This window comes from Pinibacter aurantiacus (genome assembly GCF_019130065.1).
GTDB lineage: Bacteria > Bacteroidota > Bacteroidia > Chitinophagales > Chitinophagaceae > Pinibacter > Pinibacter aurantiacus.
In genome coordinates this window covers 288,357-346,027 of record NZ_JAHSPG010000002.1, presented here as the reverse complement: position 1 = coordinate 346,027, position 57,671 = coordinate 288,357, and the positions used below count along the sequence as shown (strand labels likewise).

Genomic DNA, 57,671 nt, shown 5'->3' with positions numbered 1-57,671 from the left:
GTGAAAAAGCTTTCATATTTAAAATTAAGGACTGTATTTAGGATAGCTAAATTAATAGAAATAAGCTCCCTTTGACAAAAATATGCCCACAAATACACCAATGGAGAAAACTTGCAATTGCTTATTTTGCAATTAATTGAAGGTTATTTAAACACAATGTTATCAAATCAACGGTTAAATCGTTTCAAAAGAATTACTACCAGCGGCGCTTACTATCCGGAAATTGATGGTATCCGCTTTCTGTGTATTGTTATGGTGATGTTGTGTCATGTGACAATGTATGTGCAGGCCTACATTGCAAAGGGCAATGTCTTCGAATTATCTCCGCTGTTGTACGCAGTGGTTAATGGGGGGTTGGGCGTTTTCCCTTTTTTCGCATTGAGCGGTTATATTTTGAGCCTACCTTTTTTAAAAGCAAAGTTTGCGAAACAAAGTCCGCCCTCCCTCAAAAAGTATTTCCTGCGAAGATTAACAAGGTTGGAGCCGCCTTACATAATCAGTTTAATGCTTTCGTTTGCTGTATTGGTATGGGCGCTAAATAAATTCACTGTCAATGATCTGCTCCCTCATTTCGCGGCATCTTTGTTTTATGTGCATCATATTTTTTTCCCATATACAAATCCAGTGGTGCTCCCCATTGCGTGGACTTTGGAAATAGAAATGATGTTTTACATTTCGCTACCTTTTTTATTGTACGTGTTGTACAAATTACCCACTTTGTACCGGAGGTTGATCATTTTCTCAGTCATGATTATTGTTCCTCTTTTTGATGCCGGCATTCTGTCTAACTACAGATTCCTTCCGGTAAATATCCCCTATTTTATGGCAGGCATCATGGTAGCCGAGCATGTTGTAACCAACGAAAACCCTTTCGCTTTTATACCTAAAAAAATAAAATCGTTGCTACTCGCCGGTTTGCTTTTTTTGTTTTTCCTCTCGGGTTACCGGGCCCTTGGCTTTAACAGTGCACAGTTCAATCCTATCAAGTTGTATGTAATTCTTGCGCTTATAGTAATCGATAAAACGGGTTACCGGTTCTTTGCAAACAGATACATTGCAACCATCGGCGGTATGTGTTACAGCCTTTATCTTACGCATTATGCAGTCATCTCTGCCATTGGACGCTTCATTCATTATCCATTCTTCGGAGGGCATTTTACACTCAACCTTCTTGTTTATTCTTTCATTTTTCTTGTTCCGGCTTTGGTGGTAGGAGCAATATTCTATTTACTGATCGAACAGCCGGCAATGAGGAAAAACTGGTGGAAAAAGACTGGCAACAAGGCAGTTACGACGGGTGTTAAGTAGTAAGTAATAAGTTTTAAGTCTCTTTCGGCCACTTCACCACTTTGATGACTAACAACTTAAAACTCACAACTTATAACTTACAACTCATAACCTACAACTTAGTACTTTTGCCGAATGCGAAAAAAGAAGAATATCATGCTAAGCAATGTAACCGTACAGGATTACGCTGCTGAGGGCAAATCGCTTAGCAAACTGGATGGAAAAGTAATTTTTATAGAAGGTGCCGTGCCGGGAGATGTGGTGGATGTGCAACTTACCAAAAGCAAGAAAGACTGGGGCGAGGGGCGTGCCGTAAGATTTCATGAGTTTTCCAAAGATCGGGTGGCTCCTTTTTGCGAGCATTTTGGTGTTTGCGGTGGTTGCAAATGGCAAATGTTGCCGTACGAAATGCAATTGCAGTTCAAACAAAATGAAGTAGCGCAAAATCTCCGCCGGATAGGAAAGGTAACGTTGCCTGAGATCATGCCAATTGCCGGTTGTGATGAGACAAGATATTACCGCAACAAACTGGAGTTTACCTTTAGCAACAGGCGTTATTTGTTGCCAAACGAAATTAAAAAAGATGAGACCATTCCACAGGAAAATGCGGTTGGTTTCCACGTTCCAAGAATATTCGACAAGGTAATTGACATTAATACCTGCCATTTGATGGAGGAACCGCAGAATGCAATCCGCAATACTGTGCGCGCCTTTGCTTTACAAAACGGTTATACTTTTTACGATATTAAAAATCATGAAGGCTGGCTGCGCAACCTTATTGTTCGCGTTTGTACCACCGGCGAAGTGATGGTGAATGTGTGTTTTGGCTATGAAGATGAAAAGCAAAGAAAAAAGCTTTTCGATCATTTGCTGGCAACGGTTCCATCGATCACTACGCTGCTGTATACCATTAATCCAAAATGGAACGACAGCATTTATGATCTTTCTCCGCAAACTTATTTTGGCAAAGGCTTTATTTTAGAAAACCTGGAAGATTTTCAGTTTAAGATCAGTCCGAAATCCTTCTTCCAGACGAATACGAAGCAAGGGGAAAAACTTTACCAAATCACACGCGACTTTGCAGAGCTTACCGGAAAAGAGGTGGTGTATGACCTATACTGCGGAACAGGCAGCATTGGCATTTTTGTGAGTAAAAAAGCGAAAAAGATAATCGGCGTGGAAGTTATTGCAGACGCTATCGAAGACGCAAAAGAAAACGCGAAATTGAACAATATTGAGCATGCTTCATTTTTTGCGGGAGATGTGATTGAAGTGTGCGACGACAATTTCTTCAGCCAGCATGGCAAGCCGGATGTGATTATTACCGATCCTCCCCGCGCAGGTATGCATGAAAAACTGGTAAGAAAAATATTGGATATGGAAGCGCCGATGGTAGTGTATGTGAGCTGTAATCCTGCTACACAGGCCCGCGACCTGAACCTGCTGGATGAAAAGTACGAAGTAACCAAAATTCAACCTGTGGATATGTTTCCGCATACGCACCATATTGAGAATGTGGTTCAGCTTAAGTTGCGGGGTGTAATTAATAATCAATAATGAACAATTAATGGGGTTGCGGTCATAACAAATATCAGCTTTCTGCTTTTATCGATTTATTTACTGGAAGAAGTTAAATATTAATTATTCTTTATTAATTATTAATTCGCAGAATGGCAGATAATATTAATTTCAAACAAAATAGGATTTATGAATTTTAGGAATATACCGCCTGTTATTAAGAATCTGATCATCGTTAATATTCTAGTATATGTTGCCCAATATATGTTCAGCGTCCCGATTCAAGTGGGTGGCCAAATTGAACGTTACGATAAACTTGCAGAATACGGTGGATTATGGGCAACGAGTACCGGAAATTTCAAGATCTGGCAATTGATCACGCACATGTTTATGCACGATGTAAACAGTATTTTTCATATACTTTTTAATATGTTCACCTTGTGGATGTTTGGATCCATTTTGGAAATGCATTGGGGCGGAAAAAAGTTTTTCAACTTTTATATGATTTGCGGAATAATGGCTGGCGTAACTCAGCTTGCTTTTGGCAATTTTGACGTGGCCGTGGGTGCTTCAGGCGCTATCATGGGTGTTATGGCAGCTTTCGCCTATCTTTTTCCAAACACGCCACTGTATGTGTTTTTCGTTCCTGTTCCAATTAAAGCAAAATATGTAATACCAGCATTTATGGCGCTCGACCTTTTTGGAGGAATTGCAAGAGTGGGCGGAGACAATATAGCCCACTGGGCGCACTTGGGTGGTGCACTAACAGGATTTCTTTTGGTGTTTTTAGGGAACAAAATGAATCGAAAAACGTTTTATTAATAGTAGGGACCTGCCCCTGACCCGGGTACGATCTTTTTGTTTAAATCCGTAATAAATACAAATACTATGAGTGTGGCAGAAGAAAAAAGCAGAAGGAAAATTTTTATGGGCTCTGATGGAAACGCACTTGTAAACCTAATAGTGCTCATTACTATCAGTTTTGTTTTGCTCAACTTCATTTATGTTATTTATATAATGAGCGAGCTCGACACCCAGGCTTATATCAAAAATGTGTTTAACTGGTTCGTGCTACCGGCAGACTTCAGCAAACTGGGAACCCGACCGTGGACGCTGATTACCCACATGTTTGTTCACGAGAGCTTCTTCCAGGGATTTGATGGTGTTTTCCATATGATCGGGAACCTGCTTTGGCTTTGGGCGTTTGGATACATTCTACAGGACCTAGCTGGCAACAGAAAATTGATCCCCGTGTTCCTATACGGCGGCTTTGCCGGAGGCCTTTTTTATATGATTGCTTATAACCTTATTCCAAGATTGCATCCGGGATTGGAAAATGCGACACTGCTTGGTTCAAATGCTGCGGTAATGGCCGTGGCAATTGCTACCACTACTGTCTCACCGGACTACAGACTTTTCCCGATGATCAACGGAGGTATTCCTTTGTGGATACTGATGGTGTTATTTGTCATTATTGATTTTGCCGGTATTCCGGGCAATAATCCCGCGATATATGTGGCGCATATTGCTGCGGCTGCTGTAGGATTTCTTTTCATTTACAGCCTCCGTAGGGGAAAGGATTGGAGCGATCCTATCAACGGATTTTTTGACTGGATCGGTAATCTGTTTAATCCTGACAAACCTAAAAAGACAAAAGCAAAAGACGAGTTTTTCTATAATCTGCAAGGCAAAAGCCCTTTCAAAAAAAAGTCAAACCTTACACAAAGCAGGATCGACAGCATTTTAGATAAGATCAATCAGCAAGGATATCATTTCCTTACAGATGAAGAAAAAGAAATTTTGAAGAGAGCCGCTGAAGATGATTTCCAATAAGAACGGCACGCAGATTTTCATGATTTACTTTTTGCACACAGATGACACTCCCGCCCGAATAAATTCATTCAGGCGGGAGTGTCATCTGTGTGCCCACTACATCCTTGAAAGCACTTCTGCTTTCTTTGCATCATATTCTTCTTGTGAAATGAGTTTATTATCCAGGAGGGTTTTCAGTTTTTGTAAAACGGCCACAGGATCGTCCTGTTGCTTTTGCGACTCAGCATTTGTTTGCGATTGCGCCGTTGGACCAGAAACCACCAGCCTTCCCGCACTGGCTCTTTTCTCCTCGAGATCCCGCTGACGGCGCACTTCCTTTTGAATCTCCTCCTGTTCCTGGGCCATGGTGTATAGTTTTCTGGCTTGTGCCTTAGGTAGAAAATCTATTTTGTTGACCGCTCCGTCAATTGTTTGTATGGTAAACTCAGAACCCCAGATATTTTCTTTCAGATGGCAGCTCAAAACATCTCTCCAGATATAATCTTCGAGGTCCATTGCCAGCCCAAGATTTTTCGGTCTGAAAACAATAATTCGTTTGTTGGTAAGCACCAGGCAATCCGGCGTAAGATTAATCGCAGGCTTTTTTTGAACGGCAATGTATTGCACGTCTTCACCGGTCATGAGCATGCTGTTCAATCTTTCCGAAATCTTTTCCACTGCTTTCGGATCCTGTTCTTCGTTGAGGAAGTTTTTGAAGTTTATCATTGATAAGGAATTTGAGTGACTAAGACAAAGTTGTTAGTTGATAGTTAATAGTTGTTAGACTTTACGCGAACCATTCTCTTCTAACAACTAACAACCAACAACTATAAACTCATCAGTTATTCAGTTATTCAGTTATTCAACTATTGCCCATCCCCATCGCCCGCCGCCCAATCCTGGCCAAGCAGCATAAAGGAATCGGCGTCTTTTAAAAACGGTAGTTTGGCCCGTATCTCGTCAATGGTTTTCTTTTGCAATGTTATGGTGAAAATATCTTCATCATGAACCTTGTGGTATAAAATTTCGCCCAACGGATCTATGATCATGCTATCGCCGCTGTGGTAAATACCGTTTCCATCATCGCCTACCCGGTTTACGCCAATCACGAACGACTGATTTTCTATGGCTCTTGCCTGCAGTAATGTCTTCCATGCGTGATGCCTGCGTTCGGGCCAGTTTGCCACGTAAATCAGCACATCATATTCTGCGCCTTCTTCCGTTTGCTGTTGTCTTGCCCACAATGGAAACCGTAGGTCATAGCAAACCTGCAGGTTAATCTTCCAGCCTTTTACCGAGGCAATGAGTCTTTTTTTGCCAGCGGCATAGTGTGCGTCTTCGCCTGCATAGGCAAAGAGATGTCGCTTGTTGTAAATACCATATTGTCCCGTTGGCAGCATCCACACAAGCCTGTTGTGGTAATCCTCTCCCTCTTTGGCAATAAAGCTTCCTGTGAGGACAACTCTCTTTTGTGCCGCTATCCGCTTCATCCATGCAATGGTTTCGCCATCCATTGTCTCCGCCAGCTTTTCGGGCTGCATGCTAAAGCCTGTGCTAAACATTTCAGGAAGAATAACGACCTCTGTTTTCTCTTTGATACTATTGATCTTTTCTTCCAGCATTTGCAGGTTTGCCGCCTTGTCTTCCCAGTGCAGTTGCGTTTGTATAATGGTGAATGTGAGTGTGGACATTCTTGATGATTGTAGAATAAAATTAACGCAATAACTGAATAACTGAGTAACCGAATAACTGAGCTTAAACGTCAGTCTCTCTTCAGTTATTCAGTCATTCAGTTAATAACAAAAAAAAGCAGGAACAAAGAATTGCCCCCGCTATAACACATGAGAAAACAGATTTATTGAAGAACGGCGTTTACACCGTTGTACAAGCGATTAATAGGTTTGAAATCGACAAACTCGACCTGCGGCGAATAGTAGCCGTCACGAACCGGTTCGTCTTTCATAAGGTCGGTACTTAGATACTTTTTATTGCTGTCGCTTAAAATGGTAACTACTCTCGCGTCGTCACCCATTTCCTCCTGCAGTTTAATGGCCCCGATAATGTTTGCTCCGGAGGAAATACCCACGGCAAGTCCTAACTGGCTGGCCAGTTTTTGCGCCATCAGAATAGAGTCACCATCTGATGCCTGAACCACTTTGTCCAGTTTATCCAGTTTTACAATTTCCGGGATAAACTCGTCGGAAATACCCTGAATGCGGTGTGCGCCCACTTTATACCCTGTTGTAAGAGTGGGAGATTCCGCGGGTTCCAGGGGATGTATTTTTATGTTCGAATTACGCTGGGTTAAATAGTTTCCCACGCCCATCACTGTTCCACCTGTTCCCACGCCGGCCACAAATGCATCTGGCGTTACATCGATGCTTTGAAGCTGCATCCATATTTCGCGGCCCGTTGTTTTTTCGTGCGCTTCAGCGTTGTAATTGTTTTCAAACTGACGCGGCAGGAAAATATGGGGATCTTCAGCCGCCATTTTTTCCGAAAGCGCAATGCTCCCCAAAAAACCACCTTCCTCTTTACTGATCAATGTAATGCCGGCACCCAGGCTGCCGATGATGTCCATTCTTTCCTTACTCAGCCAGTTCGGCATTATGATCTGTACTTTATGGCCAAGTGCTTTACCGATGGCACTAAATGCAATGCCGGTATTTCCGCTCGTAGCCTCTACAATAAGATCGCCCGGCTTAATGTGACCTAGTTCATATGCCTTCTGCAGAATGTACAATGCCATTCTATCTTTAATGCTTCCGGTGAGGTTATAATGCTCACACTTCACAAACAGAGAGTTTTCCTTCCCTTTGTATCTGTATTGCACCTCAAGCATTGGCGTATTACCTACCAGGTGCCACAAATGCTCGAACTTCTTTTGTAACGACTGACCGATCATAGCTGGAATTTTGAAAAGTAGCGCAATTTTACTGCGCTTTCCGGTCTGCTCCAAACACTCTATTAATGCGCAAGACTATCGCTGGCAGGGGATTTCAGGAGTTAGCCTGTATTTAATGGAGTTGGTACGACGAAACACACGGTTCGTCATTCAAAAAATATTTTGCAAAAAAAATGATAAATTTTTGGTTGCCCGGCAATTTAGCCGCCGTAGGGGTTTTCCCGCTTTATTTGCATGAACCTGTCGGCATCGTTCAAGGGCTTAAACCCAATTTGTTCATACAAGCCGTGAGCGTCTTTTGTGGCGAGGGATATTCTTCTCAGGCCCTGCAGATCGGGATGCTGCATTACGGTTTGCATCAGCCATTTGGACAACCCCTTTCCGCGATGGGCATTGTCTATGAAAACATCGCACAAATAGCCAAATGTTGCTCCATCGGTAATCATTCTTGCAAAGCCAATCTGCCTTCCGGCAAGATATAATCCAAAACACAGTGAGCCTTCAATCGACTTCTTTACCACATCAATAGGAATATTTTTTGCCCAATAGGACTCCGTGCTTAAAAACTGGTGAATAAATACGATGTCAAGTTTTGACTTATCGGTGGAGATGAAATAATCGCCCCGTTGTGTTTCCTGAATTTGCATGAACAAATTTAAAGCAGCCTAATTTGAAAATTTGAAAATATGAGAATTTGAAAATTCTTTTTGTGTGGCTTTCATTTTATAAATTAAAGCTCGATTTATCGGGAGGCAAATAATAAATCCAGAAATGCGCACTCAAAGCATTTTCAAATTCTCATATTTTCAAATTTTCAAATTGCTCCCAATCTCGCATCGTCATTGCGAGCCACTGTACTTGAAAACTGTATGAGCGATTGAAACCGGACGCACCAAGGCAAGCGTGGTGAAGCAATCTCACCTGCAGAGTGCTGCGGGAGATTGCTTCGACCGATTCCCGCAGATTAGTCTTACTGATTGTAGTGTAACCATCCGAACTCCCCCCGGTCTCGCAATGACGTGCTGCTTTCACGCATTTTCAAATTTTCAAATCCTCAAATTTTCAAATTGAACCCAATCTCGCAATGATTATTTAATTTACACAATGTTTGCCTGCCATTAACTTTGAATGATTCGCCATTCATTTAATACGTTTGCGAAAGAGGTTTTTCGTTAAATTTTTTGTTTATGAACAACACTTCATCTGCCGGCCGTAAGTCTTTTAAATGGTCAAGCATATTAAAATATTTTCTGCAGGGCGTTTTGGTTGTAGCTCCGATCGCTATTACCTTTTATCTGATCTATTGGTTTGTATCTTCCATAGATAACCTGTTGCCTATTTTTACCAGTAAGGATGAGCAGGGCAACGTCACCACACACAACTATGGGTTGGGCTTTGTTATCATTATAGTTGCGCTTATTTTAATTGGATTACTAAGCACCAATTTTATAACAAAGGGCATTTTTAGTGTATTTGATGATTGGTTGGAACGTACGCCAGGAGTTAAGTTCATTTACTCTTCAGTAAAAGATTTTTTTGAAGCCTTTGCAGGCAACAAAAGAAAATTCAACAAATCTGTATTGGTATCTCTTTACAATAACGATATTTACCAAATTGGATTTATTACCAATGAAGACGCCTCGGAGTTTGGTCTTCATGATTATGTAACCGTGTATATACCATTTTCTTACTCACTTGCCGGCGCCATGTATCTTGTTCCTTCTTCCAAAGTAAAAGTTGTTGAAGGCATAAGTCCAGCACATACCATGAAGTATGTGATATCCGGTGGCGTTGCGGAAGTGGAAGATTCGCACCATCATCATCACGGACATCATTCAATTTAATGCTGAAAAAAACAATTACTGTAGCACTTTTACTTTCAATTTCTAAAACTGTTTTCTGCTGGGGATTTTTTGGTCATCAAAAGATCAATCACTATGCGGTGTTCTTGTTGCCACCACAAATGATGGCATTCTACAAACCGCATATTGACTATATTACCAAACACGCCGTTGACCCCGACAAACGTCGCTACCTGGTAGCAGAAGAAGGCCCGCGACATTACATCGATATTGATTACTATGGCCGCTATCCTTTTAATGAATTGCCTCGCAAATGGGATAGCGCGGTTGCGAAATATTCTGTAGATACCATCACCAGCTATGGCATTGTTCCGTGGCACGTGCAAATCATGCTAAGCCGCCTCACAAAAGCTTTTAAGGAAAAAGACGAACAACGTATTTTGAAACTGTCAGCAGAACTTGGCCACTACATTGCAGATGCGCATGTTCCCTTACATGCAAGCATGAATCACAACGGTCAACTTTCCAATCAACACGGCATACATGGTTTTTGGGAAAGCCGCGTACCAGAATTGCTGGCAGATAATGAGTGGGACTTCTTTGTAGGAAAGGCTACATATATCGACAATCCGGGAGATTTTATCTGGAAGCGTGTACTCGAAAGCGCGGCAGCGGCAGATACTGTTTTACGTGCAGAAAAAGAGCTTTCGAAAACCGTCAATGAAGATCAAAAATTTGCTTTTGAGCAGCGCAACAATGTGTTGGTAAAACAATATTCTTCTCTTTATACCAAAGCCTACGATCGCCTTTTAAATGGAATGGTAGAAAGACGCATGCGTGATGCAATTTTTGCTGTCGCTTCTTTCTGGTATACGGCCTGGGTAAATGCCGGACAACCCGATTTGCAAACACTTTCTACAACAACAGCTTCAGAAGAACAAAACCTACTATTCGACACGCTCAATTTAGAGTGGCAGAACAAGCCGGTTAGGGGAAGAAGCTGTGATTAGTTGAGAATGGAGAGTTGAGAGTTGAGAATTAAAAAAGCAGTGGCGAAATATTTTGAGCTGCCTCTCAGTTTAAATATTTTTGAAAATTGATACTTTGAACAACTCTCAACTCTCAACTCTCAACTCTCAACTCTCAACTCTCAACTAATTCTTACCTTGCGGCCATGAAAAAGATCTACCACCTCGGCACTTGCACCACCTGTCAGGCGATCATTAAAGAAACGGGCATTGAGAAGAAAGGGTTGGAAATGCAGGACATTAAAACAGAAAAAATAACGGCGGCTCAGCTTGAACAAATGAAGAAGATGGCTGGCACTTACGAAGCGCTTTTCAGTCGCCGCGCTATGAAATACAAGGAACTGGGATTGAAGGATAAAAAACTGACTGAAGACGATTATAAAAAATTGATTCTCGAAGAATATACGTTTTTGAAAAGACCGGTTGTTATTTTGAACGATAAAATTTTTGTTGGCAGTGAAAAGAAAAATGTTGCTGCGTTGGGTGCCGCAGTTGCGGCAATTTGAAAATTTGAAAATTTGAAAATTTGAAAATTCATTCTGTGCAAATTGTCGGGCCAATTCGACCATTCTTGAATGTGCAACAGGATAGAAAATTTGTTAGTGCGGGGCACCTGCATTTTCAAATTTTCAAATCATCAAATTTCCAAATTAAAACAACCTTTTTATCCCTTGCGCTTTCAACAAACATTCCTCGTATTCCAATTCGGGATCACTGTAAAATGTAATACCGCCACCAACCTGGTAACTTAGATAACGATTCGATTCGTTGTACATTAAACTCCTGATCACTACGTTGAAATCGAAATCGCCGTTGGGCTTTACGTAGCCGACAGCGCCGGAATAAATGCCACGGTTAGTTTTCTCATATTGATCGATCAGCTCCATCACTCTTTTCTTTGGCGCGCCGGTCATGGAGCCCATGGGAAATGTTGCTTTGATAGCATCTACCCAATGCAAATCACTCCGCATTGTTCCACTGATGGTAGAAATCATTTGATGTACTTGCGGGAATGTATAAATGCCAAACAGCTCATCCACTTTTACCGTTCCTTCTTCGCATATTTTGGAAAGGTCATTGCGCACAAGATCAACCACCATCACATTCTCTGCACGATCTTTTTGACTGTTGTATAATGCTTGTTTGTAAGATTCATCGCCAGCCTCACTTTCATGGTTTCTCTGCCAAGTCCCTTTGATCGGCTGCGAGATCAATTGCTGGTTTTCTTTTTTCAAATAACGTTCCGGGCTGGCACATAGGAGAAATTTATCATCCAGTTTATAATACGCAGCAAAAGGATTTGGCGAAACTGCAGAGAGTGAGTGATACGTAAGTTCGGGATCAATTGAAATATTGTCTGCGAAAAACTCCTGGCAGAAATTTATTTCGTAACAATCTCCTTTTAGTATGTGCGCTTTTAGTTTGTTGATTGTTTGAATGTACTCATCATGACTAAAGCGTTGCTGAAAAGTAACTGGGTTTTTTGCAGCGGAATCAAATTGTTTTGTTGATTGCAGTTGATCAAATATTTCCTGGGCAGAAAATTTCTCGCTGCTGATGGAAACACTTTTCTCATCAAGTAAAATGATCGTTTCCGGAACAAAGAAAAACAGATCCGGAAATTGAACATGATCTTCCTTTACTGTTGAAAGGTTTTCGACTTCATTTTTGAGACCATAACTAAAATGCCCGAAGAGCCAATCGTTATTTTCCTGGGCGAAAGATTTAAGAGAGGAAAAAGCGTTGCCGGCATTCAACTGAATGCTCTTTAGTGAGCCTGCTGCCAGCACACATTCCACGCTTCCATGCTGAAGATGGTAGTTGTGGTTATCCAGTAAACAGCAAATGTTGAACCGGTTGCCCCAGCTCAACATTTGCTGTTTATAAAATGCAATATTGTCTATTGCGAAAGATGTAAAATGTTTAGTCACGAATGTGTGGGTGAAAACGATTTAAAAGTCATCGTCTTCATCATCAAAACCAGAATCGTTAAACAGATCCATGTCTTTGAAATCATCATCCATACCTAAATCATCGTCATCAGATTTAGATTTCTTAGTCGCGCCGGTACCACTACCGCTTGAGCTTTTTTTGGATTTTGATTTTGGAATATCAAATTCATCAAAATCAGGATCCCAATCTTCGTCTTCTTCTACTTTGTTCCAATCGTCTTCTTCTTCTTCAAGATCATCATCATCGTCATCATCTTCTTTTGACTTTGATCCTTTCTTTGAAGCAGCTTTGGTTTCAAACTCTTCATCATCTTCTAAATCATCATCATCATCTTCTTCAGCTTGTTTCTTCGGTTTTGAAGACTCTTTCTTTGCCGGCTCTTCGGCTTTCTTTGTTGGTTTCTTTTCTTTGTCAGACTTCGATGCCATACTCTAAAAGTATTTGATGTAAAATTTCAGCTAGATTTTTAATTCGCCAAATTTTTTAATGAAAATTTTCTTGTAATTATTTATTCACATCAATGATTTGTTCTCTGCCAGGACCATTGGAGATATGTGAAACATTTGCTCCAATATATTCATTAATAAATTTAACGTATTGTGTCATTTTTTCAGGTAATTCCGCAGCTTTTGTCAACTGTGTTGTATCACAATTCCATCCGTCAAATTCTTTCAGCAAAGGTTTGATTGTGTGACGTGTCATTTGGAACGGAACTTCTTTTGATTCTTTTCCATCAACGTCGTAAGATGTACAAACTTCGAGTTTTTTAAAGTTATCCAATACATCTGCTTTCGTCATTATCACTTTGTTCACACCGTTGATCATGCAGGCAAATTTTAATGCCACAAGATCAATCCAGCCGCAACGGCGAGGTCTTCCTGTAGTAGCACCAAATTCGTTGCCAAGCTTTCTCAATTCTTCACCTGTTTCGTCGAATAATTCTGTAGGGAAAGGACCGCTTCCAACTCTTGTGCAATAAGCTTTTGTTACGCCCATTACGTCGCGAATTTTTTGCGGAGCAATACCCAAGCCAGAGCAAATACCTGAAGTAGTTGTGCTGGAAGAAGTTACAAACGGGAACGTACCAAAATCAATATCCAGCATGCTTCCCTGTGCGCCTTCTGCCAATACTTTTTTGCCTTGTGAAATTTTATCGTTGATAAAATATTCGCCGTTCACAATGTTCAGACTTCTTAAGAAATCAATTGCTTCGAAGAACTCTTCTTCCCACTGGCTAATATCTTCCTGGAAATTATAGTTATCTAAAAGGCGCTGATGCTTAAGACGGATCTTTATATAAGAAGTAGTGAAACTCTTGTCAAGTAAATCGCCTACACGAATACCATTTCTACCCGTTTTATCCATGTAAGCAGGTCCTATACCTTTTAAAGTAGAACCGATCTTATCATTGCCTTTTGAAACTTCAGATGCTTTGTCGAGCGCTCTGTGCGTAGGCAAAATAAGGTGTGTTCGCTGAGAGATAAAAAGATTTTTTCTTACATCCACTCCAAAAGAAGCAACGGTGTCGCACTCTTTTCTTAGCGTAACGGGATCAAGTACAACACCATTACCAATAAGGTTCAAAGTGTTCTGATGAAATGCACCGGAAGGGATCTGGTGCAATACAACTTTTTTCCCTCCTACGTAAAGAGTATGACCTGCATTAGGTCCGCCCTGGAAACGTGCGATAACATCATATTGTGGAGCAAAATAGTCCACTATCTTACCTTTACCTTCATCGCCCCATTGGAGGCCTAAAATTGCGTCTACCATTAAAGTATTTTTATGCTATTGAAATTAAAATATCAAAGAGTGGCAAAAATAGGCGATCTGGATTATTAATAAAATTATTGGTTTCAATAAAGATTTCCTAGTAAACCGTTAAACCTCCTGTTTTTCTCTTTTATATGCGAATTTTCACCACTTTCATTGAATTTTTTCAAAAAAAAGCTGCCATAGAAAACTATGGCAGCTTGCTGATATTCCTTTTTAATGTATGCTGCGGTCGAAAATGTTTCGCAGTTTTTGTTTCGGTGCGACGAGGCTTCGACAAGCTGAGCCTGACAGCACGATCTGAGTGTCAGGCTGAGCTTGTCGAAGCCTTTTTGCTAACAGGCAGACACAACCTATTGCAAAGTGAATCCCGCTTCTTTCACGTCGCGGCTGTTGCCGCCAATAAATAGTTTGAAATCGCCGGGCTCTGCTACAAACTTCAGATCGCTGTTGTAAAATTTAAGGTCATTCTCCGTGATGGTAAATGTCACCTTTTTCGATTCTCCGGCTTTTAGCGCAATGCGCTGAAAATTCTTCAATTCCTTTACCGGCCTGGTGATGCTGCCCGCAAGGTCGCGAATGTACTGTTGCACAACTTCCACTCCGTCAACACTGCCCGTATTGGTTAAAGTAACCGAAGCGGTAATGCTGCCTCCCGGTTTAAAACGTGTGCCGCTTAACTGAATGTCGCTATAGGCAAAGGTTGTGTAGCTTAAACCATAGCCAAAAGGATACAGTGGCTCGTTGGAAACGTCGAGGTAGTTTGAACGGAATTTATTGAACCATTTTTCATTTTCCGCAAGCGGGCGGCCGGTGTTCTTGTGGTTGTAATACAGGGGAATTTGTCCTACATTTTGCGGAAAAGTTGTAGTCAGCTTTCCCGAGGGATTTACGTCGCCAAACAAAACATCCGCAATCGCGGCCCCGGCTTCGCAACCGCCGAACCAAACGTTGAGTATGGCGGGAACATTTTTGTTTTCCCAATTAAGCGTCATTGGCCTTCCGGCAAATAGCACGAGCACGACTGGTTTTCCCGTAGCCACCAGCGCTGCAAGTAATTCTTTTTGCGTATCGGGAATGCCAATATCGGTTCTGCTGGAACTTTCGCCGCTCATTTCAGATGCTTCGCCCAGAGCCGCTACGATTATGTCGGAATTTGCAGCAGCGTCCAAGGCTTCTTTCTTCAATGCTTCCGCAGACCTGTTGTCCCTGTTAAGTGAGCGGCCAAACATGGTGCTGTTCTTTTCCAATGTAGAATCTGCCGTAAGGTTGGAACCCTTGGCATAATTGATTTTTACATTGGCGGCTCCCAGTTGTGACTGCAGGGCTTCCAGCAGAGATGGGTGTTTTTCTTTTTCAGCAGAAACCGACCACGTACCGGTCATGTTGACCCGGGAATTTGCCAGGGGACCGACAAGCGCTATCGATCCCTGTTTTTTTAGTGGCAGAAGATTGTTTTGATTTTTCAGCAATACAAATGTTTTTGCGGCGGCCCTGCGAGCCTCCATTCGGCTTGCTTCGGTATATATTTCGTTCTTTGCACGGCTCGGATCGCAGTAGCGATACGGATCGTCAAACAGCCCGAGTTTATACTTTGCTTCCAGAATGCGCCTGCAGGCGGCATTGATCTCATTTATGGAAACCTTTCCTTCTTTCAATGATTTTGGGAGTGTACCGGTGAATCCTTCGCCCACCATATCCATATCGGTGCCAGCACGAAGCGACAAGGCAGATACAGTTTGTAAATCGCCCATTCCGTGAGCCATCATTTCATTAATAGCCGTGAAATCAGTTACCACAAAGCCGTTGAAGCCCCACTGTTTGCGAAGCACATCCGTCATCAGCCATTTGTTGCCCGTTGCCGGAATGCCATCCACTTCGTTAAAGGCGGTCATCACTGTGCCCGCACCTGCTTCCACTGCGGCTTTGTAGGGCGGAAAATATTCGTTGTACATTCTTACGTGGCTCATATCAGCCGTGTTGTAATCACGTCCCGATTCTACGGCACCATACAAGGCAAAGTGTTTCACACAGGCCATGATGGTGTTGTTTTTGGAAAGATCATCACCCTGGTAACCTTTTACCATCGCGGCGGCAATTTTGGAACCCAGGTAAGGGTCTTCGCCGGAGCCTTCTGCAATACGGCCCCAGCGCGGATCGCGGGCAATATCTACCATTGGAGAGAATGTCCAGTTAATGCCGTCTGCACTTGCTTCGATCGCAGCTATTCTTGCACTTCTCTCTATCATGTCCATATCCCATGAGCAGGATAAAGCCAGCGGAATGGGAAAAGTTGTTTTGTAGCCGTGCACCACATCAAGGCCAAACATCAACGGAATTTTGAGCCTTGTTTGTGTAACGGCAATTTCCTGTGCCCTTTTAATATCGGCCACTTTGGTAATGTTGAGCAATGCGCCCACCTGTCCATCTTTAATTTTCTTTTCAACACCTGTGCTTACTACAGAACCTGTTACCACCTCACCGGTCGTCAGAAGGTTTAGTTGCCCGAGTTTTTCTTCAAGCGTCATCTTGTTCATTAACGCAGTAACAAATGCATTCATCTTTGCATTTTGTGCCTGCATTACATTGCAAATGATTAATAATGCAAGCGAAAAAAGTAGTTTATAGTACTTCATTAGTAAAGCAATTTTTGAGAAATAAAAAAATGAGAATATGGCTTTCATGTAAATCCTTCTTACCCAACATGAACGTAAAGCAAATCAGGAATTGGATATTCTTAAGTCACGCAGCTCCGAGTTGGCATATTAATGTCCTACGGACAAGGTTGAACTCGTCATTGTATCTTCTATTGATATCAATGCCCTACGGGCAATAGCTATTTTCCCGTAGGGAAATAATATCAATAGAATTAAACACAACAGGCCTCATTGCCCGTAGGGCATCAACAACATATTTTGTTGTTACGCTTAACTATATATAATGTTGATACTGACCTAAAAACGGAGTCTGCAAACAACAGGAAAATGATCCGATGGAAAACGCAAGTCCTTGGAATCCGTCAGCACCGCGTATTTCAACACTTCCACATTCTTATTTACAAATACAAAATCAATGCGTCCTTCTTTTACCACCTTTGTATAGTTCTGATATTTAAAATCATTGAAAGTACTATCGGGCCCGTAAGGTTTTGTTTGAGCAATCAATTTTGCATCGGAAAACTTCGTTACAATTGTTCCGTAAGCACTTGTTGAAGGATTTGAATTGAAGTCGCCCGTAATAATCACCGGAGTATTTTTTGAAGCAACCGAATCAATTTTTTCAAGGATCATCTTTGCTGCATTCTCTCTTGCCTGGACACCTTCATTATCAAAGTGAGTGTTGAACATAAAGAACTGCTTGCCCGTTTTTTTATCTTTCAGGCAGGCCCACGTGCAAATGCGTATGTACGCTGCATCCCAGCCTTTGGACGGCTTTTCTGGTGTTGGTGAGAGCCAGAAATTGCCAGACTTCAATACCTGGTATTTTTTGTTGTTGTAAAAAATAGCCGAGTATTCTCCTCCATCTTTTCCATCATCGCGACCTACGCCTACATGGCTGTATTCAGTCAGTTCTTCGAGATCTTTCATTTGGCCAGACAATGCTTCCTGCACGCCAAAAATATCGAACTCGTGATAGCGGATCAGGTCCTTTACCATTTCCTTTCTGTTTGGCCATGCATTTTCTTTGTCGAAAGCCACATTCAGGCGCAGGTTGTACGTTGCGAGATTAAGTTCAGTTTTCTTTTGAGCCAGTGCGCAAACCGGCAATGCAAGCAACAGTAGTAAATAACATTTTTTAAAAAGAGTACTATACTTCATATGTCGTTGTGTGATTTTTAAAAATTAAAATGGTGGCGGTGTTATTTCAAACGTGGCGCTAATGCTTTCTGCCAGATAGCATATCCTTCTGCTTTCATGTGCAATTGATCTGCTTTAAATAGTTCTTCTTTAATGGTGCCATCTTTATTCAGCATCTTGTGATACACATCTACAAAGGCAGTGTTGTGCTGTTTTCGAAGAAACTTTTTAATGGAACTGTTTGCCTCTTCCATTACGGGCATAAAACGTTTTCTACTTGGACTGGGTTTTATGGAGATGTAGACCAATGGCACTTCCGGCATTTGTTTTCTTATTATAGAAAATAATGTCTGAACACGCTGCAGTACAATTGCTGCAGTTATAGTGTCAGAAGAAGCGAGGTCATTTTCGCCACAATAAATGACGATCTGTTTTGGGTGGTAGGAGAAAATAATATCGTCGGCATAACGGATAACATCGGGCAGGGAAGAGCCGCCAAAACCGCGATTAATAATTGGTTGGCCGGGAAAATAATTCTGTACATCCTGCCAGTAAGTAAACGAGGAACTACCGATGAACAATATTTCGTTTCCTGCGGGTTTGTTTAATGAATCTGCATGCTTAAAAGCTTGTATATCGTTGTAGAACGGATATTGTTGCTGTGCGTATGTGACAAGCAAACAGCATACACCTAAAATCGTGGCAAGTATTTTTTTCATTTCGTTGAGTTTAAAGCTTCACTTTCTTTACTAAGTGCTCTTTAAGTGGAAACTTACCCCACAGGTTTGAAAAAAATATTTGCAAAAATTTTACCGCGAACGCAGCAAAATGGTTGTGCTGTCACTTTTAATGACTTCCGTGTTTAACACCGTGGAAAGCACGAATAGCGCGTCATCCAGAGAGCTTAGTAAAATAGGGCCATTGATCACTTTATCATTTAACGACTGGTTTTCCACAACGATCTTTTTCCCAAAATTGTCTTCGAGATAGGCAAGTATCTGACTCACTGTTGGATCAGTCAGGATAAGTTTGTTTTGTTTCCAGGCAGTAAATTGTTCGGCAGAAGCATTTTGTGTCGCTACTTTTTTACTTGCCTCATCATACGACACGAGTTCGCCAGGTTGCATGATCATTTCTTTTGCGGTACCATCAGCAAATGACAATTTGATTTTACCGCTTTGCAATACGACCTCCGTTTTCAGGCGACGTTGCCTGATGTCGAATGTGGTACCCAGTACGGTTACAGTCACGTCTTTGGTGTGCACCAAAAATTGCTCCCGCGGCTGAATATCGTTGGTATCTTTATTTATATGCTTTACTTCAAAGTATGCTTCACCGTTTAACCAAACTTCCCTTTTCTCGCCTTGTTTCCAATCTTTGTCATAGGTCACGGATGAATTTGCATTCAGGTCCACAACTGATCCATCGGGCAATACTACGTGTTTGGTTTCTCCAAACTTTGTGGAGGCAACAAGCCTTTCAGGTTTGCGAAGAAAAATAAAGTAAGCCGCTGTTATCAGCGCAACACCGCCAAAAATTGCGGCAATCCTGGTCAAATTTCTGCTGAACGATCTTCTGATAACCGGTGCAGGTTGTACAGATTGGAGACTTTGTACAGCTTGCAAATGTTTTTGCAGCGAGGTTTCTATTTCATCCTCCGATGGTTCATCCAGCTTAAAGGAAATGGAATTCAGATACGTGCGTGCATTTTCCATATCCCCTTTCTTGTCCGGGAAAATGGCTATGATTTCCTTCCAGAAATTGTCGATCTCATCTGTAGGATTATAGACCCATTCCTGGAAATAAGGATCGGCAAAGAAATCTTTCTCTGTAAAATGTGCGTATGTATCGGATAAGTTTTTTTCCATCTATATTATAAAGTGCTCGATGTTGTTCATTTTACCCCATCACTTAGGGATTTTTTATAAAAATCACTTCATTTTTATATTAACAAATTCTAAAATTATTATCAATAAAAACAGAATTTTTTCTTTGAGCGCAGATATACTCCTGGCAACGATCTTATACGTTGCTTTCACAGAAATATTCAGCATGGAAGCCACTTCAGGGTAAGAAAGCCCTTCATAAAACCTTAGAAAAACAGCCTCGAGCTGCCTGCCGGTCAGGGATTTGATCGCTTCGTTCAACTTTGCACGCCTCTCCTCATTGAGCTCCTTATCGATAATTATGCTTTCAGCCGAAAACGCATGATCTTCATTTTCCGCTTCCTCAAATACGATCTTATCACGCTGCTTTATTTTTTTTAAAAGAGTATACCGGAAGGATGAATATAAATAATAATTAGGCGATTCCACATGCGACAGTTTCTCCTTTCTGCTCCACAGATCAAGGAATACTTCCTGAATACTGTCTTCGATTAATTCTTTATTGTCGGTAAACTTTCTGCCGTAGTTATAAAATTTCTTGTAGTACTCCTTGTACAATCCTGAGTAGGCTTCAATATTGCCTTCGATAATATGCTGGAATAGCGGATTGTTCATTATGGAGTCAAAGATTTGGGAATCGTTAGATGAACAAAGTTATCGAAAAAGCTATATGAATTGCATTGTGCAAGCTTTTACGGGCACCGCATGGCTTCTTTAGCCACTACAACGGTGAAGGACAAGCAAAAAAAATAGATTGGGCAGATTTAAAAAGAGACTGCACTTTTGCAGCCTGAATGAAGTTCGCAGTAATTATTTAAACCTCCATTGTTCGATACACGGACGTTTTTTGCTCCCTGAAAAATTCCTGATAATTATTTTTTCAAAAGGCTGGGGTAATTTTTTGTGTTTCCGTCACTGTATCTCCTTGAAACAAAATTTCATTCATTTTATCTAACGTAAAAACACTGCTAGTATGACACGACGCTATTTTAAGCGGTTGCTTGTATTGCTATTGATTGCCTGCAGCCAGGCCCATGCCCAGAAAGCCGTCTCTGTAAACGATGCTTTAAAGAAGATTACAAAGGAATTTAAAGCAGAATTTGTTTACGATCCACAGGTTGTTAAAAACAAAACAACAACCTACAACCTGACAAACCTTTCCGGAAAATCTCTTGAGGACGTCTTGAAAGGCGTGCTGTATCCCAGCGATCTCGTATTTCTCTATGTAAAGCCTAACTACTACACGATAGTAGATAAGAGCAGGATTGGAGAATACCAGCCCTCACCCAAAAAACTTGATGATGATGTTAAAGCAACTTCTACCGCTGCACAGCGCATTAAAGTGAGCGGGGTAGTAACAGACATCAACAATCATGGCATTCCGCAAGTAACCATTACTGAAAAAGGAAGCGCCAACTCGGCAATGACAAAAGAGGATGGAACTTTTGCGATAAGCATTGCCGACACAAAATCGATTCTGACTTTTTCTTCCGTTGGTTATGCCGATCAGGAAGAATTTGTTGGCACACGTACTTCTTTGAACGTGCAATTGCAAACAGCCTCCAAACAACTTACAGAAGTTGTGGTGACTGCATTGGGCGTTAAGCGTGAAGAAAAAGCGCTGGGTTACGCAACGCAGGCCGTAAAAGGAAATGCGCTGCAAACCGTGAAGGGCGTAGATCTTGGAACTTCACTTACCGGCCAGGTTTCTGGTTTGGTAGTAAAAAACTCAACTGAGTTCAATGGAGTGCCAACGTTGGAAATGCGTGGAGAAAGTCCGCTGCTCGTAATTGATGGTGTTCCTTACGGCAACATGACGTTGCGTGATATTCCTACCGACGACATCGAAAGCATCAACATGCTGAAAGGCTCTACTGCTGCTGCGTTGTATGGCGCACGTGGTTCTGCCGGCGCAGTTATGATCACCACCAAACGCGGAAAAGACAATCGCCTTACCGTAGACGTAAACAGCAACACAATGTTTACGCTGGGTTATCTCGCAATTCCTAAAACGCAAACATCATATGGTCATGGTTTGAACGGAAAAATTGCCACTGACTACGTTTGGGGACCAAAACTGGATATCGGCGGCACAGCTGTACAATGGAACCCGATCACCAAACAAAATGAAGACATGCCGCTGGTATCAAGCGGAAAGGACAACCTTAAGAACTTCATGGAAACCGGCCTTGTTACAAACAACAGCATCAGCGTAACGCAAGGTGGTAAAAATGGTTTCTTCAGAGCAGGTCTAAACCACATCTACAATAAAGGACAATTTCCTAATCAGAAATTGAACATCCTGAACTACACCATGAGCGGCGAATTAAAAGCTGGTGATAAATTCAGCCTTGAGAGCCACATGGGTTACACACGTACTACAGCTCCGCAATTATGGGGCGGTGGTTACGGCACGCAGGGATACATTTACCAAATATTAATGTGGACGGGGCCTGATTACGATATCCGTCAATACAAAGATTATTGGGTTACTCCAAACGTAAAGCAGAACTGGCTTTACAATGCATGGTACGACAACCCTTATCTGATCGCGTATGAAAAACTAAGAAGCACTGAACAAAACAAATTGAATGCTGCGTTAACAATGAACTATTCGTTTACGAAGGATTTGAAGTTGATGTTCAGAAACGGTTACGACTATTATAAAAACGAAGATCAGATCCAAAATCCTGCCGGTATCAACTCTACCAACGGTGCAACCATCGGTAACACTTTCAGCTTTGCCTTCAGTGGTAAAGGTTTGTATGGCATGAACGAAAGCTGGGGAAATAGTATCAACAGTGATTTGATTCTTACCTATAACAAACAGGTAAAGAACTGGAAATTTGACGCCTTGGGTGGTGGAAGTATGTTCTACTACAAAACCAGGGAACTTGGTGCTAAAACAAGAAATGGTTTGGCTGTACCAGGATGGTATTCCCTGGCGAATGCTGTTGCTTCAACAACTGCTGGTGTAGATGCCATTGTAACCAACTACGGTACATGGTCAAAACAAATGAACAGTGTGTACGGAAAAGTTTCTGCTTCATGGAACAATATTGCTTTTCTTGATGTAACCGGAAGAAACGACTGGAGCTCCACTCAACCCGCCGATGCAAGATCTTATTTCTATCCTTCCGTTGCGAGCAGTGTTGTGTTATCAGAACTTTTCAAAGCGCCAGACTGGTTGAGCCTTTGGAAAGTGAGAGGTTCATGGACGATGACAAAAACGCCGCTTGATGTTTATGCCAATAACCTGTCATACACTATTTCCAACTCATGGGGAAACTCAAGCGCTGCCACTCCGGACAATCTTGCTGGTGCTAACCTGTTGCCAACAACTACCCGCACATGGGAAGTAGGTACCGGCGCTTATTTGTTTGGAAAAAGATTGCATGCCGATGTAGCTTATTATTCAAAACTGTATTACAACAACCAGATCAAGCAAACCATTGCTCCGTCTTCAGGATACGCAAGTACGCTTATCAATACAAATGAAACATTCGCACGCAGAGGTTGGGAGTTGACTTTGGATGGTACTGTTCTTAAAAACAAAACGCTTACATGGCAATCCATGATCAACTTTGCTACACAGCACAGATACTATGTTGACATTGATCCGGTTTATTCTGCAAAAAATTTGTGGACAAAATCAAAGAACCGCATGGATGTGTATGCGCAGCCAGAACACGCATTGAGAGATCCGCAAGGCAATATGATACACCAGGGTGGTTTGGCATTGCTTAGCAAGTTCACAGAACAATTTGGTTATACAGATCCGAAATTCACTTTTGGTTTCATCAACAACTTTATTGTTAAAGACAAGATCCTGATCGGTGTTAACATCGACGGACGCATTGGTGGTGTGATGTACGATTACGTTTACAACAAAATGTTTGACACCGGTTCAGCACCTGAAACAGATAATGAATACCGCTTTGATGAAGTGGTTAAAGGCTTGAAGAACTACGTGGGCAAGGGTGTTAAAGTAGTAAGCGGAGATGTTACATACGATGCTTACGGTCGCATTACCAACGATACCCGCCAGTATGCACCAAACGATGTTGCAGTAAGCTACCAAAGCTACATGCGTTCATGGGGTAACTCATATGAGCACGGTATCATGGACAAGAGCTTCATAAAATTGAGAGAAGTATCTATCGGTTATAAAATTCCTGAATCATGGTTAGGAAAGTCTGGTATCAAGAACGCTTCTGTTTCTGTAACAGGACAGAATTTGTTGCTGCTTACCAACTTTAAATATTCTGATCCGGATATTGATAACGAAAACATGAACTCTCCTGCACAGCGCATGGTGGGTGCAAACATTAAGGTAGGCTTCTAAAATGAAACATGATAGCGCCATGCGGCGGTGTAACAATCTGCATGGCCCTTTTTTAAAACAGCAAATAATGACTAGAAATATTTTCAAAACATCTATAATAGCATCTTTGGTTGCAGGCATTGGTTTTAGCAGCTGCACAAAGGACTTTGATAGTATCAATACCAATCCCGACAAGCCATCTTCTGCATCGTCAGCGTGGCTTGCGACAAACATTTTAACTTCTGTTACGTCGAAGGATATCAAGACAGCGACGGATTTCCGTCAGCCTTTTACGTTGGACAAATATCTTGCATGGGCGGAGTTAGCGAGTGCGAATCAGTACAATCAACTTACCAGAACGAACTACGACAGAATGGTTGTTTTGCGTGATGTTGAGCCAATGATCGCGAATGCTACCTCTCCGGAATTGAAAAATTCTTATGCGGGTTTTGGACATTTCGTGCGTGCGTGGCAGTTTTTTCAAACAACTATGCAGGTAGGCGACATTCCATACTCCCAAGCTATTAAGGGATCCACTGGAGTAATCCAACCAAAATACGATAAGCAAAAAGATGTCTTCATTGGCATATTAAACGAACTCGACCAGGCTGATTCTTTACTGGCAAAAGGCACAGATTTCACTGGTGATTTTATTTATGCAGGAAGCGTTGATAAATGGAGAAGACTGGTAAACACTTTCCAGTTGCGTGTGCTGATCAACCTTTACAAGAAAACAGACGACGCTGACTTGAAAGTGGTTTCAAAGTTCAATGCAGTTATGGCGCGTCCATTGATGAGAGATTTTAGCGACAACTTTGCGGTAACGTACAATTCTTCTGCGGGATATTGTTATCCATGGAGCAACACGCCTGCACAGGTTAACTCGTTCATCAACTATCCAATGTTGTCAACTACATTGATCAATCTGATGAAACCTACGCTGGACAGACGTTTGTTCTACATTGCAGAACCGGCAACAGCAAAGATCACCGGGGGCAAAACGGCGTCTGATTTTGATGCTTATGTTGGCGTAGAACCTGCTGATGAATTCTCGACAACAATCAACCAGTACAATGCAGGTAATTATTGCAACGTAAACAAACGTTACGTGGATCTGTACAATGCTGAGCCGATAGGACTTATGAACTATTGGGATCTTCAGTTTATATTGGCAGAAGCGGCTGTTCGCGGATGGATCAGCGGCACAAGTGCGCAGACTTATTATGAGAATGGAATCAAAAGTTCTATGTCATTCATGGCGAAATACACGCCAACTACTTATGCGCATGGCATGGCAATGACAGATTCTTATATCAGCGCATTCCCTGCAACTGTAGCGCTTACGGGATCCACGGAAAACCAAATTCAGCAGATCATTTCGCAGAGATATATCGCAGGTTTTTTCCAGAATTCAGATTTCTATGCATGGTTCGAAAACAGACGTACCGGTTACCCTGCGTTTACTTTGAACCCAAAATCTAACCTGAATGTTCCTGCAACGACATTCCCTGTAAGATGGATGTATCCGCAGAAAGAGCTCGACTACAATGCAGACAATGTGAAAGCTGCCATTTCGGAGCAATTCAAAGGCAGTGATGATTTCAATCAGAAGATGTGGATATTGCAGTAACTGAATAACTGAATAATTGAATAACTGAGTGGTTCAAGTGATTGTTCGTGAGTGTCACGCAAACCATTCAGTTATTCAATTATTGTGGCAGTCCTTCGGTATCGTACCTATCCACCGTATCAATACCATTTAGCTGCTTAAGCCTCACTACCAGTTCGTCCAGCTCCTCTTTATCGTGTACGTACACACGAATATTTCCTTCAAACATGCCTTCTTTCGCTTCAATGGTAAGTGCGTTGATATTGATCTTTAGTTCACCGGAAATAAGATTGGTGATTTTGTTGATAACGCCCACATCGTCGAGGCCGACAATTTTAACACCGGTAAGGAATGAAATTTCTTTATTCTTGGCCCACTTCGTTTTTACAACCCTGTGGCCGTAGTTAGATAATAGTTTCGCCGCATTCGGACAGTTGGTGCGGTGAATTGTCAAACCCTTGCCGGTTGTCACAAAACCAAATACGTCATCACCCGGAATCGGTTTGCAGCAATTCGCCAGCTGATAAACAATCTTGTCGCTACTCTCTCCAAAAATGATCAGCTCTGTGTCCTTTTTATTCAGAGCGGCATGCTGCGGTTGATCGAATTTGATTTCCTGCACTATCTTTTGAGGCTTCGGTGCCTCCAGTTTGTCGCCGAGAACGTGAAAATCTTTCAGCTCTTTTAAATCGATTGATTTGGTGGCAACTTTATAAAACAGATCAAGTTGTGAACTGAGTTTATAGAAAGAAGTAAGTTCGTCGATGTTTGTTTGGTTGAATCCTGCACCCATGCCTTCTACCTTCCGCTGCACAGTGTATTTGCCTTCTTCCGCTATTTTCCTTTTCTCCTCTTTCAGCGAATCCTTGATCTTGCTTTTCGCCTTGGCAGTAACAACGAAGTTCAACCAATCTTCATTCGGCTTTTGCTTATTGGAAGTAATGATCTCTACCTGGTCACCGCTTCTTAATTTATGGCTGATGGGAACCAGCTTGTGGTTCACTTTGGCGCCAATACACTTACTACCAACGGCACTATGAATAGAAAAGGCAAAATCCAGGGCAGTAGAGCCTGTCGGCAGCATTTTCACATCACCTTTTGGTGTGTACACATATATTTCTTCGGCGAGAAAACTTGTTTTGAAATCCTGCAGGAAGTCAACTGAATCCGTTTCCTGGTTGGCGATCACTTCACGAATTTGCTGGAACCATTTTTCAAAACGTCCTTCATCTCCAGATCCTTCTTTGTATTTCCAGTGTGCGGCCAAACCTTTCTCTGCAATTTCATTCATGCGTCGCGTGCGTATCTGCACTTCCACCCATTTACCCTGCGGGCCCATCACAGTGGTGTGCAAAGCCTCATATCCATTTGACTTTGGATTGCTCAGCCAGTCACGCAGGCGCTCCGGAGAAGGCGTATACTCGTCGGTGATCATGGAATATACTTTCCAGCATTCTTCTTTTTCTTTATCCTGCGGCGAATCAAGAATAACGCGGATGGCAAAAAGGTCATACACTTCTTCGAAGTCCACACCTTTCTTGCGCATTTTGTTCCAAATGGAATGTATGCTTTTCGGACGGCCGTAAATTTCAAACTTAAAGCCGGCCGCTTCCATCTTTTCTTTAATAGGACGAATGAACTCGTTGATATAGCGGGTTCTTTCCCTTTTTGTTTCCGCAAGTTTTTTTGCAATTTCCTTGTAAGTGCTGGGCTCCATGTATTTCATGGCCAGATCTTCCAACTCCGTCTTTATGCTGTACAGCCCCATACGATGAGCCAAAGGAGCATACACGTAAATGGTTTCCGAGGAAATTTTCAATTGCTTTTCACGCTTCATGCTCTCCATCGTGCGCATATTATGCAGGCGGTCGGCCAGCTTAATAAGTATCACACGCGGGTCGTCTGTAAGCGTGAGCAATATTTTCTTGAAATTCTCCGCCTGCTGAGAGGCGTTTACATCAATAACGTTGGAAATCTTTGTAAGTCCGTCAACAATGCGGGCTATTTCGGTGCCAAATTCACGCTCAATGTCGTCGAGCGTAATGTCGGTATCTTCAACAGTATCATGCAAAAGGGCACAAATAGTGGAGCGTACACCCAGGCCAATTTCTTCTACGCAAATCTGCGCAACGGCCAGCGGATGCAAAATGTAAGGTTCACCACTTTTGCGGCGCATGGTTTTATGGGCATCGGCCGCCATTTCAAAGGCGTGGCGCACAAGTTCCTTATCCCCATGTTTCAATTTGGGCTTCAATGATCTTAACAGGGCACGGTATTCTCGTAGAATAAGCTTCTTTTCCTGCTCGTCACTAAGATTATATTTCGATATCGTTTCTACAGTATCCATTCAATAGCTTATGGAACGAATTTAGCGAAAACATGGTAGAAATTAGGAATTAGGAATTAGGAATTAGTTTTTTACCGATGCAAAAAAATCACCCTGAGTGCCAATGTGAGTGCTCGTGACAAAGTTTTTCTAACAACTAAAAACAAATAACAAACAACTTTTTTTGTTTGTTAAACAAAAGCCCCCTACATTTGCGCTCCCAAATAACAGTTCTTGTTTTTAGCGCGGGTGTGGCGAAATTGGCAGACGCATCAGACTTAGGATCTGACGCCGCGAGGCGTGTAGGTTCGACTCCTATCACCCGCACTTTTTTTCTCTCTCTTAATTTTCCCTTTTAATTTTTTGGTTCAAACGATGATCGCTCAATAGCGATGAATTTTCTTGCAGGTGTATTACAAAGTGAGCAGGAATAGTTTAACGGAAGGTCTTCAAACAACGTTCCCGAAGCAATATTTTTGTTTACATCACCAATGTTGGCATCGTACACCGTCATGCATGTAGGACATTGATGCAGAATATCTCTCGCGGCTTCTTCGATCTGTGATTCATACAGGTTGCAGGCCGAGTCTGGCTTCATGCTTTGCAGCTCGTAGAAATATTTGCAAAGCGAAATAAGATACGTGCCCAGTTGCTCCTTTGGCACATCGCCGCGGAAATGGATATATTCTTTTGAATTGGGGTTAAAATTAGGCGTGTATAAAATCTCAAACTTATCCAATGCCTTCACCTGGTTGCGAATCACACTCATTTGCCGCTTGATAATAATGGAACCAAATACGCCGGACTTCGGATGCGTTTTTACCGCAAAACACAAACCAAACGTACGCACATCATCTTTGTCGAAGTGGCGGATCACATGACGCTTGATGTTCAATCCGTCTTCGCTCACATCTTCTACCTGCCAGTTCAATTCATTGGAAGCATGGCGCACATTGATGCGGTATTTGTTCAGCAAACAATCCCACAGATCGCGATGCTTTGGCAAAATGTTTTTTATGATGATCGACTTCCAGGTAGTAGCGTACAGCTGATTGATGTTGGTGGCAATGCAAATGCCGCAGACATTTTGTAAAAAATCCACAGCAAACAGTTCTTCGCGCCTGTAAATACCCAGCCAAAGCTTATCTCCGTAGTTGTTGAATCCCTCGTAGTAAGGCAACTTAAAATCCGGCAACACAAGGCTTTCTTCTACAGGTTTTGAAATGACCGCAAACTCGTCGCAGATCGTTTTATAGAGAACGTTCCCGTCAGCTTCGATGTTTTCGTAGTACAAAGTGTTATTCTGAAAAATAACATTTTCTATTTTTTTAGATAGGCGCGGGATATCGTTGGTATAGACCAGCTGCGGCCAGTGAAAAAACACATTTGTTTTGGGGAATCGCAGCACGAGAAACCAGTAGTGGGGCTGCGTAGAAGCGATCCAGTTGATATTGCCCGTAAACATCGGCGTAAAAGTCTGGTTATTGTCCACGATGTTTACCTTCAGTTTCGGCTTGTAATCAAAGAGCGCAAAGATGTCTTTGTAAATATTCTCCTTTAGCCATGTATCGCGGATGAATATTTCCTCGGCTGCATAGGAACTCAGAATATTTGGATAGTCGTCGCGGTTGACTTCATAGGTAACGCCTCTTTTGTTGAGGGCCGTAACCATTCTGTCATAATCTTTATGTGACGCATCGATGATGAGCTGTTGTCGCAAACCAAAGCGCACATAAGCGATACCCGCTTCTCTTACCGCGGATAACAAATATTGTAAATACGCCGGAGAAATGATGCCGGACGTAAAATTGATCTTAAATTGAAACGCGTGACGCATGCAAGTCTTTTTTCCTGTTCAATTATTGTTTTCGAAGACGGCGAGGATCGTTATGAGTTGTTAGTTGTTGGTTGTTAGTTATTAGTAAAGAAGTGGCTCGGAAGCCTAACAAGTAACATCTACCTACTAACAACTTTAACAGTCATTTGGCCCAAACACATTAATTATTTATATAATTTATGTATCTAGACAGAAAATTAATAATAAAATTGCACTTTTTCTTTCATTTTATCACAAATCATCCCAATATCTATAAATAAAGTGAAACAGTCGGCCATTTTTTATTAGATTATTTATAATTATAATTTATTAAAAATTAATTTTTTGAGAAACCATGCAGGCCTTTCGATTGTAACTTTATAAGCAAACGATGCATTATGAAAACAATACTAATTGGAGTGGATTATTCCGAAAGCTCAAAGAACGCTGCTTTGTATGGAGTCAAGCTTGCAAAATCCTCACAGTCAATGGTTATTTTGCAGCACGTTTATCTATTGCCCACACCTGTAAGTGAGGTACCTTACCTATTTACGCCTTTTGATGATATTCAGCATGAGAACGAAAAAGAGCTGCAGAAGGAAGCTGAGAGATTGACTGAACTCGTACCAGGCGTTGAAATTCAAACCATTGTAAGTGTCGGTCTTCCTGCCGCCACTATGATAGATACGGCTGAAGAAAATAATGTCAACCTTATCGTTTTAGGAATGAAACAATATGCTTCCGGAATGGAAAAACTGATCGGAAGTACGGCAGATGAAGCATCCCGCCTTTCAAAGATCCCCGTTTTGGCCATTCCCCCCGGCTCATTTTTTGAGCCCGTCCAAACAGTGACCTATGCTACTGACTTCAGCTACAAATTAAATCCAATTGGACTCGAAACCTTAAAAACTATTCTCACTGATTTTAACGCAAAGCTCCAGATTGTCAATATTAAAAAAGTGGAGGAAGAGATTTCAACAGTGGCTTACAATCAATGTGTTGCCAATTTCAATAAGGTGTTTGAAGGCATCGACCACAATTTCTACACCCACATCAATAACAATGTGGAGGAAGGATTGATGACTTTTCTGCTTGAAAATCATTCACAAATCCTCGTTATGGTGGCGCATCGCCATAGCTTTTTCGCCCGCATTTTTAAAATTCAGCATACAAAGGAAATGCTTCATAGCACTTATATTCCGTTGTTGATACTGAATGACAAGTAGAACTAACTAATTAATAATTAATAATTAACAATTAAGAGGGCTGCATTCATTAAAGAATGTGGTCCTTTTAATTTTCAGCAAATCTGAGCATCTCTTTGTAAGGCAGGTTGCCCTATTAATTATTCTTTATTAATTATTAATTATAACTACCTTTGCAGCCCAAATTAAAAATCTAAAATTAGTGCAATATGGCTACTGTTTCCAGGGAGAATATCGGTTTGCTGAATGACAAGATCACTGTTCAGGTGGAAAAAACCGACTATTTACCTTCTTTCGAGAAAGCTTTAAAAAACTATAGCAAACAGGCTAACATCCCAGGTTTCCGTAAAGGAATGGTTCCTGTAGGAATGGTTAAAAAAATGTATGGCCAGTCTGTATTTACTGAAGAAGTTCTTCGCTCTGTTGAAAAACAACTTACGGACTACATGACAAATGAAAAGCTTGAAATTTTTGCACAACCTCTGCCTTTGCCAGAAAACGATGCCGCTAATCTGGATGTAAACAATCCGGCTCCATATACTTTCGCATTTGAAGTAGGTCTGAAACCTGCGGTAAACGCTGCAGATCTTGGAACTGCTAAAGTAAAACGCTATAATGTTGAGATCACTGACAAAATGATCAACGACGAAGTTGAGCGTTTGCAAACACGTCACGGTAAAATGACAGATCCTGAAGCTGTAACTGGTGACGATAACGTGTTGAACGTTACTTTCATTGAAACTGATGCTGCAGGTAACGAACTGGAAGGCGGTGTAAGAAAAGACAATTCTCTTTTGGTAAAATACTTCGCTGAAGATTTCCGCAAAAACCTGATCGGTAAAAAAGCAAACGATACTGTTTCTTTACAATTGGGCAAAGCTTTTGGTGAAACTGAAAAAGAGTGGATCCTGAATGATCTTGGTCTTGCAAAGGGTCAAACTGCTGACGAGAAACACTTCAAACTTGAAATCACTAAAGTTGGTTTGATTGAAAAAGCTGAATTCAACGAAGAATTCTTCAACACTGCTTTCCCTGGCAGAGAGATCAAATCTGAAGCTGATCTTCGCAACGCAATTAAAGAAGACATTCAAAAATATTGGGATGCACAGGCTCGTAATCAAATCTACGATCAACTGTACCACTACCTGATCGACCAAACTAAAATGGAATTCCCTGAAGGCTTCCTTAAACGTTGGATGGAAACAGGTGGCGAAAAACCTAAAACTTCAGACGAAGTTGCTGCTGAATACCCTTCTTTCGCTAATTCTTTGAAATGGACTTTGATCGTTGACCAATTGGTTAAAGATCACAGCATCGAAGTAAAGCCTGAAGATATCCGCGAAGCGGCAAAAGCTCAATTGTTCAGCTACATGGGCAGCATGGGTGCTCCTATGGACCTTGATCAGCCTTGGGTGAATGATTATGTAGAAAGAATGATGAAAGACAGAAAATTTGTTGAAGATACTTTCCACAGAATCCAAACTGATAAAGTGTTTGAAGCTGCTGAACAAAAAGTTGCTGCAACTGACACTCCAATCACTCAGGAAGCTTTCGTAAAAATGACAGAAGAACATCATCACCATCACTAGTAGGTGAGATTGTAAAGTATATAAAGGCGCTCTTCGGAGCGCTTTTTTTGTGCCTGCCGTAGAGACGCGTTGAACGCGTCTCCTGCTACCATATCAACCTGCTGCTTTCAATGGCAACAATTGCCCAATTTTTTTTGCATTGTTTTGGTGTTAGCGGAGACGCGTTCAACGCGTCCCTACTTTTCTTATCTTTCCCCCTATGAAAAAATCATTGGCTATTTTCCTTTTACTTTCAAACAACCTATTTGCACAACATGAAAAAATTGATGTGCAGCAATACCAGTTTGAACTGAATGTAAATGACACCACGGATATCATACGAGGCAAAGCAACGATACGTTTTAAGGCATTACAGCAATGTGACAATGTTTCATTTGACCTGGTTGTATTTGATCAAAAATCTGGGAAAGGAATGACAGTGACGAGCGTGGAGGAGAGTAATAAGACTTTGAAATTTCAATCGCAGGAAAATAATATCACTGTCAATTTTTCAAACAGAGTAGAAGCTGGTGCAGAGAAAACAATTGCCATAACCTATCAAGGCGTTCCTGCAGATGGATTGATCATTGCAAGAAACAAATTCGGTCATCGTACCATTTTTGCTGACAATTGGCCGAATCGTGCCCGCTACTGGATTCCATGCAACGATACGCCTGCCGACAAAGCCGCTGTTTCTTTCACTGTTATTGCGCCGGACCATTACCAGGTGATTTCAAATGGATTGGTAAAAGAAGAAACGAATTTGCCCAATCATTTAAAACTTACGCAGTACGAAGAAACTGTTGAGTTGCCCACAAAAGTAATGGTGATAGGGCTTGCAGATTTTGCGGTACAGCACAGTGGCGATGTAAATTGCGTTCCTGTGTATAGTTGGATATATCCAGAGGACCGTACAAAAGGCTTTTATGATTATGCAGTGGCGAAAGACATACTAACATGGTTCATCACCAATGTTGGGCCCTATAGTTATAAAAAGCTCGCTAACGTACAATCCACTACACGCTTTGGAGGCATGGAAAATGCAAGTGCTATTTTTTATGGTGAGGGAACACTTACCGGCAATGGCAGCAACGAGCCGTTACTTGCTCACGAAATCGCGCACCAGTGGTTTGGCAATACTGTTACAGAAAAAAGTTTTGAGCACTTGTGGTTGAGTGAAGGTTTTGCTACTTATTTCACAGACCTATACCTCGAAGCAAAATATGGCAAAGCCAAACTTGACGAGAAACTAACTGATGAACGCAACAAGGCAATAAAATTTTCAAAGCGAACAAATGCGCCGATCATCAATCCAACGAGCGACTATGTGAGTCTGTTGAATGCGTTTTCTTACCAAAAAGGAGCTTGGGTATTGCATATGCTTCGCAGAAAACTGGGGGATGATATCTTCTGGAAAGCAATCAAAGAATATTACAGTACTTATCGCGGCAAGAATGCGAACACTGATGATTTGCGGGCGGTATTTGAAAAAGTAAGCGGCACAGATTTGAAGCCTTTCTTCCAGCAATGGTTGTACACAAAAGAGCATCCTGTGCTTGATGTTTCATGGAAATATGATGCGAATAAAAAAGAAATTGCGATTACTGTTTTGCAACAACAAACAAAGGCTTTTGATTTTCCATTACAAATAAAAATAGGATCGGAGATTAAGCAAATCGACGTTAGAGACACGAAGACTGTTACTACTTTCTCTTGTGACACCAGGCCCCAGGCTTTTGTGCTAGATCCGGAGGTGAATTTGTTTTTTGAGGGCAGCTCTAAAGAAGTGAAATAACAAGATTTACCACTAAGACACTAAGGTTCACTAAGGCTCCAAACATTAAATTGTCACGCAGATGACGCTGATTAGACCGATTTGCGCTGATCTGTGTAAATCAGTCTAATCAGTGTCATCTGCGTGCCCTCTAGTTGAAGATGATCGTTTTATTGTTCATCACGAATATTCTGTCATCAAATACGAGTTTCAACGCGTCGGCCAGCACAGACTTCTCAATTTCGTGGCCCGCTTCGCGCATGCCTTTTACATCATGCTCATGATCAACGGGTATCGTTTTTTGTGTGATGATCGGGCCTTCGTCAAGGTCGTTGTTTACAATATGGGCCGTAGCGCCAATTAGTTTAACGCCGCGTTCGTAGGCCTTTCTATAGGGATTGGCACCAATGAACGCTGGTAGGAAAGAGTGGTGAATGTTGATGATCTTCTCTTCGAATTTCGCCACAAAATTTCCCGATAGAATGCGCATGAATTTCGCCAGCACAATATAATCGGGATGGTATTGCTGAATGGCATCAATCACTCTTGCTTCAAACTCTTCTTTATCGTACAACTCGTGATCTATGTGATGAAACGGTATATCAAACCTTTCGGTAAAGTTTTTCAAAACATCATAATTACCAATCACTGCTTTGATGTTTGCATGCAACTCATCAAAGTGATGACGCACCAGTAAATCACCCAGGCAATGATGTTCCTTTGTCACCAGCACAACAATATCCTTCTTTCTCCTTGGATGGATCATCAGCTTTGTATCGGCAGGAAGGGTATTGAGCAGTTCTGTTTTTATTAATTCAACATCAAGCGGCCCCAGCAACTCGAGGCGTGAAAAGTAAGTGTTGGTTTCGGGCTCCACAAATTCTTTCATCACTACTACGTTTATACTATGGCGAAACAAAACGCCGGTAATATTGGCGATCAGGCCCTGGCGGTCGGCGCATTTGATTAATAATATGTGACAGTCCTTCATTTGTTATAACGGTTATCGTTCCTGTTTGACAAGGCCCGCCCGGATGACCGGTCGGACGGGCTTCGACAAGCTCAGCCTGACAGCCTAAGGGAGCTGTCACCCTGAGCTTGTCGAAGGGTTGAATTTACGCAGTATTAAATTTTCCCGCAATTTTTTCCATGTCGATGGAAATTTTGTGCACGTACTCAAATTGATCGGTGATGGTCTTCAATTGCGACAATTGATGCCTTGTGTCGGTATCGAATGATCCGGCTTTAAGTTCCTGTACACGCTGCGATAACAGCTCTTCCACTTTATTTCTCACAATGTATTTGCTTTTTTGTATCTGCGTCATATCCTGCGTGCTTACACTATTGCCATCGAGGATTGCGATTGTGTTATCAAAATGAGATATGCTATCATCTATAAGTGGAAGAAAATCCATCGAAACATGCTTTTGCCCAAAACTAAAAACATAAGAAGCAAGCGTTGCAATGTGCGATGCCAGTATGTGATTGGAAACTGTGAGCTGATAAATCTGCATACTGTTTTTCTGCTTGCTGCGCGGCTCGGAAAGCATGCGCTGGAAAGCATCTGAAAGATTGCTTAATGCTACGAAACTTTCTTTTCTGAAAAATTTATACTGAGAACTGTTGAAGTCTTTGCCCGTAAATACTTGTGCAACTGCGTTGAAATAAACAGCATTTGCTTTGATGCAATTTGTAAGCAATTTTTTTATTTGCTCATGCTCCCATTTCGGCGGAATAAGCATTACAAATGCAAACGCAATAACAGAGCCGATCGCGGTATCAATTACGCGATCCTGAATGACCCTTTGAAAGTCATTATGCTTGAGGAAATAGAATGCAAGCAGTATGTAAAAAGTCATGAAAATAACCGCTATAAAATATTGGAGGCGCAGCAAGCTGTATGCACCCAACATTCCGATGATCATCAACACCACCAAAATCACCGTCCTGTCTCTCAAAAAGTACAGGGTTGTGGCACCTATCACCGCTCCAATGACCGTTCCTGCAAGTCTTTGAAAATTCCGTTGTTTGGTAAGGCTGTACGCTGGTTTTAAAATAACCAGTATGGTAAGCAATATCCAGTAGCCATGGCCAACAGCTATTGCTTTTGCCAAAAAGAATCCAGCCAGCATCGCCAGGCTCACCCGTAATGAATGCCTGAAAATGTTTGAGTGAAAATTGATGTTGGTGAAAAACTGTCTTGTGCTGATCTCTGTATGTGATACGAACTGGTTATAGTCAAGCGTGGCGTCTTTTTCAATGTTCAGGTTTTTATCATACCGCGTATAACGGTGCATTGTCAGCAAGCGATTGCGAATGTCGACGATGCTGTCGAGTATGTGTCGCAAACTGATGAACCCTTCAATATTGGTTTCGTTGAGATGTTGGTGCCTGTATTCAGAAAAGTGCGTTTTAAGTCCTTCAAGCGCCTGTGTGAGGTCGTCATTTGGAACTGACTTTGTGCCTTCCTGCAATGCGATGCCTATGTTTTCAAGTTCTGAAGCAATTTGTAAAATAATCACCTGGAACCTGTGCAGCATGTCATCATCAAAGCAATCATGCAGCGCCTTATAATCCTGCTGAGAGGTCATAATGCGTTCAAAAAGATCAACCGAATCGAGAAAGGTCATTAACAACACACGACCCGTATGCGTTGTTTCCTTAACAATGCTTCTCGTTTTGAACAACACTTCGCGAACCAGGTTTTGTTTGGTGTGTATATGCACCTGTTCTTCCAGCAACGTTTTGTATGCTTTTTCGTAATCAACATTTTTATTGTACAAAGAAGCCTTGATGCGGGTGTATTTTGCCAGCGATAAAATGGAATCGCCAATTGCTTGCTGGGCCAACTTGTAAGGCCGCAATCTGTTCAGCAAAACGCTCCAGAGAAAATACCAGATGCCCCCGGCACCTACGAGCCCTGCATTTATGAATATTTCTTTGGTGGTGTAATTATCATCGATGTTCAATACCAGCAGTAAAAGCGCCGCCGCACCAATTGAAGAAGCGCGCAAACCATATACGCCGATCATCGAGAAAGTAAACGCAGACAGGGCCAGCTCAATTGCCATCAGCCACGGAACCCTCACAGTAAAACCCACGATAATGGCGCCAAGGAAAATAAGAAGAATGGTGATGCGCATGGCGTTTCTGCGGTGGTGTATGGGACCGGGAGTATCTACGCTGCTCGTGCAAAGTGCGCCCAGCACAAACGTAATTCCCATGGCCAGGTGGCCAAGATAGGAAGAAAGCAACACGGGAATCATTACAGCGGCAGTAATGCGGAACCCTTCATTTACATAATAACTCGTCGTGAACTTTTTGTATGCCTTTAAGTCGTCTACTATCATCCTGCGGTGGTGTAATATTTTGTGAAGATAACAGGTTTAGTTGTTAGTTGTTAGCAGTTAGTTGTTAGGCTTTTGCGACTCATCGCCCGCAAGAAAGCCAAAAAAGTATAGTGAACAATGGAACGGAATTCCTAACAACTAACAACCATCAACTAACAACAAAAAGAAATGCCCCAACATAATGTCAGGGCATCTTAGCTTATAGCGAAAGTTCTTAGAGCTTCATTTTCGCAGCCATGTCTTTGGAAAGCGCCGCTTTGTTTACCAGCAAACCGGTTGTTTTAAACAACACATAGTTTTTGGTAACGTATAAATAACCTTTGTAGTCGTTTGTTTCGCCCCATGAGTTTTTAACCACATAGTATTCTTTACCGTTTTGATCTACTGACAAACCTACGATCTGCATGCCGTGGTCATCTGTAGTAAGGTAATTGTTGAATGCGTCCTGGCGAATTTCCGGAGTGATTGTTTTTTCAGTTTTTGGACCGTTGAACATTTCTACTTTCTCCATTTCAGTCATATCAGCAAGTTCTTTTTCAGGAACGTATGCGATACCGTTTTTCCAGCTGAAATATTTTTCGCTCACGTCAGTTGCCCAACCCACTGAATAACCGTTTTTCAAAGCATTGTCGATGATAGCGGTCATGTCGTTCATTTGAACGTTGTACGCATAATCATAACTCCAGTTATCAGGAATTGGCAAAAATACTTTTTGGTAGTAAGGCTGATCGTTTAAAGAAGTTAACTCCACATAGTCCGCAGCATTTAAACCAACCACTTCTTTAGCAAAAGTTTGCGGAGTATAAGTTTTTCCGTTGTACTGAAACTGATCAGGAACTTTGCCCAGGTAAGCATCCAATGCAGCAGTAAACGCAGTCAGCCAGTTTGGAGTAAGTTTGCCATTTGCATTTTTGATGATGCCATCCAGCATACCTTTCAATGCATCCTGCATTTCGCCGAATTTATTGATTGATGTGCCGTAATTCAATCCTGTATAAACAGATTGAGGAACCGCTCCATATTTAGCGTACATGTTGATCACGTCATGCAGTTCACCGCCATCTCCCCAGCTCACAGAACCGTGCATGCGTACATATTGTTTTGCTTTTTCGATGTATACGCAACGTGCGGTGAAGATCTCCGCAATGTCAACTGGCTGTTTGCCTTTGCGCAGCATTTCAGATTCAAGGAACGAGTTTCCTGAATAGCTCCAACAGGTACCGCTGCTACCCTGGTTTTTTACAGAAGTTCTTTCGATGTTGTAAACACTTGTAAAAGCAAATTTGTCTTTAGCATTTGCACTCGCATTACCGCTCAGCGAGTTTACGAGGTTATCTTGTGCCCAACCTGAAGCAAGGCTCATAGCAGCCACAGAAAACAGGATGATGTGCTTCTTTCCCATATCGTTTAAAATAGTTTTTTAAACGGCTAAGATAAGGAGGCACGGTATTTTAAAAAAAGAATGTATATCAACGGGTAATTTCTAAATCCAATCCGGCGTTAAAAGCTGATGAACGCAATGGTAGCGGGGATCTTGCCGTTGTAAAAGGGCTGCAAATTGATTTACTGGTTGCGACTAATTCCGATGCTTTAGTATAAACTAGTCTGCAACTTATACAATGCTAAAAACAAAAAGTTATGGCATTGTTATCTTAAAGTCAAAACATTATGCTATATTTGCGCCAATAGTACTCACCACGCTACCCGTCAGATCAGCGTCCCAGGGTGAGTCTTTTGCGTTTATAAACCTATTTACAATACACCTCTCGTGTTAGCCTCATGGCGAGCATCTGGGAGGTTTTTTTATTAATAATCCTTAGCCTGTGAAATGCAATAAGCCAGCCACGGACATATCACAACAAATAAAACAATTAAAAAATAGGGGGCTTATTATTACAAACGAGGTCACTGCTGCACACACTTTGCAAAATATTAGTTACTATAGGCTTTCCGGGTACTGGTGGTCGATGCAATCAAATAAGGTTTCGCATGTTTTTAAACCAAATAGTACTTTCGAAAATATCATCGCTATCTATGACTTTGACCGCCAGTTAAGGTTTCTACTCTTTGATGTAATAGAAAGAATTGAAATTGGATTTCGTACAAAATTAATTTACAACCTTTCACACGAGGCATCGCCGTGGTGGTTCGAAGATGGTTCGTTGTTCAAAAATCATGTTGAACATGCCGATACTTTGATTCTAATTGATAAAGAGCTAAATCATTCTAAAGAGGTTTTCATTAAGCAGCATAGGACGACATATTATTCAGACATCCGTCGGCCACCAGCATGGAAAACATTGGAAATCGCCAGCTTCGGCAATCTTTCAAAACTATACGGCAACCTGCGTCCAAGTATAAGATCTAAAAACACAATTGCTTTTGAATTAGGTACTGTAAACCATACCTATTTACCAAGCTGGCTTCAAACCATCGCTCAAATACGAAATATTTGCGCTCACCACGGGCGACTATGGAACAAAAATCTTCCAGGGCGACCCAAGTTGTTAGCCAAGCCACCTAGCGCATGGATCAAAAATATTCCTCCCGTAAACGAACATCATATGCTTTACATTCATTTGTGTTGTATGAAGTACTTGTTAAACATAATAAATCCCCGTAACGATTTTCGCGACAAACTTGAAACCTTGCTTGGCAAGTATCCCAATATTGATCCCAACGCTTTAGGTCTAAAAGCTAATTGGCAAAACGAACCTTTATGGCAGTAGAAACAATTCATCCCTTCTTCCTTTATTGTTAAATTACATATAGCATTAACTTTAAAAATGTCTCGGAAACATTATTTCATATAGTTTGACCAATCGGTAGTAAATCCAGCATCAACAAAGGATCTGGTTAAACTTTTGTCAATCGCTAGTTGATTGATCAACAATACTTTATTTGTTGTATTTTACATACCCAGGCTATGACAGATAATGAGAAGACGCTATAAAGCAATATTGATCGGTTTTTTATCTCTCGTCTTACCAATTGCAGGCGTATTACTGTATGTAAAGCTTAACATACGTTCAGTGATCAAGCAAATGGTAAGGGAACAGACCCATGGTGCCTACGAGCTTGATTTTAAGCGCCTTCGGGCCAATTATTCCACCCTTACTTTTACTGTGGAGAGAGGAAAACTTACTTCCCTGGATACCAGCAACGGCCAATCACGATACTTTGTAACGTTTCCAAAGGTCATTTTGCAATTGCAAAGCCTGGGCGATCTGATCTGGCGCAAAAAATTGAACATCACTTCCATTGCATTTCAAAAGCCGGAGTTCAACATTGTCATTCAAAAAAACAGTAAGCGAACGGGATTTTTCCAGAATGCCGGTGATATTTACAAGTACCTGAGCAGTTTTGCAGAAGCAACCAACATCAACAACGTCGAAATAAAAGACGCCACACTTCTGCTGAAAGATGAAACCAGGAATGATTTTACCTACAGCATTAAAAACATCGATCTTTTTGCAAAAGGTTTTCACCCTACAGATAGCACTACCACGACAAAGCATCGCGTTTTTTTAACGGATGCGATCAAACTCGACGTCGGTCCTCAAAAGGTGGTGCTCGACAGCAATAAAACAGTTTCTTTTCACGCATTGCATTTGTCTACCACAACGGCCAATCTTACAATGGACAGCATTTTGTATGAAGGCGCACAAACTGATTCTACTGATGCTTTCAAAATCAATTTGCCGTCACTTCGATTGAAGAAATTGAATTTCGGAAGATTGTACAACGAAGGCATTTTGCAGGTAGACTCGGTAATGATCAGCCAGCCGCGTACGCAGCTTACTGTTAATCTTTCGCCGAAGGCAAACAAAGCAAAAGATGTGAAACATATCATGCATGATGTGGTATCGCATTTGTTTGGCGATATAGATGTGCATTACCTGGAAATGACAAACGCCAACACGCACCTGGTTACGCGTTTCCTGCACCAGGAAAGAAATATCGATATTGAAAAACATACTCTGCAGGTAAACGATATTTATATCACCGCCGGAGATTCAGGCACCATTAACCTCGGGGATTTTACGTTCTCGGTAAAGGAATACGAATCTTTCTCGCCGCATAACAAGTACCGGATGCAGTTCAACCAGTTTAGCATCAAAAATGGCGGTGACATTGTTTTGAAAAACCTGTTAGTTTACCCAACCAGTACCGCTACCAAGCCTTTGCTGGCGCTTCCTCAATTAACCATTGATGAAGCCGATATTGGAATGCTGCTAGTGGAAAAGAAAATAAAAGCGAAAAAATTTGTGCTGGAATCTGCGGTGATAAAACATGAGCTGAAAGATTTAAAGGAAGGCGAATCTGCAAAATCATTGGGCGCTATTTTAAGAGGAATTACGCTGAACGCTGATATTCGCGAATTGGAGTTTAACAACGGAACCTATTCCGTGGTCCGTTATGGTGCAAAGCCGCTGAAGTTTAGCGCGGACAGCCTGCATTTGTATTTCAAATTTAAAAATAACAGGCTTCGCCTGCAAAGCAGTTCGGATCTGCTGGATGCGTTGCAAAATATATCGGCGAAAGATCTTCAGTTTGAAAATAGTTCTTACAACTTGCAGGCGGCTGCAATGGAATACAAAGAGGATAAAATATTGCGCCTAAATAATTTCAATTTTCGACGATCAGAGAACAGGCACTTTGAAGGCAAATCGCTCATCATCGATCATCCGGATATTGCGGTAATCCTTGATGACAATAAATTCATTGCCAAATCTGTCGAAATAGACGACGCTGATATTACACATGAGGGACGAAATCAAAATCAACCTGCGGCGGCAAGAAGAGCAAACCTCGACGTGGATATAGACAACTTTGTGCTGAACAATATTCACTTGTCTTCATTTGAACGTGGTGATGTAAAAATCTCGGGCAATAACATTTCTGCAGTTCTGCAAAATGTACACAAGACGCACGGCGAGCCAGTTACATTTAGTTTGAAGGAGGCGCACACTGGCGACGTAAATTTTTCGGATAACTACATCACTGCAAAAACATCCAAAATTTCAATTGTTGTAGGCTCCTTGTCTACCATAGAAGATTTCTCGTTGCATCGTATACAAAATGGAGACACATTGCTGATCAACTCCCAGCGATTGTATTTTCAGCCATCGCAATTCGACATTGCAACCAGGCAAATTGCACTTGATCATTTGTACGCGGACACCGCAAAAGTGTATGCTGTGTTTGCCAATACAGAGAAAACGCCAAAAAATGCTACCAAAGGAAAATGGCTGTTTAACCTGCAAAGATCAAGGCTCATCAACGTGGACCTTACGGTGAAGAGAAACAACATGGAGTTTATCTCCCCGTCGTCTGATATAGGTTTGGAAACTTTTAATTCCACCGAAAAAAACATTATAGCAAGACTCGGTTGTAAAGACTACGCATTTCGTTTTCACCAGGATACAACGCTGGCAAACGTTACCGGTAAAACGCTGAGAACAAGTTTTAAGCTAACTGGCGACGATGGCGAGAGAGCGATGAATATAAAATCTTTTGCCATTACCAATACGGACGTGCAATTTCAGGAAGGCAGCAAGCACAACCTGGTTGCTGAAAACGTAAACATGGATGCGCATAATCTGCAATGGCCCATGTCTGAAAAACCACCTGTGGCGGAATGGATATCACCAGATCATGCTTCATTCGTGGCAGTGAAACACATTGCATTTCCAACGGCTACAACAAATTTTGTTATTGACAGCATTAACTATTCAGGCGTAGAAAACAAACTGAATATTGGCTCTTTTTCTTTTGCGCCAAGACTTGCTACGAAAGAATATCTTGACAGTGTAAAATTTCAAACGGATTACATAACGGGGAAGTTTACTAATATTTCAGTTTCTAAGCCCTACATTAATCTGCAAACCGGAAGAAGAAATTTTAGTGCAAATCATCTCGGGATAAATGGCTTCGACATTTCTGTTTACAGGGACAAAATATATCCTGCAAACAATCTGTACAAAGCTTTGCCTGCAACGCTAATGAAGCGTTCAAGGCTGTCTGTTGACATTGACACCATTTCATTTAGCAAAGGCAATATTGATTACACGGAAGTGTCGGAGAAAACGAAGAAAGGAGGAACGGTAACTTTCAACGATGTCAATGGCATTGCATTTCCATTCAGGCTGAAGGACACTCATCCGAATGATACTTTCCGCGTAAACGTTTCGGCACTGTTTATGAACAAGAGCAGGCTTGCGTTGCAATACGCGGCACCGCTTTACAGCAGGAACGATGCGTTCATCGCCAATGTACAAATGGGCGCTTTTAATTTGAAAGACCTGAATCCTTTGCTGGTACCGCTTGCATCTGCCGTTGTACGATCAGGCGAGGTGGACAAGCTCGAGTACTCCATAAGAGGTGATAATTTTTCAGGTAAAGGGAAAATGGATTTCTATTATCACAGCCTGATTATAGAACTGCTGAATGAAACCAAAAAGAATAATTCTTCCTTTTCTTCAAGACTAAAAAGTTTTGCAGCCAATACGGTTGTTAAAAATAAGAATGACAACAGGACCGGCAATATTTACTTTGAAAGAATAAATTCCAAATTCATTTTCAATTACCTGTTCAAGCTTGCTTTCAGCGGAGTAATGACAAGTACAGGTGCAAAAAGCAATAAGGCGCTTCGCAAGCAGGAAAAGAAAGCCAAACAAAAGAGCGTTCTGGTCGATAATCAGTTAACAGATAATTAGGGTTTCATAATCGTAAATTTGTACCATGAAAAATATTCTGATCGCGCAAGTAATATGCTTGTTCCTTCTTTCGTGCAACCTGAATGGTCAAACAAAGACTGTACTTTCTGCAGATGAATTTCAACAACAAATAGGTGGTGATAAACAACTGCTGGATGTTCGTACATCCGGTGAATACAGCAATGGCCACATTGCCAACGCACTGCAGGCAGACTGGAACAACAAGGAAGAATTTAAGGATCGTGTGCAATATCTCGATAAAAATAAACCGGTGCTGATATACTGCCAGGTAGGAGGAAGAAGCGCTGCTGCTGCAAAATATCTTCGCGAAAATGGTTTTAAAAATGTAGAAGAATTGCATGGTGGAATGATTTCCTGGAAGCAAGCTAACAAGCCTGTTGCCGGCGTCTCTAACATTCCGGAAATGACGACGGATGAATTCACTGCGAAGGTAAATGTGAAGAAAACCGTGCTGGTTGATTTCGGCGCTGAATGGTGTCCGCCTTGCAAAAAAATGGAGCCTGTAATTGCAGATCTGCAGAAAGAATTAAAAGGAAAGTTTGAACTTGTAAAAATAGATGGCGGTGCAAATACTACTCTTATGAAAGCGATGGGCCTTGATAAAATTCCCGGATTTATTATTTACAAAAACGGCAAAGAAGTTTGGAGACAGCAGGGAGTTGTGGAAAAGGACGTGTTGAAGAAAGCGCTGGCGAACTAGTCTCAGTATGTCATTCGGACGGGCTATAGGTACAAACAATTTCTTTACCACTAAGACACTGAGGGCACTAAGTTTCACTAAGGGGCTTTGCTCTTTAATTTTCCACCGCTTAAAATAGAAAATACGACTATGAAAATGTTATGGTGCTGGAGATGTAAAATGGAAGTGCCCATGATGAATGAAGAGGAGTACAAAAATGCTCTTAAATTATATGCTGATGGCATAAGAGATAAAGACACTTATCCAGATTTTCAAACCCGTTTCAAAGCTGTTTTGGATTTTTACAACAAGGCAACGGGCTGGGAAGCAAAGCACCCGAATGCTATTTTGCACCATAGAATTGCGCTATATGGTCCACCATGTGAAAAATGTGGTAAGCCATATCGAACTGACAAGGCGAGCTTTTGTGCAGCATGTGGAAATAAACGGCCTTGAGACTCGGGCGAGCGTAACGGGTTCACAGAAGAAAGGAGCAGTGCATTACAAATCTCCTTTCTTCTGTGTAAAAAACTCTCTTAACTCTGTGCTTTAAAAACCTGGCCTTGTGTTTATCTGTGTCCTCGGTGCCTCAGTGGCAACTCCCTACTCATCTTCATCGGATTCCAGCCAGTCCATATAATCATAATACCAGGTTTCCAGCTCTTCGAGGAGTTCTTCTTTTTTTGCTGGATCGTTTTTGAAAAATGCATCTACATCATCAATCTCTTCCACGATGTCAATATGTGCATTTTCGCCATCTTCATCTTCCACGCGTTTAGCCACAAAGCGCGGCTGGTGCGTATGAATGATGTATTCATTATCCGGATCTGTTACCGGATCATCAGCGATCATAAATTTTGGTAGTTGCGCCATAGCGGTTTGTTTTAGTTGTTGTATGGTGAATGGTCAACCCATTTTCAAATTCTCAAATCTTCAAATTTTCAAATTCTCTCTCTCAAATTACTCAACAATCCTCAGCTTAGCATAGTTCAACATAATCTTCTTCTCTCCGTTCAGTTCAAACTTTACAGTAGCGATCGGGTTGTGTGCGCTGCCCTCCATTTTATCCACTACTCCAAAGCCAAATTTTTGGTGCTCCACTTTTTGTCCTGCCTGCAAGTTCGTGGTATCGCTTGGAACAAAATCTTTTGTTGGCACATGCTCCACAGTTTTAGCAGCGGGCTTTGGTGCAATGTAAGAAGGCGTTGCTGCTTTCTTTGCTGGCGGTGCGCCATATTGTTTTTCTGCTTCCTGGGCACTGTTTCCATAACCTCCGCGCATCCTGTCAAATGCAGAACCACCACCCCAGCTACCTGTTTGATTGCGTGGGCCACCACCGGCAGAAGTTCTGTCCAAAAATTCATTCGGAATTTCTTCTATAAAGCGGCTCGGTTCATTTTGTATCAGGCTGCCAAAGCGATAACGGCTGTTGGCATGAGTAATATATAATTTTTGCTTGGCCCTCGTGATCACCACATAAAACAAGCGGCGTTCTTCTTCCAGCTCTTCTCTTGTGTTGATGCTCATGGCACTTGGAAAAAGCGTTTCCTCTAATCCTGCTGCAAATACCACTGGGAACTCCAGACCTTTTGCTGCGTGTATCGTCATCAGTTTTACAACATCTGCGTCTGGGTCTTTGTTGTCAGCATCTGTCAATAGAGTGATCTGTTGCAAATATGTCCCTAGTCCTTTATCACCCACCTCACCATCTTCTTCGTTCATTGGCGTTTCGGTAAATTCCTTGATACTGTTCAGCAACTCCTGCACGTTCTCATATCTCGCAACACCTTCTGTACTCTTATCATTGAAAAGTTCTTTTACAAGATTGGTGCTTTTACCTACGGCAAAAGCAATTTCATATGCATTGCGCTTCGGCAATTCAGTCTGGAACATTTTGATCATAGTCACAAACTGATCGATTGCTTCAAGTGTTCCTGATTTGAAACCGAATTGTTGTGCATTTACGAGCACTTCCCACATGCTGATGTTGTGGGTATTCGCGAAAATTACAGCTTTGTCAATAGTCGTTTTTCCAATGCCGCGAACCGGATAGTTGATGATGCGTTTCAGCGCTTCTTCGTCCTTCGGGTTTGCTATCACACGCAGATAAGCCACCATGTCTTTTACCTCCTTGCGTTGGTAGAAGCTAAGGCCTCCGTAAATGATATAAGGAATCGCAAGTCTTCTCAAGCTTTCCTCAAATGCACGGCTCTGCGCATTGGTGCGGTAAAGAATGGCCACGTCTTTATTGCTGATGTGATTGCGAAGTTTTAATTCCTTAATAGTATCAGCTACAAATTTTCCTTCGTCGTTATCGCTCGCAGTGCGCACGAGTTTGATCTTTTCACCTTCGGCATTGTCCGTCCAAAGGTTCTTAGGAATTTGTCCCTTGTTATTTTTAATAACCTCGTTGGCTACATGGATAATGTTCTGAGAGCTTCTGTAGTTCTGCTCCAGCTTCACCACTTTCACATCATCATAATCTTTTTGGAACTGGAGAATGTTTTCGATTGTTGCTCCGCGGAAACTATAGATACTTTGCGCATCATCACCCACTACGCAAATGTTTTCGTGCATAGCTCCGAGCAGTTTGATAATTTCATACTGTGCAGGGTTGGTATCCTGGTACTCATCGATCAAAATGTATTTGAACTTGCGCTGGTATTTGCTCAACGCCTCAGGATAATTTTTCAGCAGTTTGTACATGTTCAGCAACAGATCATCAAAATCCATTGCGCCATTTTTAAAGCAGCGTTTGGCATAGGCATCATATATCTGCCCCATCGCCGGACGGTTCGCCCTTAAATCTTCCTGTTGAATGCCATAATCCCTCGCATATTCTTCTGGGCCAACCAATGCGTTCTTTGCGGAGGAAATGCGGTTGTAAACAACATTTGGTTTGTAGACCTTGTCATCAAGGTTCAGCTCATTTACTACCGTTTTGATAACGCCTTTTGCGTCATCTGTATCATAAATGGTAAAACTATTTGGATAACCGAGGTGATGCGCCTCGGCACGAAGCACCCTGGCAAACACACTGTGGAAGGTTCCGATATATAAATTGCGAGCCTCTGTGTTGTGCAAAATTTTCTCCACCCTTTCCTTCATTTCTTTCGCCGCCTTGTTGGTAAACGTAAGGGCAAGGATATTGAAACTGTCAACTTTGTGGTGCGCCATCAGGTGAGCGATACGAGTAGTAAGAACTTTTGTCTTTCCGCTTCCGGCACCAGCCACTATCATTATAGGTCCATTGCAATGCAGTACAGCCTCACGCTGTCTCTCATTCAATCCGCTTAAATAATCATGCATGGCCGCAAGTTACAAAAGGAAAAATTAAAAAATTAAAATGGGGAAAGGATTAGTTAAGAAGCTAAGGACCAATAGATTGAATAACTGAATAACTGAATAACTGAATAACTGAGTGGTTGGTAATTGTCGCGCAAAACAAAGCGCAGACATTCAGTTATTCAGTGATTCAGTTATTCAATTATTACAAAATATCTTCCAGCTCCTGCAACTTATAAATCGTATATGTCGGCTTCAGTTCAGTCTCTTCATTGATATGATTTACAAAAACCTGGTCGATGCCGGCATTCATGGCGCCCTGGATATCGGCTTCAAGGTTGTCGCCGATCATGAGGCTTTCTTCGGCGGTGGCACCGGCTTTCTTTAGCGCATATTCAAAAATCTCCTTATTGGGCTTTATGCTGTTGCTACCTTCGGAAGTAATGACGTTTTCAAAAAAATCAGTCAGGCCCGAATATTTCAGTTTGCTATGCTGTACCGTTTCAAAACCATTGGTAATAAGATGCAAGCGGTAGCCTTTAGCTTTCAGATAGTTTAAAATTTCTACAGCATAAGGGAAAAGTGCCGTTCTGTTGGGCAGCAAATCGAGAAAATGAGCGCTCATTTCTTTCGCCAGCTTTTCATCGCCTATCTTAAAATCGAGCAATGTGTGCCAAACCCTTTTCCAGCGCAACTCATCAGATTTAATAAATCCTTTATGATAACGCTGCCACAATCTTTGGTTGTGGATGCTGTATTGTTTGTAAAACTCATCAAAATCATTAATGCCAATATCTTTCAGTGAAAAATGTCCATACAAATGCTGCATGGTATTTTTCGCATTGGTTTCAAAGTCCCATAGTGTATGATCGAGGTCGAAGAAGAGATGCTTGTAGTTCATTGTTGGGTTCAATTATTATTAACTTGCCTTAATGCCAATTAATAATTAATAATTAAAAATTAATAAGTTTTCCGTGTAGGAGTACTGATTGTCGTATGAAAGCGTTTCTGTTTATCAGAAAAAATCCGTGTAAATCCGTCTAATCCGTGTCATCCGTGTGCCTTCTCTCTCGCTCTTACTCCTTAAATTGCAGCACAAAGATACCTTAACTAAATGAACATCATTATCACAGGCGCATCCAAGGGTTTTGGAAAATCGCTGGCAAGGAAATTTGCTTCCAATGGACATAATGTTTATATCTGCTCACGTAGCGCCGCGCAACTCTACAAAACGCTAGAGGAGCTGGTGACAGAATTTTCAGACGTTACCATAAAAGCAATGCCCTGCGATATCAGCGATAAAGAAAGTGTGCGTGAATTTGCTGATTGGATCGCGGCACAAAAAATAGACGTGGACGTACTGATCAACAATGCGGGGTATTTTATTCCCGGTAGCGTACACAATGAACCCGAAGGTGTTCTCGAAGAAATGTTGTCTGTGAATTTACTGGGTGCTTACAATCTCACAAGAAAACTTTTGCCTGCTATGATGGCGAGGAAAAGTGGTCATATTTTCAACATGTGCTCCATCGCTTCCTTGCAGGCATATGCAAATGGAGGTGCTTACAGCATCAGCAAATTTGCCATGCTGGGTTTCTCAAAAAATCTACGCGAAGAAATGAAGCCGCATAACATAAAAGTAACAGCCGTAATGCCCGGGGCAGCATACACCGATTCCTGGAGCGGTAGCGGTGTAGATCCTAAACGCATCATGGAGTCTGAGGATATAGCCAACATGATATTTGCGGCATCGCAGCTTTCACCTACGGCAGTAGTGGAAGATATTATCCTGAGGCCTCAACTGGGCGATCTGTAGTGCGACGTAAAACGTCAATCGTCAATGAGAGGTCTCAATTCCAATGTCGTTTAGTTAAGGAAAAGTCCTCCGCATTAATGCCCTACGGGCAAAAGTGGATGATTATCTTGATTTCTATTGATATCTTTTCCCTACGGGAAGGTTCTATTGCCCGTAGGGCATTTAATATTAATAGAGAATATAACAACAAGTGCATCTTGTCCGTAAGACATTAACTTAACAAAGCTTGTAATATCTTAACTAAACGACATTGGATCGCAATGCATGAATTTACTAATCGGGACAAACCTCAGAACTTAAACGATCCTTTCACGTTTCACCAGTCACCATGTGACACATTTATATTAATTTTCATTTTCAAGAAGGCTTAGCTAAAATGAAGACGACTTTTCACCGAATCACCGGCAGCAAATGGTTTTTATTGTCACTTGCAATGATGTTTACTTGTGCAAATGTTGTAGCACAAGGGAAATTCTATTGCCGTGTAAGCGATAATAACATCGCAAAAAATGAAACCCTGCAGATCGATTATGTCATCGAAAATGCAGGCTCCATCAATGATGTACAGCTTCCTGAATTCAGGGATTTTGCAGTAATAAGCGGCCCTAACCAATCGAGCGAAACCAGCGTTGTAAATGGCACAACCACATCTTCCTTCACATTGTCATTTCTTGTGCAACCAAAAGGCCCGGGAAAGTTTGTAATACCCGCTGCAAGCGCAAGGATCAACAATAAAACGATGCAGACAAACACTGTGAACGTTATTGTTGGAAACAGAATGAGCAAGAATACTCAGCAGCCTTCTATGCCTTCTATGAATATGGGTTTCCCGCCAATGGACATGCAGGACTTCCCCGATGAAGATGTGATATTGGGTGCCAAAGAAGATTATAATGAAAAGGTGAAGAAAAATTTGCTGGTGGTTTTGCAAGTGAACAAGACAAACTGTTTTGTAGGCGAACCGATCGTTGCAACCTATAAATTATGCTCAAGATTAAAATCTGAATCAAGAGTTACTAAAAGGCCATCTCTTGATGGATTCAGCGTATATGACATGGTGGATATGCAGACTGCGTCGCCTTCTGTGGAAAATATTGACGGTAAGCCTTTCACTGTGCATCTTATCCGCAAAGTACAGTTGTATCCTTTACAAGCCGGCAGTTTCACGCTTGATCCCGTTGAGCTGGATAATAAAGTTCGTTTTTTAAGAACAACGGCATCTGCAAAACAATCCCGCGATCCCATACAGCAAATGATGGATGGTTTTGGCAACCAAACATGGGAAGAACACAATGTTACACTTGCCAGCAAACCTGTCACCATTACCGTAAAACCTTTGCCTGATGCCAAACCTGCTTCATTCAAGGGCGCTGTTGGAAATTTTACCCTGGACGCCAAACTCTCTACGCAGGAGGTTCATGCCGAAGATGATGCTACTTTAAGCGTAACCATCGGCGGTGCGGGAAACATGCCGCTTGTCAACGCGCCTTCCGTTAGCTTTCCGCAAGGCTTTGAAGCATTTGATGCCTCGGTAAAAGAAGACGTTGATAAATCGGTAGCGCCCATTGCAGGCAGCAAGCAATTTGACTTTTTGTTTGTGCCTTCGGATACGGGCAACTTCACTATTGCGCCGATCACATTCAGTTATTTTGATCCTGCAGCAAATACTTACAAAACGCTCAATTCACAACCACTATCGATCCATGTTTTAAAAGCCTTGCATAAGCGCAAGAAAAGCGACAAGGCAAAAGCGACCATACAACCATTAAGCACCAATACGGGCCTGGCTGCATGGTGGTATTGGATTGCAGGAGGCATTGCAGTAATTCTGTTGCTGTTGTTGTTCTTTAGAAGAAAAAAAGCGCCTGCTGTTGTTGCAAAAAAAGAAACAGAAAAACCCGCACCGCAAAAACCTGTTGTAATAGTTCCGGAGAAACCGAAAGAGCCAGTTGTTGAACCGTCCATGTTCGAAGCTGATCCGCTGGAAACATCCAGGAAAGCTTTAAGCGATAATAACAGCCGTCAATTCTTCTCCTCTATACAAAACACACTTTGGGAAGCGGTAAGCAAAAAAACCGGGTTGCCACCAAGCAAGATGGATAAAAGAACTGCATTACAATTGCTGCAGGAAAACAATGTGAGCCTTACAGTGAGAACAGAATTGGAAAGTCTTTTGAATACTTGCGAAATGGCGCTGTACATGCCGCAGTCAGCTTCGGATATGCAGAATGTGTTGTACAAGTCAACTTTTGTGGTGAACGCTTTGAAAGGATAACGCATAATGCTTAACGCCTAACGCCGTGTGTAACACCTTGCGTTAAGCGTTAGGCGCCGTGCGTTATGGTTTTATCAACCCTATTTTACTGCTATCTGTGATCGTTATCTTTGGAAAAAGATCGTCTTTGGTGTGAGGAATATTGTCTACTCCAGAAGAAAATAAGATGTATTTGTCACCTTTATTTTCGTAGTTATAGAGCGAGGTTGTCTTACTAAGAAAAGTGCTTTGAGTTGGATCATTAATAAATATGAACTTATTGTTGGCTTTCAGCTCCTCTAGCTTATCGGGATAATGGCCGTGTTGCACTTTATAGAATTCAATTTCACCTACGAGGCTATTAAGGTTTGACTGCGATAGATCCGCAAAACCTTGTCTCCCAACTGAAGAATGGAAACCAACGTAGAACAGTGTTGCGTAACAGGCAATCGTCCAAACAATGCCAAAGACACCCATTAATGAGAACCACTTGTCTTTGTAGTAAATAATACCAATGGTGAGAAAAACAACGCCGGCAATAAAACCAAGTACTGGAATAAAACAAAGGATGCCTAATACATATAATGCCCCTGGCTTGGGTCGGGTAGTTTGGTTTGACATAATAGCTATGGTACTAAAAGGTTAAAGAAATATTCTTTGAATTTAAGAGAGAGATATAAAGCACAAACGGGTGAATACAACCAGCAGTTTCTTTTCGTATCTCCAGAAGTAATACAATGCCCATAACTTTAGCCCAGTACTTTACGAATAATGCATAATGCCAAACGCTTAACGCAGGGTGCCAGACACGGCGTTAGGCGTTTAGCGCTTAGCGTTCCGCTTTAAATTCCTACATTTGACCTTATTTTTTAAAAGCACTCAACAAAAAATGGTTCTTGTAACAGGAGGCACCGGGTTTCTCGGAGCCTATATTATAAAACATCTGGTTGAAAATGGCTACCCTGTAAGGGCCATTAAACGTGCTTCTTCAAAAATTCCTTTCTATTTACCATCACACGTTGCAGATAAGGTTGAGTGGGTCGAAGCGGATATCCTGGACGTGATTGAACTTGACAGAGCAATGAACGGCGTGGATACTATTATTCACTCAGCCGCCATGGTTTCGTTTGACAAAAACGAAAGAGCAGCGCTTTACCAAACAAATGTTGACGGTACTGCCAATGTGGTAAATGTTGCGCTTGAAAATAACATCGGCCGCCTTGTACATATCAGTTCCATTGCGGCACTCGGCAGAACAAAAAATGGCGAGCAGGTGACCGAAGAAAAAGAATGGAAAGACTCTTCTTCGAACACGCATTATGCCATTAGTAAGTACAAAGGCGAAATGGAAGTATGGCGCGCCATTGCGGAGGGTTTAAATGGCGTGATACTTAATCCAAGCACCATATTAGGCGTCGGCGACTGGAACAATTCCAGCAATGCGATTTTTAAAAATGTATACAACGAGTTTCCTTACTATACCGAGGGTATAAATGGCTTTGTAGATGTGGAGGATGTTGCAAGGGCCGTGTTGCAGCTAATGCAAAGTAATATTTCCGGACAGCGGTTTATCATCAGCAGTGAAAATTATAGCTTCAAAAAACTGTTTGATCTTATTGCAGAAGGATTTCAAAAGAAAAAACCTTCAAGATTAGCAACACGATTTATGGGGCAAATTGCATGGCGAATAGAAGCTGTAAAATCCATTTTCAGTCAAAAAAAACCATTGCTCACCAGGGAAACAGCAAAGATCGCGCAGTCCAAAACTTACTTCGACAATAGCAAGATCCTCAAAGCGCTGCCTGGTTTCCAGTTTGCAACAATAGAAGAAACCGTTAAAAAAAGCTGCGCAAAATATCTTGAGCAAGCGGGCAAGTAAGTTGTGAGTACAGAGTTATGAGTTTTAAGTTACCGGAAGCTAAATATTTGGCACCATTTTCATTCATCTATTCCATACAATGAAATTCTTAGGAATTCGTTTTTAAACAAAATCTCCAATATGCATATGCAAAGATTATTGCTTTCCGTACTGACGATTTTTTTTGTACAATTTGCCTTTGCGCAAAGTGATTTTTACGTAAAAGGGCGTGTTACAGATACAACCGGAGCGCCATTGGCGAAAGCTTCCGTTTTTTGTCAAAATACTACTCTTGGCACTATTACCGACAACGATGGTAATTTCCAGTTGAAACTTCCCAAAGGTGGTTATGATCTCATTGTAACTTTTACAGGTTATGAAACTTTTCAAACGCAGGTAAATAATAACAACGCAGCAAATCCACTGAGTGTAACGCTTCAACCAAAAGGCAAGCAACTCGAAGATGTGGTTTTTACCAGCAGCTCTGAACTGGCTGATGGCCTGGAGAAATATGGAAGCTTTTTTAATGCAAACTTTATTGGCAGCACTGAAGATGCAAGCAAATGCCAGATAGAAAATCCACAGGCACTGAAATTCTTTTTCAGCAAAAAGAAGAACCGCTTAAAGGTAACCGAACGCGAAGACCTTGTGATCGTAAACAAAGCACTTGGTTACAAAATTCACTACAAACTGGATTCATTAACCTATGAATACAGCAACAAAACCTGCACCTACACAGGCTTTCCGTTCTTTGAACCATTGGAGGGAACGCCAGAGGAACAAAAAGTGTGGAAGGCAAACCGCCTGAAAGCATACAATGGCTCGCGTATGCATTTTATGCGTGCATGGTACAACCGCAACCTGGAAAAAGAAGGATTTGAAATAGAGAAAGTAACAAGTCTTAGTCCTTTCGCGGTTGAAACAATTTCCAATCCTTACGATTCGTCTCTTTACGGTATCGACAGCAATGAAGTGGCCATTAATTACGACGGAAGATTGAGAATAAAATATCACAATGAAATGCCGGAGAAGGCATACATCGAGTTTTACAAATTGCCTCCGCAACTGCGTGCGCAGCTTACGGTGATTGAAATTAACGAAGGCTTCAATATTATGTCAAACGGATATTTCTATGACCAGAATGATGTAACCAACAACGGCTACTGGAGTTGGGAGAAACTGGCGGAGCTGCTGCCGTATGATTATGCTCCAGAGGAGTAGAAAGTGGAGAGTTGAGAATTGAGAGTTGAGAGTTTTTTATGTGCCATTTTGTTTAAATAATTTGGGAAGCCTTAACTCTCAATTCTCCACTCTCAACTCTCAACTTCTTCAAAACGCACTGATCAAACTATTCATCAGCACTTCAAATTCTTTCGCAGTCTTCTCGTCGATCATATTTCCTGCCGCATCAAATTTTTTCAAAACGATCGGCACGGTAACAGAACCATTCTCTACCACTTTCGCTCCCATCACTTTTATTGTCACCAGCAATGAGGCATGTGCTTTATCGCCTCCTGTTGCAAGCGGCGAAGCACTTATGGTTGCAGTAGGCTTATCTGTAAACTCACCTGAGGAAACGATCCAATCCAAACCATTCTTTAAAACACCCGGCACACCGAATGCATATTCTGGTGTGCAAATGATTACGCCATTTGCCTCTTTAAGTTTTGCTCTGAACCTGGTGACTACTTCAGGAGATTTTTCGTTGTCGATGTCGGGATTAAAGTGAGGCAGCGCCCCGAGTTCATCGTAGATTTCAAACGCTACATCTGATGGCGCTATCTTCTGCAAATATTTTAAGATGGTTGTGTTGGAAGATGTAGTACGCAAACTTCCCGTAATGGCTAATATTTTGTTCATGGTGTTGTTTTCAAGATTTACCACTAAGGCACTTAGGGCACTTAGTTTCACTAAGTAAATTTTAAACCGCAGAGGGCGCAGAGAAGGAGCTCTCTAACTAAACGAAAATTTGTAGGGCGCAAAGGAAACGAAGATTTTAATCTGCCTTCGTTTCCTTTGCGTAGAACTTTGAGCCCTTTGCGGTTAAATGGTTTCTTAGTGCAGCTTAGTGTTCTTAGTGCCTTAGTGGTGAACCAGAGACTTAATAATTGAATAACTGTCTTCATCAAAGCAAACGAAAGTTACTTTAGTTGGCTTCTTGTGTGTTTGCAAAAATTCAGTAACCGTTCTAACAGCGATCTCCGCCGCCTGATCTTTTGGATAACCATAAATACCAGTGCTGATATTTGGAAAAGCTACAGTGTCGCAATTGTTTTCAACAGCCAGCTCCAAAGAATGTTTATAGCAATTGGCCAGCTTCTCAGCTTCGTTTTTGCTACCACCGTTCCAAACGGGACCAACAGTATGAATAACAAATTTTGCCGGTAAATTTCCCGCTGTCGTTATCACAGCATCGCCTGTTTTGCATTCACCTTGCCTTGCCCGTATTTTCCTGCAGTCTTCTAAAATAGCAGGCCCGCCCGCGCGATGAATGGCTCCATCCACACCGCCACCTCCTAAAAGAGAAGAGTTAGCTGCGTTTACAATCGCATCTGCATGCACTTTGGTTATATCGCCTTTGATTACTTCTATCATGGGAGAAGTTTTGAGTTATAATGCTTTCAGAAGATTTTAGCTTCGGAGCTCTATGCTGTTGCGCAACATTTCATCGCCGGAGGCGATAGAATAATCCTCCGAAGCTAAAAGCTTCGGAGAGCTCAACATCTTAAACTATTTCTTACATCTTTCCTTCCATTCATTTTCAAATTCCCAAATCTTCAAATTTTCAAATTGCTATTTCCCCATCACCTTTGCCCATAGTTCGGGAATTCGTTTTACCCAAACTATCTCTTTGATCTTTGTTGAAGCTTCATCTACAGGTGAACCAAAATACGTCTTACCACCTTCCAGTGATGACGGCACTCCACTTTGTGCATACACTACCGCGTTTTTACCAATGGTCAATGTTTTACTTACACCCACCTGGCCCCAAAGTATTACGCCGTCTTCAATGGTTGTTGCACCGGCAATACCAACCTGTGCTGCAAACAAACAGTTTTTACCAACCACCGTATCGTGACCAATATGTATGAGGTTGTCCATTTTTGTTCCTTTACCAATCACCGTATCGTGACTAACACCTCTATCGATAGTGCAGTTAGCGCCTATCTCTACATTATCTTCAATCACCACTCTGCCACAACTGATCATTCTTTTGTACCAAACCTCCCTGTCTTTTTTTGTGTTATAGTAAAATGCATCCGAACCGATCACAGTCCCTGATTGTATGATCACGTTATCACCGAT

The 57,671-nt window shown here is 41.7% G+C and carries 45 protein-coding genes and 1 tRNA gene (2 of these 46 cut by a window edge); 21 read left to right on the top strand and 25 right to left on the bottom strand.

The genetic code is table 11. From position 1 onward, the window contains the following. A protein-coding gene (locus KTO63_RS04795; protein WP_217790077.1) for a thioredoxin-like domain-containing protein crosses the window boundary here: on the bottom strand, positions 1-16 show its beginning. It extends 1,421 nt beyond the left edge of the window; the window shows 16 of its 1,437 coding nt (coding positions 1-16); the start codon lies at positions 14-16; its stop codon lies off the left edge, out of view. Positions 17-156: 140 nt separating this feature from the next. Between KTO63_RS04795 and KTO63_RS04790 the strand changes: the two genes are divergently transcribed. The 4 genes from KTO63_RS04790 to KTO63_RS04775 all read left to right on the top strand — a co-directional run bounded on the left by KTO63_RS04790 (position 157) and on the right by KTO63_RS04775 (position 4,638). Continuing rightward, positions 157-1,308 (top strand): acyltransferase family protein, encoded by a 1,152-nt coding sequence (locus tag KTO63_RS04790; protein ID WP_217790075.1) that lies wholly within the window; start codon positions 157-159, stop codon positions 1,306-1,308. Between the two features lie 114 nt (positions 1,309-1,422). Beyond that, positions 1,423-2,844 carry a 23S rRNA (uracil(1939)-C(5))-methyltransferase RlmD gene (gene rlmD / locus KTO63_RS04785; RefSeq protein WP_217790074.1) on the top strand — a complete coding sequence of 474 codons (1,422 nt, stop codon included), beginning with the start codon at positions 1,423-1,425 and terminating at the stop codon, positions 2,842-2,844. 150 nt (positions 2,845-2,994) lie between these two features. Beyond that, on the top strand, positions 2,995-3,627 hold the full coding sequence (locus KTO63_RS04780; protein WP_217790070.1) for a rhomboid family intramembrane serine protease: 633 nt from the start codon (positions 2,995-2,997) through the stop codon (positions 3,625-3,627). Positions 3,628-3,699: 72 nt separating this feature from the next. Next, on the top strand, positions 3,700-4,638 hold the full coding sequence (locus KTO63_RS04775) for a rhomboid family intramembrane serine protease (RefSeq protein ID WP_217790069.1): 939 nt from the start codon (positions 3,700-3,702) through the stop codon (positions 4,636-4,638). Positions 4,639-4,734: 96 nt separating this feature from the next. On the opposite strand, the gene KTO63_RS04770 is transcribed toward KTO63_RS04775, so the two are convergent. The 4 genes from KTO63_RS04770 to KTO63_RS04755 all read right to left on the bottom strand — a co-directional run bounded on the left by KTO63_RS04770 (position 4,735) and on the right by KTO63_RS04755 (position 8,169). Continuing rightward, complete coding sequence (locus KTO63_RS04770; protein ID WP_217790303.1) at positions 4,735-5,343, bottom strand: PH domain-containing protein; 609 nt, start codon at positions 5,341-5,343, stop codon at positions 4,735-4,737. 140 nt (positions 5,344-5,483) lie between these two features. Then, positions 5,484-6,308 carry an amidohydrolase gene (locus tag KTO63_RS04765; RefSeq protein WP_217790068.1) on the bottom strand — a complete coding sequence of 275 codons (825 nt, stop codon included), beginning with the start codon at positions 6,306-6,308 and terminating at the stop codon, positions 5,484-5,486. Between the two features lie 164 nt (positions 6,309-6,472). Further along, positions 6,473-7,522 (bottom strand): PLP-dependent cysteine synthase family protein, encoded by a 1,050-nt coding sequence (locus tag KTO63_RS04760; protein WP_217790066.1) that lies wholly within the window; start codon positions 7,520-7,522, stop codon positions 6,473-6,475. 200 nt (positions 7,523-7,722) lie between these two features. Continuing rightward, on the bottom strand, positions 7,723-8,169 hold the full coding sequence (locus KTO63_RS04755; RefSeq protein WP_217790065.1) for a GNAT family N-acetyltransferase: 447 nt from the start codon (positions 8,167-8,169) through the stop codon (positions 7,723-7,725). Positions 8,170-8,709: 540 nt separating this feature from the next. Here KTO63_RS04755 and KTO63_RS04750 point away from each other — a divergent pair. The 3 genes from KTO63_RS04750 (at position 8,710) to KTO63_RS04740 (ending at position 10,858) form a co-directional block, all read left to right on the top strand. After that, positions 8,710-9,366 carry a DUF502 domain-containing protein gene (locus KTO63_RS04750; protein ID WP_217790063.1) on the top strand — a complete coding sequence of 219 codons (657 nt, stop codon included), beginning with the start codon at positions 8,710-8,712 and terminating at the stop codon, positions 9,364-9,366. Then, positions 9,366-10,334, top strand: coding sequence for a zinc dependent phospholipase C family protein (locus KTO63_RS04745; protein WP_217790062.1), 969 nt, complete (start codon positions 9,366-9,368; stop codon positions 10,332-10,334). The genes KTO63_RS04750 and KTO63_RS04745 overlap by 1 nt, the downstream gene beginning before the upstream one ends. A gap of 164 nt (positions 10,335-10,498) precedes the next feature. Next, positions 10,499-10,858 carry an arsenate reductase family protein gene (locus KTO63_RS04740; RefSeq protein WP_217790059.1) on the top strand — a complete coding sequence of 120 codons (360 nt, stop codon included), beginning with the start codon at positions 10,499-10,501 and terminating at the stop codon, positions 10,856-10,858. Between the two features lie 144 nt (positions 10,859-11,002). Here KTO63_RS04740 and KTO63_RS04735 read toward each other — a convergent pair whose 3' ends face one another. The 8 genes from KTO63_RS04735 to KTO63_RS04700 form a co-directional block, all read right to left on the bottom strand. After that, complete coding sequence (locus KTO63_RS04735) at positions 11,003-12,283, bottom strand: anthranilate synthase component I family protein (protein WP_317195737.1); 1,281 nt, start codon at positions 12,281-12,283, stop codon at positions 11,003-11,005. Positions 12,284-12,304: 21 nt separating this feature from the next. Next, the gene (locus tag KTO63_RS04730; RefSeq protein ID WP_217790058.1) at positions 12,305-12,733 is read right to left on the bottom strand and encodes a hypothetical protein; all 429 of its coding nucleotides are present in this window, start codon (positions 12,731-12,733) and stop codon (positions 12,305-12,307) included. Between the two features lie 76 nt (positions 12,734-12,809). Next, positions 12,810-14,078 carry an adenylosuccinate synthase gene (locus tag KTO63_RS04725; protein ID WP_217790056.1) on the bottom strand — a complete coding sequence of 423 codons (1,269 nt, stop codon included), beginning with the start codon at positions 14,076-14,078 and terminating at the stop codon, positions 12,810-12,812. 353 nt (positions 14,079-14,431) lie between these two features. Further along, positions 14,432-16,714: a beta-glucosidase BglX gene (gene bglX, locus KTO63_RS04720; RefSeq protein WP_217790054.1), complete on the bottom strand. Its 2,283-nt coding sequence runs from the start codon at positions 16,712-16,714 to the stop codon at positions 14,432-14,434. A 318-nt stretch (positions 16,715-17,032) separates the two neighbouring features. Then, positions 17,033-17,896: an endonuclease/exonuclease/phosphatase family protein gene (locus tag KTO63_RS04715; protein ID WP_217790052.1), complete on the bottom strand. Its 864-nt coding sequence runs from the start codon at positions 17,894-17,896 to the stop codon at positions 17,033-17,035. 41 nt (positions 17,897-17,937) lie between these two features. Next, positions 17,938-18,594 (bottom strand): GDSL-type esterase/lipase family protein, encoded by a 657-nt coding sequence (locus KTO63_RS04710; protein WP_217790050.1) that lies wholly within the window; start codon positions 18,592-18,594, stop codon positions 17,938-17,940. 90 nt (positions 18,595-18,684) lie between these two features. After that, the gene (locus tag KTO63_RS04705; protein ID WP_217790048.1) at positions 18,685-19,743 is read right to left on the bottom strand and encodes a FecR family protein; all 1,059 of its coding nucleotides are present in this window, start codon (positions 19,741-19,743) and stop codon (positions 18,685-18,687) included. A 63-nt stretch (positions 19,744-19,806) separates the two neighbouring features. Continuing rightward, complete coding sequence (locus KTO63_RS04700; RefSeq protein WP_217790047.1) at positions 19,807-20,376, bottom strand: RNA polymerase sigma factor; 570 nt, start codon at positions 20,374-20,376, stop codon at positions 19,807-19,809. 358 nt (positions 20,377-20,734) lie between these two features. On the opposite strand from KTO63_RS04700, the gene KTO63_RS04695 reads away from it, so the two are divergent. Both KTO63_RS04695 and KTO63_RS04690 read left to right on the top strand, forming a co-directional pair. Further along, positions 20,735-24,106, top strand: coding sequence for a SusC/RagA family TonB-linked outer membrane protein (locus KTO63_RS04695; RefSeq protein ID WP_217790045.1), 3,372 nt, complete (start codon positions 20,735-20,737; stop codon positions 24,104-24,106). 67 nt (positions 24,107-24,173) lie between these two features. Continuing rightward, entirely contained in the window at positions 24,174-25,715 is a 1,542-nt protein-coding gene (locus KTO63_RS04690) for a SusD/RagB family nutrient-binding outer membrane lipoprotein (protein ID WP_217790043.1), read from the top strand. Positions 25,716-25,794: 79 nt separating this feature from the next. On the opposite strand, the gene KTO63_RS04685 is transcribed toward KTO63_RS04690, so the two are convergent. Further along, positions 25,795-28,041 (bottom strand): RelA/SpoT family protein, encoded by a 2,247-nt coding sequence (locus KTO63_RS04685; protein ID WP_217790040.1) that lies wholly within the window; start codon positions 28,039-28,041, stop codon positions 25,795-25,797. Between the two features lie 224 nt (positions 28,042-28,265). Here KTO63_RS04685 and KTO63_RS04680 point away from each other — a divergent pair. After that, positions 28,266-28,347: transfer RNA gene (locus KTO63_RS04680), tRNA-Leu, on the top strand. Positions 28,348-28,375: 28 nt separating this feature from the next. On the opposite strand, the gene KTO63_RS04675 is transcribed toward KTO63_RS04680, so the two are convergent. After that, complete coding sequence (locus KTO63_RS04675) at positions 28,376-29,857, bottom strand: rubredoxin (RefSeq protein ID WP_217790038.1); 1,482 nt, start codon at positions 29,855-29,857, stop codon at positions 28,376-28,378. Positions 29,858-30,234: 377 nt separating this feature from the next. Here KTO63_RS04675 and KTO63_RS04670 point away from each other — a divergent pair, with 377 nt between their 5' ends. The 3 genes from KTO63_RS04670 to KTO63_RS04660 all read left to right on the top strand — a co-directional run bounded on the left by KTO63_RS04670 (position 30,235) and on the right by KTO63_RS04660 (position 34,404). Continuing rightward, the gene (locus KTO63_RS04670; RefSeq protein WP_217790036.1) at positions 30,235-31,062 is read left to right on the top strand and encodes a universal stress protein; all 828 of its coding nucleotides are present in this window, start codon (positions 30,235-30,237) and stop codon (positions 31,060-31,062) included. 188 nt (positions 31,063-31,250) lie between these two features. Continuing rightward, positions 31,251-32,630, top strand: a complete 1,380-nt coding sequence (gene tig, locus KTO63_RS04665) for a trigger factor (protein WP_217790032.1) — start codon at positions 31,251-31,253, stop codon at positions 32,628-32,630. 199 nt (positions 32,631-32,829) lie between these two features. Next, on the top strand, positions 32,830-34,404 hold the full coding sequence (locus KTO63_RS04660) for a M1 family metallopeptidase (RefSeq protein ID WP_217790030.1): 1,575 nt from the start codon (positions 32,830-32,832) through the stop codon (positions 34,402-34,404). A 130-nt stretch (positions 34,405-34,534) separates the two neighbouring features. Here KTO63_RS04660 and purU read toward each other — a convergent pair whose 3' ends face one another. The 3 genes from purU to KTO63_RS04645 all read right to left on the bottom strand — a co-directional run bounded on the left by purU (position 34,535) and on the right by KTO63_RS04645 (position 39,135). Beyond that, positions 34,535-35,374, bottom strand: coding sequence for a formyltetrahydrofolate deformylase (purU, locus tag KTO63_RS04655; protein WP_217790028.1), 840 nt, complete (start codon positions 35,372-35,374; stop codon positions 34,535-34,537). 124 nt (positions 35,375-35,498) lie between these two features. Next, positions 35,499-37,733, bottom strand: a complete 2,235-nt coding sequence (locus KTO63_RS04650; RefSeq protein ID WP_217790026.1) for an FUSC family protein — start codon at positions 37,731-37,733, stop codon at positions 35,499-35,501. 214 nt (positions 37,734-37,947) lie between these two features. Beyond that, on the bottom strand, positions 37,948-39,135 hold the full coding sequence (locus tag KTO63_RS04645) for a C1 family peptidase (protein ID WP_217790024.1): 1,188 nt from the start codon (positions 39,133-39,135) through the stop codon (positions 37,948-37,950). A gap of 421 nt (positions 39,136-39,556) precedes the next feature. Between KTO63_RS04645 and KTO63_RS04640 the strand changes: the two genes are divergently transcribed. The 4 genes from KTO63_RS04640 (at position 39,557) to KTO63_RS04625 (ending at position 45,608) form a co-directional block, all read left to right on the top strand. Further along, complete coding sequence (locus KTO63_RS04640) at positions 39,557-40,462, top strand: Abi family protein (protein ID WP_217790023.1); 906 nt, start codon at positions 39,557-39,559, stop codon at positions 40,460-40,462. Between the two features lie 207 nt (positions 40,463-40,669). Next, positions 40,670-44,452 (top strand): AsmA family protein, encoded by a 3,783-nt coding sequence (locus KTO63_RS04635; RefSeq protein WP_217790022.1) that lies wholly within the window; start codon positions 40,670-40,672, stop codon positions 44,450-44,452. Positions 44,453-44,477: 25 nt separating this feature from the next. Beyond that, positions 44,478-45,173: a thioredoxin domain-containing protein gene (locus KTO63_RS04630; RefSeq protein WP_217790021.1), complete on the top strand. Its 696-nt coding sequence runs from the start codon at positions 44,478-44,480 to the stop codon at positions 45,171-45,173. A gap of 129 nt (positions 45,174-45,302) precedes the next feature. Beyond that, entirely contained in the window at positions 45,303-45,608 is a 306-nt protein-coding gene (locus KTO63_RS04625; protein WP_217790020.1) for a hypothetical protein, read from the top strand. 147 nt (positions 45,609-45,755) lie between these two features. Here KTO63_RS04625 and KTO63_RS04620 read toward each other — a convergent pair whose 3' ends face one another. The 3 genes from KTO63_RS04620 to KTO63_RS04610 all read right to left on the bottom strand — a co-directional run bounded on the left by KTO63_RS04620 (position 45,756) and on the right by KTO63_RS04610 (position 49,338). Further along, on the bottom strand, positions 45,756-46,025 hold the full coding sequence (locus KTO63_RS04620) for a hypothetical protein (RefSeq protein WP_217790019.1): 270 nt from the start codon (positions 46,023-46,025) through the stop codon (positions 45,756-45,758). Positions 46,026-46,112: 87 nt separating this feature from the next. Next, positions 46,113-48,461 (bottom strand): ATP-dependent helicase, encoded by a 2,349-nt coding sequence (locus KTO63_RS04615; RefSeq protein ID WP_217790017.1) that lies wholly within the window; start codon positions 48,459-48,461, stop codon positions 46,113-46,115. Between the two features lie 181 nt (positions 48,462-48,642). Further along, entirely contained in the window at positions 48,643-49,338 is a 696-nt protein-coding gene (locus tag KTO63_RS04610) for a YjjG family noncanonical pyrimidine nucleotidase (RefSeq protein WP_217790015.1), read from the bottom strand. A 213-nt stretch (positions 49,339-49,551) separates the two neighbouring features. Between KTO63_RS04610 and KTO63_RS04605 the strand changes: the two genes are divergently transcribed. Both KTO63_RS04605 and KTO63_RS04600 read left to right on the top strand, forming a co-directional pair. Beyond that, the gene (locus KTO63_RS04605) at positions 49,552-50,253 is read left to right on the top strand and encodes an SDR family oxidoreductase (RefSeq protein ID WP_217790013.1); all 702 of its coding nucleotides are present in this window, start codon (positions 49,552-49,554) and stop codon (positions 50,251-50,253) included. A 376-nt stretch (positions 50,254-50,629) separates the two neighbouring features. Then, positions 50,630-52,528: a BatD family protein gene (locus tag KTO63_RS04600; RefSeq protein ID WP_217790012.1), complete on the top strand. Its 1,899-nt coding sequence runs from the start codon at positions 50,630-50,632 to the stop codon at positions 52,526-52,528. Between the two features lie 63 nt (positions 52,529-52,591). Here KTO63_RS04600 and KTO63_RS04595 read toward each other — a convergent pair whose 3' ends face one another. Then, a complete protein-coding gene (locus KTO63_RS04595; protein ID WP_217790010.1) occupies positions 52,592-53,128 on the bottom strand; it encodes a hypothetical protein in 537 nt (178 codons plus the stop codon). A 268-nt stretch (positions 53,129-53,396) separates the two neighbouring features. On the opposite strand from KTO63_RS04595, the gene KTO63_RS04590 reads away from it, so the two are divergent. Both KTO63_RS04590 and KTO63_RS04585 read left to right on the top strand, forming a co-directional pair. After that, complete coding sequence (locus KTO63_RS04590) at positions 53,397-54,386, top strand: SDR family NAD(P)-dependent oxidoreductase (protein ID WP_217790009.1); 990 nt, start codon at positions 53,397-53,399, stop codon at positions 54,384-54,386. 126 nt (positions 54,387-54,512) lie between these two features. Continuing rightward, positions 54,513-55,586, top strand: a complete 1,074-nt coding sequence (locus KTO63_RS04585; protein WP_217790008.1) for a carboxypeptidase-like regulatory domain-containing protein — start codon at positions 54,513-54,515, stop codon at positions 55,584-55,586. Between the two features lie 108 nt (positions 55,587-55,694). Here KTO63_RS04585 and KTO63_RS04580 read toward each other — a convergent pair whose 3' ends face one another. The 3 genes from KTO63_RS04580 to KTO63_RS04570 form a co-directional block, all read right to left on the bottom strand. After that, positions 55,695-56,225, bottom strand: a complete 531-nt coding sequence (locus KTO63_RS04580; protein WP_217790007.1) for an NADPH-dependent FMN reductase — start codon at positions 56,223-56,225, stop codon at positions 55,695-55,697. Between the two features lie 222 nt (positions 56,226-56,447). Continuing rightward, complete coding sequence (locus KTO63_RS04575) at positions 56,448-56,960, bottom strand: O-acetyl-ADP-ribose deacetylase (RefSeq protein WP_217790006.1); 513 nt, start codon at positions 56,958-56,960, stop codon at positions 56,448-56,450. Positions 56,961-57,158: 198 nt separating this feature from the next. Next, on the bottom strand, positions 57,159-57,671 hold the 3' portion of the coding sequence (locus tag KTO63_RS04570) for a UDP-3-O-(3-hydroxymyristoyl)glucosamine N-acyltransferase (protein WP_217790005.1). 435 nt of this gene lie beyond the right edge of the window; only the last 513 of its 948 coding nucleotides appear in the window; its start codon lies beyond the right edge, outside the window; the stop codon is at positions 57,159-57,161.

Coding starts and splice junctions, on each gene's coding strand:
- KTO63_RS04790 (WP_217790075.1), top strand. CDS start 157: ATGTTATCAAATCAACGGTTAAATCGTTTCAAAAGAATTACTACCAGC.
- rlmD (WP_217790074.1), top strand. CDS start 1,423: ATGCGAAAAAAGAAGAATATCATGCTAAGCAATGTAACCGTACAGGAT.
- KTO63_RS04780 (WP_217790070.1), top strand. CDS start 2,995: ATGAATTTTAGGAATATACCGCCTGTTATTAAGAATCTGATCATCGTT.
- KTO63_RS04770 (WP_217790303.1), bottom strand. CDS start 5,343: ATGATAAACTTCAAAAACTTCCTCAACGAAGAACAGGATCCGAAAGCA.
- KTO63_RS04765 (WP_217790068.1), bottom strand. CDS start 6,308: ATGTCCACACTCACATTCACCATTATACAAACGCAACTGCACTGGGAA.
- KTO63_RS04760 (WP_217790066.1), bottom strand. CDS start 7,522: ATGATCGGTCAGTCGTTACAAAAGAAGTTCGAGCATTTGTGGCACCTG.
- KTO63_RS04755 (WP_217790065.1), bottom strand. CDS start 8,169: ATGCAAATTCAGGAAACACAACGGGGCGATTATTTCATCTCCACCGAT.
- KTO63_RS04750 (WP_217790063.1), top strand. CDS start 8,710: ATGAACAACACTTCATCTGCCGGCCGTAAGTCTTTTAAATGGTCAAGC.
- KTO63_RS04745 (WP_217790062.1), top strand. CDS start 9,366: ATGCTGAAAAAAACAATTACTGTAGCACTTTTACTTTCAATTTCTAAA.
- KTO63_RS04740 (WP_217790059.1), top strand. CDS start 10,499: ATGAAAAAGATCTACCACCTCGGCACTTGCACCACCTGTCAGGCGATC.
- KTO63_RS04730 (WP_217790058.1), bottom strand. CDS start 12,733: ATGGCATCGAAGTCTGACAAAGAAAAGAAACCAACAAAGAAAGCCGAA.
- KTO63_RS04725 (WP_217790056.1), bottom strand. CDS start 14,078: ATGGTAGACGCAATTTTAGGCCTCCAATGGGGCGATGAAGGTAAAGGT.
- bglX (WP_217790054.1), bottom strand. CDS start 16,714: ATGAAGTACTATAAACTACTTTTTTCGCTTGCATTATTAATCATTTGC.
- KTO63_RS04715 (WP_217790052.1), bottom strand. CDS start 17,896: ATGAAGTATAGTACTCTTTTTAAAAAATGTTATTTACTACTGTTGCTT.
- KTO63_RS04710 (WP_217790050.1), bottom strand. CDS start 18,594: ATGAAAAAAATACTTGCCACGATTTTAGGTGTATGCTGTTTGCTTGTC.
- KTO63_RS04705 (WP_217790048.1), bottom strand. CDS start 19,743: ATGGAAAAAAACTTATCCGATACATACGCACATTTTACAGAGAAAGAT.
- KTO63_RS04700 (WP_217790047.1), bottom strand. CDS start 20,376: ATGAACAATCCGCTATTCCAGCATATTATCGAAGGCAATATTGAAGCC.
- KTO63_RS04695 (WP_217790045.1), top strand. CDS start 20,735: ATGACACGACGCTATTTTAAGCGGTTGCTTGTATTGCTATTGATTGCC.
- KTO63_RS04690 (WP_217790043.1), top strand. CDS start 24,174: ATGACTAGAAATATTTTCAAAACATCTATAATAGCATCTTTGGTTGCA.
- KTO63_RS04685 (WP_217790040.1), bottom strand. CDS start 28,041: ATGGATACTGTAGAAACGATATCGAAATATAATCTTAGTGACGAGCAG.
- KTO63_RS04675 (WP_217790038.1), bottom strand. CDS start 29,857: ATGCGTCACGCGTTTCAATTTAAGATCAATTTTACGTCCGGCATCATT.
- KTO63_RS04670 (WP_217790036.1), top strand. CDS start 30,235: ATGAAAACAATACTAATTGGAGTGGATTATTCCGAAAGCTCAAAGAAC.
- tig (WP_217790032.1), top strand. CDS start 31,251: ATGGCTACTGTTTCCAGGGAGAATATCGGTTTGCTGAATGACAAGATC.
- KTO63_RS04660 (WP_217790030.1), top strand. CDS start 32,830: ATGAAAAAATCATTGGCTATTTTCCTTTTACTTTCAAACAACCTATTT.
- purU (WP_217790028.1), bottom strand. CDS start 35,374: ATGAAGGACTGTCACATATTATTAATCAAATGCGCCGACCGCCAGGGC.
- KTO63_RS04650 (WP_217790026.1), bottom strand. CDS start 37,733: ATGATAGTAGACGACTTAAAGGCATACAAAAAGTTCACGACGAGTTAT.
- KTO63_RS04645 (WP_217790024.1), bottom strand. CDS start 39,135: ATGGGAAAGAAGCACATCATCCTGTTTTCTGTGGCTGCTATGAGCCTT.
- KTO63_RS04635 (WP_217790022.1), top strand. CDS start 40,670: ATGAGAAGACGCTATAAAGCAATATTGATCGGTTTTTTATCTCTCGTC.
- KTO63_RS04630 (WP_217790021.1), top strand. CDS start 44,478: ATGAAAAATATTCTGATCGCGCAAGTAATATGCTTGTTCCTTCTTTCG.
- KTO63_RS04625 (WP_217790020.1), top strand. CDS start 45,303: ATGAAAATGTTATGGTGCTGGAGATGTAAAATGGAAGTGCCCATGATG.
- KTO63_RS04620 (WP_217790019.1), bottom strand. CDS start 46,025: ATGGCGCAACTACCAAAATTTATGATCGCTGATGATCCGGTAACAGAT.
- KTO63_RS04615 (WP_217790017.1), bottom strand. CDS start 48,461: ATGCATGATTATTTAAGCGGATTGAATGAGAGACAGCGTGAGGCTGTA.
- KTO63_RS04610 (WP_217790015.1), bottom strand. CDS start 49,338: ATGAACTACAAGCATCTCTTCTTCGACCTCGATCATACACTATGGGAC.
- KTO63_RS04605 (WP_217790013.1), top strand. CDS start 49,552: ATGAACATCATTATCACAGGCGCATCCAAGGGTTTTGGAAAATCGCTG.
- KTO63_RS04600 (WP_217790012.1), top strand. CDS start 50,630: ATGAAGACGACTTTTCACCGAATCACCGGCAGCAAATGGTTTTTATTG.
- KTO63_RS04595 (WP_217790010.1), bottom strand. CDS start 53,128: ATGTCAAACCAAACTACCCGACCCAAGCCAGGGGCATTATATGTATTA.
- KTO63_RS04590 (WP_217790009.1), top strand. CDS start 53,397: ATGGTTCTTGTAACAGGAGGCACCGGGTTTCTCGGAGCCTATATTATA.
- KTO63_RS04585 (WP_217790008.1), top strand. CDS start 54,513: ATGCAAAGATTATTGCTTTCCGTACTGACGATTTTTTTTGTACAATTT.
- KTO63_RS04580 (WP_217790007.1), bottom strand. CDS start 56,225: ATGAACAAAATATTAGCCATTACGGGAAGTTTGCGTACTACATCTTCC.
- KTO63_RS04575 (WP_217790006.1), bottom strand. CDS start 56,960: ATGATAGAAGTAATCAAAGGCGATATAACCAAAGTGCATGCAGATGCG.